57 protein-coding genes and 2 tRNA genes (2 of these 59 running past the window's edge) are annotated in these 55,641 nt (G+C 67.1%); 45 read left to right on the top strand and 14 right to left on the bottom strand.

All coding sequences use genetic code 11. The features are described 5' to 3' along the window. Positions 1 to 597 carry the final stretch of a cytochrome c oxidase subunit I gene (gene ctaD, locus MRBLMI13_RS06380; RefSeq protein ID WP_042538403.1) on the top strand. The gene continues 1,137 nt to the left of window position 1, outside the view, so the window shows 597 of its 1,734 coding nt (coding positions 1,138-1,734); its start codon lies beyond the left edge, outside the window; it ends in the stop codon at positions 595 to 597. Positions 598 to 600: 3 nt separating this feature from the next. After that, a complete protein-coding gene (locus MRBLMI13_RS06375) occupies positions 601 to 1,035 on the top strand; it encodes a cytochrome c oxidase subunit 4 (protein WP_042538402.1) in 435 nt (144 codons plus the stop codon). A gap of 55 nt (positions 1,036 to 1,090) precedes the next feature. Here MRBLMI13_RS06375 and MRBLMI13_RS06370 read toward each other — a convergent pair whose 3' ends face one another. The 7 genes from MRBLMI13_RS06370 to MRBLMI13_RS06340 form a co-directional block, all read right to left on the bottom strand. After that, entirely contained in the window at positions 1,091 to 1,510 is a 420-nt protein-coding gene (locus MRBLMI13_RS06370) for a rhodanese-like domain-containing protein (protein ID WP_042538401.1), read from the bottom strand. A gap of 86 nt (positions 1,511 to 1,596) precedes the next feature. Further along, the gene (locus MRBLMI13_RS06365; RefSeq protein ID WP_367819672.1) at positions 1,597 to 2,097 is read right to left on the bottom strand and encodes a GNAT family N-acetyltransferase; all 501 of its coding nucleotides are present in this window, start codon (positions 2,095 to 2,097) and stop codon (positions 1,597 to 1,599) included. Continuing rightward, positions 2,094 to 2,507, bottom strand: a complete 414-nt coding sequence (locus tag MRBLMI13_RS06360) for a RidA family protein (protein ID WP_367819674.1) — start codon at positions 2,505 to 2,507, stop codon at positions 2,094 to 2,096. Before MRBLMI13_RS06360 ends, MRBLMI13_RS06365 begins: the two co-directional genes overlap by 4 nt. Before the next feature lie 95 nt (positions 2,508 to 2,602). Then, positions 2,603 to 4,417, bottom strand: a complete 1,815-nt coding sequence (locus MRBLMI13_RS06355; RefSeq protein WP_056377203.1) for a cytochrome b — start codon at positions 4,415 to 4,417, stop codon at positions 2,603 to 2,605. Next, complete coding sequence (locus tag MRBLMI13_RS06350) at positions 4,414 to 5,490, bottom strand: ubiquinol-cytochrome c reductase iron-sulfur subunit (RefSeq protein WP_042538395.1); 1,077 nt, start codon at positions 5,488 to 5,490, stop codon at positions 4,414 to 4,416. Before MRBLMI13_RS06350 ends, MRBLMI13_RS06355 begins: the two co-directional genes overlap by 4 nt. Before the next feature lie 36 nt (positions 5,491 to 5,526). Then, positions 5,527 to 6,330 carry a c-type cytochrome gene (locus MRBLMI13_RS06345; RefSeq protein ID WP_079113075.1) on the bottom strand — a complete coding sequence of 268 codons (804 nt, stop codon included), beginning with the start codon at positions 6,328 to 6,330 and terminating at the stop codon, positions 5,527 to 5,529. 20 nt (positions 6,331 to 6,350) lie between these two features. After that, entirely contained in the window at positions 6,351 to 7,004 is a 654-nt protein-coding gene (locus MRBLMI13_RS06340) for a cytochrome c oxidase subunit 3 (protein ID WP_153302215.1), read from the bottom strand. A 192-nt stretch (positions 7,005 to 7,196) separates the two neighbouring features. On the opposite strand from MRBLMI13_RS06340, the gene trpD reads away from it, so the two are divergent. Both trpD and MRBLMI13_RS06330 read left to right on the top strand, forming a co-directional pair. Further along, positions 7,197 to 8,261 carry an anthranilate phosphoribosyltransferase gene (gene trpD / locus MRBLMI13_RS06335; protein WP_042538391.1) on the top strand — a complete coding sequence of 355 codons (1,065 nt, stop codon included), beginning with the start codon at positions 7,197 to 7,199 and terminating at the stop codon, positions 8,259 to 8,261. 8 nt (positions 8,262 to 8,269) lie between these two features. Beyond that, positions 8,270 to 9,256 carry a PHP domain-containing protein gene (locus MRBLMI13_RS06330; protein ID WP_367819678.1) on the top strand — a complete coding sequence of 329 codons (987 nt, stop codon included), beginning with the start codon at positions 8,270 to 8,272 and terminating at the stop codon, positions 9,254 to 9,256. 1 nt (position 9,257) lies between these two features. On the opposite strand, the gene MRBLMI13_RS06325 is transcribed toward MRBLMI13_RS06330, so the two are convergent. Next, on the bottom strand, positions 9,258 to 10,193 hold the full coding sequence (locus MRBLMI13_RS06325; protein ID WP_367819680.1) for a 5'-3' exonuclease: 936 nt from the start codon (positions 10,191 to 10,193) through the stop codon (positions 9,258 to 9,260). A gap of 204 nt (positions 10,194 to 10,397) precedes the next feature. On the opposite strand from MRBLMI13_RS06325, the gene rpsA reads away from it, so the two are divergent. From rpsA to MRBLMI13_RS06270, 11 genes are all read left to right on the top strand, one after another. Next, a complete protein-coding gene (rpsA, locus tag MRBLMI13_RS06320) occupies positions 10,398 to 11,852 on the top strand; it encodes a 30S ribosomal protein S1 (protein ID WP_056377208.1) in 1,455 nt (484 codons plus the stop codon). Between the two features lie 133 nt (positions 11,853 to 11,985). Then, entirely contained in the window at positions 11,986 to 12,837 is an 852-nt protein-coding gene (locus MRBLMI13_RS06315; protein ID WP_042541615.1) for an ABC transporter ATP-binding protein, read from the top strand. Continuing rightward, positions 12,834 to 13,880: an aliphatic sulfonate ABC transporter substrate-binding protein gene (locus MRBLMI13_RS06310; protein WP_309689488.1), complete on the top strand. Its 1,047-nt coding sequence runs from the start codon at positions 12,834 to 12,836 to the stop codon at positions 13,878 to 13,880. The genes MRBLMI13_RS06315 and MRBLMI13_RS06310 overlap by 4 nt, the downstream gene beginning before the upstream one ends. Then, a complete protein-coding gene (locus tag MRBLMI13_RS06305) occupies positions 13,877 to 14,731 on the top strand; it encodes an ABC transporter permease (RefSeq protein ID WP_052492997.1) in 855 nt (284 codons plus the stop codon). Before MRBLMI13_RS06310 ends, MRBLMI13_RS06305 begins: the two co-directional genes overlap by 4 nt. A 2-nt stretch (positions 14,732 to 14,733) precedes the next feature. After that, positions 14,734 to 16,731 carry an acetate--CoA ligase gene (gene acs / locus MRBLMI13_RS06300; protein WP_367819684.1) on the top strand — a complete coding sequence of 666 codons (1,998 nt, stop codon included), beginning with the start codon at positions 14,734 to 14,736 and terminating at the stop codon, positions 16,729 to 16,731. After that, positions 16,731 to 18,035, top strand: a complete 1,305-nt coding sequence (locus MRBLMI13_RS06295) for an O-acetylhomoserine aminocarboxypropyltransferase/cysteine synthase family protein (protein WP_309694319.1) — start codon at positions 16,731 to 16,733, stop codon at positions 18,033 to 18,035. Before acs ends, MRBLMI13_RS06295 begins: the two co-directional genes overlap by 1 nt. Beyond that, positions 18,032 to 18,616: a CoA-binding protein gene (locus MRBLMI13_RS06290; protein WP_367819686.1), complete on the top strand. Its 585-nt coding sequence runs from the start codon at positions 18,032 to 18,034 to the stop codon at positions 18,614 to 18,616. Before MRBLMI13_RS06295 ends, MRBLMI13_RS06290 begins: the two co-directional genes overlap by 4 nt. A 32-nt stretch (positions 18,617 to 18,648) precedes the next feature. Beyond that, positions 18,649 to 19,248, top strand: a complete 600-nt coding sequence (gene coaE, locus MRBLMI13_RS06285; protein ID WP_042541612.1) for a dephospho-CoA kinase — start codon at positions 18,649 to 18,651, stop codon at positions 19,246 to 19,248. After that, positions 19,245 to 19,454, top strand: coding sequence for a hypothetical protein (locus MRBLMI13_RS06280; RefSeq protein ID WP_367819688.1), 210 nt, complete (start codon positions 19,245 to 19,247; stop codon positions 19,452 to 19,454). Before coaE ends, MRBLMI13_RS06280 begins: the two co-directional genes overlap by 4 nt. Before the next feature lie 3 nt (positions 19,455 to 19,457). Beyond that, positions 19,458 to 20,456: an MFS transporter gene (locus tag MRBLMI13_RS06275; RefSeq protein ID WP_367819690.1), complete on the top strand. Its 999-nt coding sequence runs from the start codon at positions 19,458 to 19,460 to the stop codon at positions 20,454 to 20,456. A gap of 60 nt (positions 20,457 to 20,516) precedes the next feature. Then, complete coding sequence (locus MRBLMI13_RS06270) at positions 20,517 to 21,308, top strand: GNAT family N-acetyltransferase (RefSeq protein ID WP_367819692.1); 792 nt, start codon at positions 20,517 to 20,519, stop codon at positions 21,306 to 21,308. Here the strand turns inward: MRBLMI13_RS06270 and MRBLMI13_RS06265 are convergent. Continuing rightward, positions 21,281 to 21,901: a DUF4126 domain-containing protein gene (locus MRBLMI13_RS06265; protein WP_367819694.1), complete on the bottom strand. Its 621-nt coding sequence runs from the start codon at positions 21,899 to 21,901 to the stop codon at positions 21,281 to 21,283. The two genes, MRBLMI13_RS06270 and MRBLMI13_RS06265, sit on opposite strands and share 28 nt — an antisense overlap. Before the next feature lie 64 nt (positions 21,902 to 21,965). Between MRBLMI13_RS06265 and uvrB the strand changes: the two genes are divergently transcribed. After that, positions 21,966 to 24,038 (top strand): excinuclease ABC subunit UvrB, encoded by a 2,073-nt coding sequence (uvrB, locus tag MRBLMI13_RS06260; RefSeq protein ID WP_042541608.1) that lies wholly within the window; start codon positions 21,966 to 21,968, stop codon positions 24,036 to 24,038. Between the two features lie 19 nt (positions 24,039 to 24,057). Beyond that, positions 24,058 to 24,390, top strand: a complete 333-nt coding sequence (locus MRBLMI13_RS06255; protein ID WP_079113068.1) for a TfoX/Sxy family protein — start codon at positions 24,058 to 24,060, stop codon at positions 24,388 to 24,390. A 9-nt stretch (positions 24,391 to 24,399) separates the two neighbouring features. Here MRBLMI13_RS06255 and MRBLMI13_RS06250 read toward each other — a convergent pair whose 3' ends face one another. Next, positions 24,400 to 24,642 (bottom strand): hypothetical protein, encoded by a 243-nt coding sequence (locus tag MRBLMI13_RS06250; protein ID WP_042541606.1) that lies wholly within the window; start codon positions 24,640 to 24,642, stop codon positions 24,400 to 24,402. A gap of 45 nt (positions 24,643 to 24,687) precedes the next feature. Here MRBLMI13_RS06250 and MRBLMI13_RS06245 point away from each other — a divergent pair, with 45 nt between their 5' ends. From MRBLMI13_RS06245 to MRBLMI13_RS06170, 16 genes are all read left to right on the top strand, one after another. After that, entirely contained in the window at positions 24,688 to 25,131 is a 444-nt protein-coding gene (locus tag MRBLMI13_RS06245; RefSeq protein WP_042541605.1) for a MarR family winged helix-turn-helix transcriptional regulator, read from the top strand. Positions 25,132 to 25,151: 20 nt separating this feature from the next. Further along, positions 25,152 to 25,883, top strand: a complete 732-nt coding sequence (locus tag MRBLMI13_RS06240; protein ID WP_367819698.1) for a DUF4129 domain-containing protein — start codon at positions 25,152 to 25,154, stop codon at positions 25,881 to 25,883. Next, positions 25,880 to 26,416, top strand: coding sequence for a hypothetical protein (locus tag MRBLMI13_RS06235; RefSeq protein WP_367819700.1), 537 nt, complete (start codon positions 25,880 to 25,882; stop codon positions 26,414 to 26,416). Before MRBLMI13_RS06240 ends, MRBLMI13_RS06235 begins: the two co-directional genes overlap by 4 nt. Position 26,417: 1 nt before the next feature. Continuing rightward, a complete protein-coding gene (locus tag MRBLMI13_RS06230) occupies positions 26,418 to 27,383 on the top strand; it encodes an AAA family ATPase (protein WP_367819702.1) in 966 nt (321 codons plus the stop codon). Then, positions 27,380 to 28,639 carry a DUF58 domain-containing protein gene (locus MRBLMI13_RS06225; protein WP_367819704.1) on the top strand — a complete coding sequence of 420 codons (1,260 nt, stop codon included), beginning with the start codon at positions 27,380 to 27,382 and terminating at the stop codon, positions 28,637 to 28,639. The genes MRBLMI13_RS06230 and MRBLMI13_RS06225 overlap by 4 nt, the downstream gene beginning before the upstream one ends. Then, positions 28,636 to 29,160: a hypothetical protein gene (locus MRBLMI13_RS06220; protein ID WP_367819706.1), complete on the top strand. Its 525-nt coding sequence runs from the start codon at positions 28,636 to 28,638 to the stop codon at positions 29,158 to 29,160. Before MRBLMI13_RS06225 ends, MRBLMI13_RS06220 begins: the two co-directional genes overlap by 4 nt. Positions 29,161 to 29,223: 63 nt before the next feature. Then, positions 29,224 to 32,112: an excinuclease ABC subunit UvrA gene (gene uvrA / locus MRBLMI13_RS06215; RefSeq protein ID WP_056377241.1), complete on the top strand. Its 2,889-nt coding sequence runs from the start codon at positions 29,224 to 29,226 to the stop codon at positions 32,110 to 32,112. Further along, on the top strand, positions 32,112 to 34,028 hold the full coding sequence (gene uvrC / locus MRBLMI13_RS06210) for an excinuclease ABC subunit UvrC (protein WP_367819708.1): 1,917 nt from the start codon (positions 32,112 to 32,114) through the stop codon (positions 34,026 to 34,028). The genes uvrA and uvrC overlap by 1 nt, the downstream gene beginning before the upstream one ends. A gap of 29 nt (positions 34,029 to 34,057) precedes the next feature. After that, positions 34,058 to 34,930: an RNase adapter RapZ gene (gene rapZ / locus MRBLMI13_RS06205; RefSeq protein ID WP_056377245.1), complete on the top strand. Its 873-nt coding sequence runs from the start codon at positions 34,058 to 34,060 to the stop codon at positions 34,928 to 34,930. A gap of 68 nt (positions 34,931 to 34,998) precedes the next feature. Next, positions 34,999 to 35,976: a DNA-binding protein WhiA gene (gene whiA, locus MRBLMI13_RS06200; RefSeq protein WP_042540784.1), complete on the top strand. Its 978-nt coding sequence runs from the start codon at positions 34,999 to 35,001 to the stop codon at positions 35,974 to 35,976. A gap of 187 nt (positions 35,977 to 36,163) precedes the next feature. Next, a complete protein-coding gene (locus MRBLMI13_RS06195; protein WP_367819711.1) occupies positions 36,164 to 36,790 on the top strand; it encodes a superoxide dismutase in 627 nt (208 codons plus the stop codon). Between the two features lie 115 nt (positions 36,791 to 36,905). After that, positions 36,906 to 37,916 carry a type I glyceraldehyde-3-phosphate dehydrogenase gene (gap, locus tag MRBLMI13_RS06190; RefSeq protein ID WP_042540782.1) on the top strand — a complete coding sequence of 337 codons (1,011 nt, stop codon included), beginning with the start codon at positions 36,906 to 36,908 and terminating at the stop codon, positions 37,914 to 37,916. A gap of 10 nt (positions 37,917 to 37,926) precedes the next feature. Then, complete coding sequence (locus MRBLMI13_RS06185; RefSeq protein WP_042540781.1) at positions 37,927 to 39,141, top strand: phosphoglycerate kinase; 1,215 nt, start codon at positions 37,927 to 37,929, stop codon at positions 39,139 to 39,141. Then, positions 39,132 to 39,923, top strand: coding sequence for a triose-phosphate isomerase (gene tpiA / locus MRBLMI13_RS06180; RefSeq protein ID WP_309689425.1), 792 nt, complete (start codon positions 39,132 to 39,134; stop codon positions 39,921 to 39,923). Before MRBLMI13_RS06185 ends, tpiA begins: the two co-directional genes overlap by 10 nt. 81 nt (positions 39,924 to 40,004) lie before the next feature. Beyond that, a complete protein-coding gene (secG, locus tag MRBLMI13_RS06175; RefSeq protein WP_042540779.1) occupies positions 40,005 to 40,253 on the top strand; it encodes a preprotein translocase subunit SecG in 249 nt (82 codons plus the stop codon). Further along, a complete protein-coding gene (locus MRBLMI13_RS06170) occupies positions 40,253 to 40,606 on the top strand; it encodes an RNA polymerase-binding protein RbpA (RefSeq protein WP_042540778.1) in 354 nt (117 codons plus the stop codon). The genes secG and MRBLMI13_RS06170 overlap by 1 nt, the downstream gene beginning before the upstream one ends. A gap of 73 nt (positions 40,607 to 40,679) precedes the next feature. On the opposite strand, the gene MRBLMI13_RS06165 is transcribed toward MRBLMI13_RS06170, so the two are convergent. After that, positions 40,680 to 41,885 (bottom strand): hypothetical protein, encoded by a 1,206-nt coding sequence (locus MRBLMI13_RS06165; RefSeq protein WP_367819716.1) that lies wholly within the window; start codon positions 41,883 to 41,885, stop codon positions 40,680 to 40,682. 119 nt (positions 41,886 to 42,004) lie between these two features. Beyond that, positions 42,005 to 42,075: transfer RNA gene (locus MRBLMI13_RS06160), tRNA-Gly, on the bottom strand. A 109-nt stretch (positions 42,076 to 42,184) separates the two neighbouring features. Here MRBLMI13_RS06160 and MRBLMI13_RS06155 point away from each other — a divergent pair. The 11 genes from MRBLMI13_RS06155 (at position 42,185) to MRBLMI13_RS06105 (ending at position 52,127) form a co-directional block, all read left to right on the top strand. Beyond that, positions 42,185 to 42,258: transfer RNA gene (locus MRBLMI13_RS06155), tRNA-Pro, on the top strand. A gap of 62 nt (positions 42,259 to 42,320) precedes the next feature. After that, on the top strand, positions 42,321 to 43,847 hold the full coding sequence (gene tig, locus MRBLMI13_RS06150; RefSeq protein WP_367819718.1) for a trigger factor: 1,527 nt from the start codon (positions 42,321 to 42,323) through the stop codon (positions 43,845 to 43,847). 82 nt (positions 43,848 to 43,929) lie between these two features. After that, positions 43,930 to 44,427, top strand: coding sequence for a tetratricopeptide repeat protein (locus tag MRBLMI13_RS06145; protein ID WP_335645037.1), 498 nt, complete (start codon positions 43,930 to 43,932; stop codon positions 44,425 to 44,427). Positions 44,428 to 44,508: 81 nt separating this feature from the next. Beyond that, positions 44,509 to 45,105: an ATP-dependent Clp protease proteolytic subunit gene (locus tag MRBLMI13_RS06140; RefSeq protein WP_042540775.1), complete on the top strand. Its 597-nt coding sequence runs from the start codon at positions 44,509 to 44,511 to the stop codon at positions 45,103 to 45,105. A gap of 20 nt (positions 45,106 to 45,125) precedes the next feature. Beyond that, positions 45,126 to 45,767: an ATP-dependent Clp protease proteolytic subunit gene (locus MRBLMI13_RS06135; RefSeq protein ID WP_042540774.1), complete on the top strand. Its 642-nt coding sequence runs from the start codon at positions 45,126 to 45,128 to the stop codon at positions 45,765 to 45,767. Between the two features lie 154 nt (positions 45,768 to 45,921). Next, positions 45,922 to 46,857, top strand: a complete 936-nt coding sequence (locus MRBLMI13_RS06130) for a sugar-binding transcriptional regulator (protein ID WP_056377254.1) — start codon at positions 45,922 to 45,924, stop codon at positions 46,855 to 46,857. Then, the gene (gene deoC / locus MRBLMI13_RS06125) at positions 46,854 to 47,855 is read left to right on the top strand and encodes a deoxyribose-phosphate aldolase (protein ID WP_367819721.1); all 1,002 of its coding nucleotides are present in this window, start codon (positions 46,854 to 46,856) and stop codon (positions 47,853 to 47,855) included. Before MRBLMI13_RS06130 ends, deoC begins: the two co-directional genes overlap by 4 nt. Before the next feature lie 11 nt (positions 47,856 to 47,866). Then, a complete protein-coding gene (locus MRBLMI13_RS06120) occupies positions 47,867 to 49,309 on the top strand; it encodes an aldehyde dehydrogenase family protein (RefSeq protein WP_367819723.1) in 1,443 nt (480 codons plus the stop codon). Next, entirely contained in the window at positions 49,306 to 50,157 is an 852-nt protein-coding gene (locus MRBLMI13_RS06115; RefSeq protein ID WP_042540771.1) for an aldehyde dehydrogenase family protein, read from the top strand. Before MRBLMI13_RS06120 ends, MRBLMI13_RS06115 begins: the two co-directional genes overlap by 4 nt. A 168-nt stretch (positions 50,158 to 50,325) precedes the next feature. Continuing rightward, a complete protein-coding gene (clpX, locus tag MRBLMI13_RS06110; protein WP_042540765.1) occupies positions 50,326 to 51,594 on the top strand; it encodes an ATP-dependent Clp protease ATP-binding subunit ClpX in 1,269 nt (422 codons plus the stop codon). After that, positions 51,591 to 52,127 carry an NUDIX hydrolase gene (locus tag MRBLMI13_RS06105; RefSeq protein WP_367819726.1) on the top strand — a complete coding sequence of 179 codons (537 nt, stop codon included), beginning with the start codon at positions 51,591 to 51,593 and terminating at the stop codon, positions 52,125 to 52,127. Before clpX ends, MRBLMI13_RS06105 begins: the two co-directional genes overlap by 4 nt. Positions 52,128 to 52,152: 25 nt before the next feature. On the opposite strand, the gene MRBLMI13_RS06100 is transcribed toward MRBLMI13_RS06105, so the two are convergent. Beyond that, the gene (locus MRBLMI13_RS06100) at positions 52,153 to 54,204 is read right to left on the bottom strand and encodes a M3 family metallopeptidase (RefSeq protein WP_367819728.1); all 2,052 of its coding nucleotides are present in this window, start codon (positions 54,202 to 54,204) and stop codon (positions 52,153 to 52,155) included. After that, positions 54,201 to 55,109 (bottom strand): LysR family transcriptional regulator, encoded by a 909-nt coding sequence (locus MRBLMI13_RS06095; RefSeq protein ID WP_042540763.1) that lies wholly within the window; start codon positions 55,107 to 55,109, stop codon positions 54,201 to 54,203. Before MRBLMI13_RS06095 ends, MRBLMI13_RS06100 begins: the two co-directional genes overlap by 4 nt. Positions 55,110 to 55,190: 81 nt before the next feature. Between MRBLMI13_RS06095 and tdh the strand changes: the two genes are divergently transcribed. After that, positions 55,191 to 55,641: the beginning of an L-threonine 3-dehydrogenase gene (tdh, locus tag MRBLMI13_RS06090; RefSeq protein WP_367819730.1), read on the top strand. It continues 593 nt past the right edge of the window; 451 of the gene's 1,044 nt are visible here — the first part of the coding sequence; the start codon lies at positions 55,191 to 55,193; the stop codon falls past the right edge of the window.

The following is a 55,641-nucleotide window of genomic DNA, read 5'->3' as shown; positions in this document are numbered from 1 at the left end:
GTGTCGTTCGTCTTCGGTGGTCTGACCGGCGTGATCCTCGCGGCTCCGCCCCTCGACTTCGCACTGTCCGACTCCTACTTCGTCGTCGCGCACTTCCACTACGTCGTCTTCGGCACCGTGGTGTTCGCGATGTTCGCCGGCTTCTACTTCTGGTGGCCGAAGTGGACAGGACGCATGCTCAACGAGCGTCTCGGCTACGTGCACTTCTGGATGCTGTTCATCGGCTTCCACATGACGTTCCTCATCCAGCACTGGCTGGGTGTCGACGGCATGGTGCGTCGCTACGCCGACTACTCGGCGGCTGACGGCTGGACCTGGCAGAACCAGGTCTCGACGATCGGTGCGATCATCCTCGGCGCGTCCATGCTGCCGTTCTTCCTGAACGTCTGGATCACGGCTCGCAAGGCGCCCAAGGTCACGGTCAACGACCCGTGGGGCTATGGAGCTTCGCTCGAGTGGGCGACCTCCTGCCCGCCGCCGCGCCACAACTTCACGTCGATCCCGCGCATCCGCAGCGAGCGTCCTGCATTCGACCTGAACCACCCGGAGGCGGCGGAGTTCACACCGGCCGCACCCGGCGAGCGAGAGGGCCACTGAGCCATGCGCGACAACGTCATCCTCTGGTGGGTCCTGACCGCCTTCTTCGCACTGGTCGGAGTCGTCTACACCGGCTGGCACATCCTTGCCACGCCGTCGGACAACTTCGCCGAGCGCATCGAGTGGGTCGGCACCGTGGCACTGTTCTTCGCCGCGTTCATGGGCGCGATGATCGCCTTCTACCTCGACCGCACGCACAAGGCTCAGAACGGCGAGCTGCCTGAGGACATCCTCACGAGCGACATCGACGACGGCGACCCCGAACTGGGCGAGTTCAGCCCCTGGTCCTGGTGGCCGATCGTGCTCGCCGGATCCGCCGGAGTCTTCGTGGTGGGTCTCGCCGTCGGGCACTTCCTGCTCCCGATCGGCCTGGCGATCTTCGTGGTCGCGATCGTCGGCTGGGTCTACGAGTACTACCGCGGGAACTTCGCCCGCTGACATACAGCGAGAAGGCCCCTGGGATTCCCTCCCGGGGGCCTTCTGCATGTCGGGGCTATGCTCGCGAGCGGATCCGGGCGATGCCGGTCAGGGGGTCGACAGGGCGGCGGTGAACGCCGTCGGCATCCTCCACGGGATAGCCTTCCCTGACCCAGTACTCGAACCCGCCGATCATCTCCCGAACGGCATATCCGAGCTTCGCGAACTCGAGAGCGCCCTTCGCACCCGCGTTGCACCCCGGACTCCAGCAGTAGACCACGACGGCGGAGCCGGCCGGTATCTCAGCCGGCGCGCGATCCGCGATCTCGCTGTAGTGCATATGCGTGGCCCCTGCGACGCGTCCCTGAGCCCAGGCCTCGTCGGAACGGACATCGATGATGACGATGCCGTCCTCGGCCCGGAGAGCGGCGTACACGTCACTCGCGTCGGTCTCGTAGGCGAGTTTGGCGGCGTAATACTCAGTGCGATCGATCATCTCCCCAGCCTAGGAAGACGCGCGGGCACCTGCCGTCGTCTTCCCGACGACGACAGACCGGATTCCGCCAATGTCGACGTGGCGTCTCAGAGCTCGACCGTCATCTGCACCCGGCGTCCGTATCGATCTAGACCGAGAGAGGTCTCGGTGTCCACGAGGCCGCGCTGGAACGGAGTCTCGGGGATGCTCTCGAGAAACCCGCACGACGAGTAGAACGGAGCGTTCCAGGGGATCTCCGCGTACGTCCGCAGAGTCATGCGGGTATAGCCATGCTCGCGTGCAGCCTCCAGAGCGGCGCTGACGAGTCGGCGCCCGAACCCCTGGCGTCCGGAGGTCGGAAGCACGGAGAGCTGCTCGAGGTGCGCGTGGCCGTCGGCATCGAGGACGTGCACGAAGCCGACGGGGGAGCCGCTCGAGTCTTCCAACACGAGGACGAACCCCGGAGCTGCGAGTCGTTCAGCGCCATCGCCTGCGGGCGGCCACTCCGGCGCCCCCAGGCGGTCGATCAGGAGCGCGTCGGCCTGCATCTCGATGGCGTGCAGGATCTCCGCGTCCTCAACGACGGCCGACCGGATGACATCGCTCACCGTGCATCCTCCGCGACTGCCGCGATCGCTTCGATCTCCACCAGCTGGTGGTCGTACCCGAGCACGGTGACGCCCAGAAGTGTGCTCGGTGTGTCATGGTCGCCGAAGGCCTCGTGGATGACATCCCAGGCAGTGACCAGATCAGCCTGGGACGACGATGCGACGAGTACGCGCGTGCTGATGATGTCCGAAAGCGTGGCGCCGCTGGCACGCAGGGCGATGTCGAGGGTCTCTACGCAGCGCGCAGCCTGTGCGGCATAGTCGCCGGGGGCGGTCGTCGAGCCGTCGTCTTCGAGAGGGCATGCACCTGCGAGGAAGATGAGCCGGGAGCCGGCTGGGGCGGTCGCCGCATATGCATAGGGTGCTGCGGCGAGGTCGGCGGAACGGATGAGTTGGACTGCTGAGCTCATGTCACGATCCTGCCATGTGCACATGAACGGCGACCGGATGCGAAAAGGCCCTGTCCGAGATCGAACAGGGCCTCTTCGGGCGAGAACCGGCGGTCTTACTCGCTGTCCTCGGACTTCTTCTTGCGCGGCTTCTTCACCGGCTCGGTCGAGATGACCGTGCTGGGGGTGTTCGCCGTCTCGTCGACGTGGGTCTCGCTGACGGTGATCGGGGCATCCGGGACGCCTGCGCGCTCGTGAGCGCCCTGGATCTCGGCCGCTTCGGTCTCGTCGTTCTGGGCGGTCACGTGATGCTGGTGCGCATCTGCAGCCTCGATCTCGGCCTGCGTCAGCGGAGCGAGACGATCTTCGAAGAACCAACGCGAGATGGAGGAGCGCAGGTTCTCAGTCCACGAGATGCGTCCCTTCGCATTCGGACGCACGACCAGCGGCTCGTAGCCGTCGACATCGATGAGCTTCCAGCGGTCGTACTTGTCGACGGGCTGGTGGACCTCGATGAACTCGCCGCCCGGAAGGCGGACGATGCGGCCGGACTCGAAGCCGTGCAGGACGATCTCGCGGTCCTTCTTCTGCAGAGCGATCGCGATGCGCTTGGCGATGAAGTAGCCGAGAACCGGTCCGACGAACAGCAGCGCCTGAAGTGCGTGGATCACGCCCTCCATCGTGAGCATGAAGTGCGTCGCGATGAGGTCGGACGATGCTGCAGCCCACAGGACGGCGTAGAAGACGACTCCGGCCACGCCGATGGCGGTGCGGGTCGCCGCGTTGCGCGGGCGCTGAGCGATGTGGTGCTCGCGCTTGTCGCCCGTGACCCAGGCCTCGATGAACGGGTAGATCGCGACGAGCACGATGAACAGACCGAGGACGACCAGCGGCAGCAGGATGCCGAACGACCAGGTGTGGTCGAGGAAGACCACATCGAGGTTCGACGGAGCGAGTCGCAGAGCGCCGTCGGCGAATCCGATGTACCAGTCAGGCTGCGTGCCGGCCGAGACGGGGGAGGGGTCGTACGGGCCGTAGTTCCAGATCGGGTTGATCTGGAAGAACGTCGCGATCAGCACGATCGTGCCGAAGACGATGAACAGGTAGCCGCCCATCTTCGACATGTACACGGGCATCATCGGGTAGCCGACGACGTTGTCGTTCGTGCGGCCGGGGCCGGCGAACTGCGTGTGCTTGTTGACGATCATCAGCATCAGGTGCACGGCGATGAGGCCGATCACCAGCAGCGGAAGCAGCAGGATGTGCAGCGTGTACAGGCGTCCGACGATGTCGGTGCCGGGGAACTCGCCGCCGAAGAGGAGGAACGAGGTCCAGGTGCCGATCAGCGGGATGCCCTTGATCATTCCGTCGATGATGCGCAGACCGTTGCCCGAGAGCAGGTCGTCGGGAAGGGAGTATCCCGTGAAGCCCTCGGCCATGGCGAGGACGAACAGCACGAAGCCGATCACCCAGTTGAGCTCACGGGGCTTGCGGAACGCACCGGTGAAGAAGACGCGCAGCATGTGCACGCCGATGCCGGCCACGAAGACGAGTGCGGCCCAGTGGTGGATCTGGCGCACCAGAAGGCCACCACGGAGGTCGAACGAGATGTGCAGCGACGACTCGAGCGCCGCCGACATCTCGATTCCGCGCATCGGGGCGTAGGCGCCCGTGTAGTGCGTCTCGACCATGGAGGCCTGGAAGAAGAAGGTCAGGAAGGTTCCGGAGAGGAACACGACGACGAAGCTCCACAGCGCGATCTCACCCAGCATGAACGACCAGTGGTCGGGGAAGATCTTGCGGCCGAGCTCCTTGACGAAGCCGGAGATGCTGGTGCGCTCATCGATGTAGTTCGACGCGGCGCCGACGAATCGACCGCCGAGAGGCGCCTTGTTGTCCTTGTCCTCTTTGGACAGCGTTGCGGTGCTCAATGGCGCTCCCAGAAGCTCGGGCCGACGGGCTCGGTGAAGTCACTGCGTGCGACGAGGTAGCCCTCGTCGTCGACGGTGATGGGCAGCTGCGGCAGCGGACGTGCGGCCGGTCCGAAGATGACCTTGGCGTGATCCGTGACGTCGAACTGCGACTGGTGACAGGGGCAGAGGAGGTGGTGGGTCTGCTGCTCGTACAGTGCCACGGGGCATCCGACGTGCGTGCAGACCTTCGAGTACGCGACGATGCCGTCGTACGACCAGTCCTTGCGGTCCTCGGCCTCGATGAGCTGCTCGGGGCGCAGGCGCATCATCAGCACGATGGCCTTCGCCTTCTCCTCGAGGTAGCCGTCGTGGTGGCTGAGCTCGGCGAGGTCCTCCGGGATCACGTGGAACGCGGATCCGAGGGTGACATCGGCCGCGCGGATCGGCGTGCCGTCGGGGTCGCGGACGAGGCGCTGACCCTTCTCCCACATGGTGTGCTTCAGCAGCGTCACCGGGTCGCCCGCGGTGGGGTCGTCCGGCGTGCTGTGCGGAGCGAGACCGCGGAAGAGCGTGACTCCGGGGATGATCGAGGCCACGATCGCCGCGAACAGCGAGTTGCGGATCATCGTGCGTCGTCCGAATCCGGACTCCTCGTTCGCCGTGGCGAAGGCCTCGACGACCGCCTCTCGCGTCGAGTCCTTGCCCCGGGTGGGGTGGCGGTGCTCGATGTGCTCCTTGTCGCTCATCAGCGCCTTGGACCAGTGGATCGCGCCGATGCCGATCGAGAGCAGCGCCAGTGCGATGCCCAGACCGATGAAGAGATTGTTCTGACGGATGTCGATGAGCGCGCCGCTCTCGATGGGGAAGAGCATGTAGGCGGCGACCGCCCAGATGCTTCCTGCCAGCGAGAGATAGAACAGCGTGTAGACCGTGCGCTCTGCAGCCTTCTCAGCGCGCGGGTCCTTGTCGGTCATCCGCGCGCGGTGCGGCGGCAGCCCCGGGTTCTGCACGGGATCGCTGACTGCGACACCCAGCCCTGGAGAGGGCTGGTAGGCCCTGTCAAGAGCCTGCGAGTCGTCGTCGTGTGCCATGGTGCTCCTCGTACGTTCCTCTTCGATGAATAAGCGTCAGTTGGACTTCGCCGTGATCCACACGGTGATGGCGACGAGCGCGCCGATTCCGAAGATCCAGACGAACAGGCCCTCGGAGACGGGACCGAGCGAACCGAGCGAGAAACCGCCGATCTGCACGGACTGCTGCTGGTAGAGCAGAGCCGAGATGATGTCGCGCTTGTCTTCGTCCGACAGGTTCATGTCGCCGAAGACGGGCATGTTCTGGGGGCCCGTGACCATGGCGGCGTACATGTGCAGCGCGCTGGTCTCGGTCAGTGCCGGGGCGTACTTGCCCTCGGTGAGTGCTCCACCGGCTGCCGCCACGTTGTGGCACATCGCGCAGTTCACGCGGAACAGCTCTGCGCCGTTGGCGACATCTCCGCCGCCGTCGAGGATGTGGTCCTCGGGGAAGGTCGGACCAGGAGCAGATGCCTGCACGAAGGAGGAGATCGCGAGGATCTGCTCCTCGGTGAACTGCGGCTCCTTCTGGGGTGCCTGCGGTCCCTGCATCTGCAGGGGCATGCGACCCGTCGACATCTGGAACTCGACTGCGAGCTCGCCGACGCCGTAGAGGCTCGGTCCGTTCGCCGTGCCCTGCATGTCGAGACCGTGGCAGGTGGCGCAGTTCGCCGTGAACAGCTTCTCGCCGTCCTCGACCGTGAGCGTGGTCGCAGCAGTGGTCTGGGTGTCGGTCGCAGCGAAGGCTGCGGATGTGCCGGCGTATACCGCGCCGGTGATCATGAGGCCTGCTCCGATGAGGGCTGCCGCAGCCAGTGGGCTGCGACGGCCATTCGAACGGCGCTTCTTCTCTCGTGCCATCTCGGGGATCAGCTCCGCTCTTATTTCAGGAAGTAGATAACGACGAACAGCACGATCCAGACGACGTCGACGAAGTGCCAGTAGTAGGACACCACGATCGAGGACGTCGCCTCTTTGTGCCGGAAATTCTTGACGGCGTATGCACGCCCGATGACGAGGAGGAACGCGATCAGACCGCCGGTGACGTGCAGGGCGTGGAAGCCGGTGGTGATGTAGAACGCGGACGCGTACGAGTCGGCGCTGATCGGCAGGCCCTCTGCGACGAGCTGTGCGTACTCCCACACCTGCCCGGAGACGAAGATCGCGCCGAGTGCGAAGGTGAGGAAGAACCACTCGACCATGCCCCACCCGAACAGGCGGCGACGGCCTGCGCCGTTCTTCTGCCCCTTGGCGATGCGGTACGGCTGCAGGTCCTCCGCCGCGAACACGCCCATCTGGCAGGTGAACGAGGAGAGCACGAGGATCGCCGTGTTCACGAACGCGAACGGCACGTTCAGCAGTTCGGTGCGGTCGGCCCAGAGCTCGGGGGAGGTGCTGCGGAGCGTGAAGTAGATCGCGAAGAGTCCCGCGAAGAACATCACCTCACTGCCGAGCCACACAATGGTGCCGACAGCTACCGGGTTGGGGCGCTTGATCGTTCTTGCCGCCGGGGCATACGTCGCTGAGGTCGTCACCCTTCCATTATGGCCGATCCGCGGGGATGATTCTCGCACCGGAGGCCCCGGTTTCACCCTCAGGCGACTTAGGCAACCCTAAGAAAACGCTGCGAATCCTCGGTGAATACGCGGGAAACGAGGGATGGTCGAACTTCGAGTCGTGGTTCGGAAGAGTCTGCACGTTTTCCCGGCGCCGATAGGATCGCACACATGGCTGATTCCCTGACCTGGTCCGACGTGCTCACCACTCTTCTGGAGCGTCGTGATCTCAGCGTCTGGGAGTCCACCTGGGCCATGCGCCAGATCATGCGCGGCGACGTCACTCAGGCTCAGCTCGCCGGCTTCCTCGTCGCTCTCCGGGCCAAGGGGGAGACGATCGACGAGATCGTCGGCTTCCGCGACGCCATCCTCGAGGCGGCGGTCCCGCTGCCCGTGTCGCCCGACGTCCTCGACATCGTCGGCACCGGCGGCGACCGTGTCGGCACGGTCAACGTCTCGACGACCGCCGCGGTCATCATCGGCGCCACCGGCATCCCGGTCGTCAAGCACGGGAACCGTGCTGCCAGCTCGGCCTCGGGGTCGTCCGACGTGCTGAGCGCACTCGGGCTGGAACTCACCCTCGATCCCGCAGCCGTCTCGTCGATCCTCGACCGCACAGGCATCACGTTCGCGTGGGCCGGTGCCTTCCACCCGGGGTTCAAGCACGCAGGGGCTGTCCGGGCCGAACTCGGCGTCCCCACGGTCTTCAACATGCTCGGCCCGCTGTGCAACCCGGCTCGCGCGGAGGCGAACGCCGTCGGCGTGGCTCAGCTCGAGCGTGTCCCCCTCATCACGGGTGTGTTCCGCACGCGAGGCGCGACGGCGCTGGTGTTCCGCGGAGACGACGGGCTCGACGAGTTGACCACCACGGGGCACAGTCGCATCTGGGAGGTCACGCGCGGTGACATCCACGAGCACGACCTCGACCCGCGCGACCTCGGCATCCCGATCGCGGACCTCGCGGATCTGATCGGCGGAACCCCCGATCACAACGCCGCCGTGCTGCGCAGGACGCTCGACGGCGAGACGGGAGCCGTGCGAGACATCGTCCTGCTCAACGCCGCTGCGGGGATCGTCGCGTTCGAGCTCTCGCAGGATGCGACGCAGGTGCAGCGCCCTATCCTCGAGCGTCTGCGCGAGGGATACGAGCGAGCGGCTGCCGCGGTCGACGACGGCCGCGCGATCGCCAAGCTCGATGAGTGGATCGGCGTGAGCCGCGAGCTCGCGTCGGCGTAGACACCACGATGGATCCCGTCGCCGCTCTGCTCGAGATCGCCTCGCTGCTCGAGCGCGAACGGGCATCTCGATATCGGGCGAAGGCGTTCCGCCAGGCCGCGGCGACCTTGCAGCAGCTGCCGGAGGACGTGCGCGCAGATCCTACGAGGCTGCGCGCGGCGAAGGGGATCGGCGAGTCGACGTTCGCGGTCATCCGGCAGGCACAGAGCGGAGAAGTGCCCGGCTATCTCGTCGAGCTGCGCGGCGATGTCGAGCCGGAGCGGGTCTCGGAGCTGAGAGCGAAGCTGCGGGGCGATCTGCACGCGCATACGGATTGGTCGGACGGGACGACGCCCATCCCCGTCATGGCGGCGGCTGCGCGAGCGCTCGGACACGAGTACCAGGCGATCACCGACCACTCACCGCGCCTCAGGGTCGCCCGAGGGCTCTCACCCGAACGGCTGCGCGAGCAGATCCCGCTGGTGCGTGCCGAGACGGGGGACGGATTCACGCTCCTCGCCGGCATCGAGGTCGACATCCTCGAAGACGGCGCCCTCGACCAGGACGACGCGCTGCTGGGCGAGCTCGACATCGTCGTCGCGTCCGTGCATTCCAAACTGCGCATGCACGCGAGGCCGATGACGGCTCGCATGATCGCGGCTGTCTCGCACCCGCGGGTCAACGTCCTCGGCCATTGCACGGGCCGCCTCGTGCAGGGCGAACGCGGCACTCGCCCTGAATCGCAGTTCGATGCAGCAGCGGTCTTCGCGGCGTGCGCGGAGAACGGAGTGGCTGTCGAGATCAACTCCCGGCCCGAACGTCAGGATCCGCCCGACGAGCTGATCGCGATCGCGTTGCAGGCGGGCTGCCTGTTCTCGATCGATTCGGACGCGCACGCACCGGGTCAGCTCTCGCTGCTCGATCACGGTGCGGAACGGGCGGAGCGAGCCGGCGTCCCCGCATCGAGGATCGTCACCACCTGGGGACTCGACCGGCTGCTCGCCTGGGCGAGCTGAGTCAGCCCTCGATCGTCGCGATCGCGGCCACGGCGCGGGTCATCGAGCCTCCGAGGTTCCACTTCTCCGCGAGCGCGGTCGCAGCATCGACCTCGGACGGGTCGAGCGGACGGAGTGCGTCGCTCGGCACCGCGATGTCGAGGTCGGGCGCCACGGCTACCACGGTCGGGGCGACATCGAGGTAGTCCGCCGCGGCGAGGATCTTCGCGCGGACGCCGGCGCTCATGCCCTCGCCGGCTGCGGCCGCCTCTCGGATGCCCACCAGATCGCCATGGGCCTGGAGGAGAGTGGCTGCGGTCTTCTCTCCGACGCCTGCGACGCCGGGCAGTCCGTCGGAGGCGTCGCCGCGCATCGTCGCGAAGTCGGCGTACTGGCTGGGCAGCACGCCGTACTTCGCCACCACGACGGCATCCGTGACGATCTCGAGGTTGCTCATGCCCCGAGCCGTGTAGATGACGCGGATGTTCCTCGAGTCGTCGACGAGCTGGAACAGATCCCGATCGCCTGTGACGATGTCGACAGGCATGGTCGCGTGCGTCGCGAGGGTGCCGATGACGTCATCGGCCTCGTGCTCGGCGACACCGATGATCGGGATGCCGAGCGCTCCGAGCGTCTGACGGATCAGAGGGATCTGCGCCTCGAGGGGATCCGGGACCTCTTCGACGTCGGGACCGGCGGTGACGACCTCGACGACTCGATGCTCCTTGTAGCTGGGGATCAGGTCGACGCGCCACTGGGGCCGCCAGTCGTCGTCCCAGCATGCGACCACGTGGGTCGGCTCGTACAGGGTGACCAGCTTCGCGATGATGTCGAGCAGCCCTCGCGCGGCGTTGATGGGAGACCCGTCGGGGGCCGTGACCTTGTCGGGCACTCCGTAGAAGGCGCGGAAGTAGAGGCTTGCGGTGTCGAGCAGAAGAAGCTTGTCGGCGCGGGGCATGGAGACAGTCTGTCAGCGCGCCGAGCGAGGATGCCATCGAGTCCGTCATATCGCCCCGTGATCTGATAGCCTTGATTGTCACTCGTGGCATGTCTATGCATGCCCTGGTGTCGAAAACCAAATCAATCGCTGCAGAGCTCATCATCGGCCGTGCGCGGCCGGAGCGCTCAGCCCGAGTCTCCATTCACAAGGACAACCCACTACATGACTACCGCAACGACCGCCCCGGCCACCAAGCAGGTCGCGATCAATGACATCGGATCTGCTGAAGACTTCCTGGCCGCGGTCGAGAAGACCCTGAAGTTCTTCAACGACGGCGACATCATCGAGGGAACGATCGTCAAGATCGACCGCGATGAGGTCCTCCTCGACGTCGGATACAAGACCGAGGGTGTCATCCCCTCGCGCGAGCTCTCGATCAAGCACGACGTCGACCCCAACGAGGTCGTCAAGGTCGGCGACGAGGTCGAGGCCCTGGTTCTCCAGAAGGAGGACAAGGAAGGCCGTCTGATCCTCTCCAAGAAGCGTGCGCAGTACGAGCGCGCCTGGGGAGACGTCGAGAAGATCAAGGAGAACGACGGCGTCGTCACCGGAACGGTCATCGAGGTCGTCAAGGGTGGACTCATCGTCGACATCGGTCTCCGTGGCTTCCTGCCGGCCTCGCTCATCGAGCTGCGCCGCGTCCGCGACCTCACGCCGTACCTCGGCCAGGAGATCGAGGCCAAGATCCTCGAGCTCGACAAGAACCGCAACAACGTCGTGCTCAGCCGCCGTGCGCTGCTCGAGCAGACGCAGTCGGAGTCGCGCACCACGTTCCTGAACAACCTCCACAAGGGTCAGGTCCGCAAGGGTGTCGTGTCGTCGATCGTCAACTTCGGTGCGTTCGTCGACCTGGGCGGCGTGGACGGCCTCGTGCACGTCTCCGAGCTGTCCTGGAAGCACATCGAGCACGCCTCCGAGGTCGTCGAGGTCGGCCAGGAGGTCACCGTCGAGATCCTCGAGGTCGACCTCGACCGCGAGCGCGTCTCCCTGTCGCTGAAGGCGACGCAGGAGGACCCGTGGCAGGTCTTCGCCCGCACCCACGCGATCGGTCAGGTCACGCCGGGTAAGGTCACCAAGCTCGTTCCGTTCGGTGCGTTCGTTCGCGTCGCAGACGGCATCGAGGGCCTCGTCCACATCTCCGAGCTCTCCAGCAAGCACGTCGAGCTGGCCGAGCAGGTCGTGTCGGTCGGCGAAGAGGTCTTCGTCAAGGTCATCGACATCGACCTCGAGCGTCGCCGCATCTCGCTCTCGCTGAAGCAGGCGAACGAGGCCGTCGACGTCAACGGCACCGAGTTCGACCCGGCGCTCTACGGCATGCTCGCCGAGTACGACGAGGCCGGCGAGTACAAGTACCCGGAGGGCTTCGACCCCGAGACCGGTGCGTGGAAGGAAGGCTTCGACACCCAGCGCGAGGCATGGGAGCAGGAGTACGCTGCAGCCCAGGCTCGCTGGGAGGCCCACAAGGCTCAGGTTGCCAAGGCAGCCGAGGCCGAGGCGGCCGCTGGCGACGACTTCGGTGGCCAGGTCTTCTCGAGCGAGGTCGCAGGCGCGGGCACGCTCGCGGACGACGAGGCTCTCGCCGCTCTGCGCGAGAAGCTCTCGGGCGGCAACGCTTAAGCATCACGCTCTGAACGGGCCGTCATCCTTCGGGATGGCGGCCCGTTCTGCGTCGTCGTCGCCTGTGGCGGCTACGTGACCGAACATTACGGCGGCATTCGTAACATTGCGCGGGCCCCGCCAGCATGGGGATATGACATCCCTGCTCGCACACCCGCGCGTCGACGCGTCGGTCGACGACCGCACGGCGCAGCCCGTGCGGTTGCGAGAGGTCGGGCGGAGCTTTCCGCTCGGGCGAGGACGCCGCGATGTTCTCCGCGGAGTGGACATCGAGGTGGCGGCCGGCGAGATCATCGCCGTCGTCGGACCCTCGGGATGCGGCAAATCGACTCTCCTGCGCCTCATCGGCGGACTGGACGCGCCCTCCAGCGGCAGCATCCTGCTCGATGACTCGGGTGTCGCGGACGTCGATGAGCGCACCGCTGTCGCTTTCCAGGAGCCACGGCTTCTGCCCTGGAGGACGATCTCGCAGAACGTCGAGCTCGGCCTTCCGCGGGGCACAGCACGCCGAGACGGCCGCGAACGCGTGCGCGAGCTGCTCGAACTGGTCGGCCTCGAACAGGCAGCTGATCAGCGCCCGCGCGAAGTGTCAGGCGGTATGGCGCAGCGTGCCTCGCTCGCACGCGCCCTCGCTCGGAACCCCGGAGTGCTGCTGCTGGATGAGCCGTTCGGCGCGCTCGACGCCCTCACCCGCCTGCGGATGCACGATCTGCTGCTGAAGATCCACGCGGCAGAACCCACCACCGTCCTCCTCGTCACGCACGATGTCGAAGAGGCCCTCTACTTGGCTGACCGCGTGCTGCTGCTGCGCACACTCGACGCCGACGCCGGCACGGATGCGCGCTCGATCGTGCGCACGATCACCGTGCCGGGCATCCGCCCCCGCGACCGCGCCGATCGCGGTCTCGCGGACCTCCGCGCCGAGCTCCTCGAAGGACTCGGCGTCGACACCCACCACCGCACTGCCACCGAGGAGACCCGATGAGCACCATCACCCGCCGAATCATCCCTGCGATCGCTGTCGCCGGGACGATGATGCTCGTCGCCACCGGGTGCGTCGCCGGTGAGAACGCCACGGCCTCCGACGCGTCGAAGGATGACGCCGCCGCGGCCGGCGACTGGTCTTCCGACACCCTGTCGATCGACTTCGCCACCTACAACCCCCTGAGCCTCGTGATCCGCGACCAGGGCATCCTCGAGGAGATCCTGGGTGACGACGTCGACGTCGAGTGGGTGCAGTCCGCCGGCTCCAACAAGGCCAACGAGCTGCTGCGCTCCGGCTCGATCGATGTGGGATCGACCGCGGGTTCCGCCGCGCTCCTCGCCCGTGCGAACGGATCGCCCATTCAGGTCATCGACATCTTCTCGCAGCCGGAGTGGTCGGCGATCGTCGTCGGACCCGACAGCGACATCACCTCGGTCGAGGATCTCGCGGGCAAGTCGGTCGCTGCGACGAAGGGCACGGACCCCTACTTCTTCCTGCTGCAGTCGCTCGAGGAAGCAGGACTCTCGGTCGACGACGTCGAGGTGCAGAACCTCCAGCACGCCGACGGACGTGCAGCGCTCGACGGCGGTTCGGTCGATGCTTGGGCCGGACTCGACCCGATCATGGCCGCAGCCGAGGTGGAGTCGGGAGACCAGCTCATCTATCGCAACGTCGACTTCAACACCTACGGATTCCTGAACGCCACCGAGGACTTCATCGAGAACCACGCCGACCTCGCCCAGGCCGTCGTCGACGCGTACGAGCAGGCGCGCGAGTGGGCGCTCGAGAATCCCGACGAGACGGCCGCGCTGCTGGCCGAGGTCGCGGGCATCGACATCGAGGTCGCGAAGACCGTCATCACCGAGCGCTCGAACCTCGATGTGAGCGGCATCCCAGGAGACGACCAGGTCGCGGTGCTCGAGAAGATCGCTCCCGTGCTCGTCGACTCCGGTGATGTCCAGGGCGGCGAGGACTCGGTCGACAAGGCGCTGGACTCGATCGTGAACGCCACCTTCGCAGAGAAGGCGGTCGGAGGCGAGTGACCGACCAGACGGTGGTGGTCCCCGCCGACGCGCGTGAGGCGCTCGACGCCGCTCGAGGTGTCCGTCGGCGGCCCGAGGTGGGCGCGCGGCATGCGTGGGACCGTCCGGCGGTGCGGATCGCCGGCGGGTTCCTGCTGCCTGTCCTCATCCTCATCGCGTGGCAGGTCGTGACGACCACCGGAGTCGTCGCGCCCTACCTGCTGCCGTCTCCGGAATCCGTCTTCGCTGCCGGTGTCGAGCTGGCCGAGCGGGGGCTGCTGTGGACGCACATCGCGATCTCGGTGCAGCGCGTGCTGCTCGGCTTCGCGATCGGATCAGTGATCGGACTCGCGATCGCGGGGATCGTCGGGCTCTCGAGGATAGGCGACGTGCTGCTCAGCCCGACGCTCTCGGCAGTCCGTGCGGTCCCGTCCCTGGCCTGGGTGCCGCTGCTCATCCTCTGGATGCAGATCGGTGAGGAGTCGAAGGTGACGCTGATCGCGATCGGCGCCTTCTTCCCCGTCTACACCACGGTCGCGTCGGCGCTCCGCCATGTCGATCCACTCCTGGTCGAGGCCGGGCGCTCGTTCAGCCTCCGCGGATGGTCGCTGTTCCGCACCGTGCAGCTGCCCGCTGTCGTGCCGTCGGTCGTCGCAGGTCTCCGACTCGCTCTCGCGCAGGCCTGGCTGTTCCTCGTCGCCGCCGAGCTGATCGCCTCGTCGATGGGGCTCGGGTTCCTGCTCACGGACTCGCAGAACAGCGGACGCGTCGACAGGATCATCCTGTCGATCGTCCTGCTCGCGCTTCTCGGCACGATCACGAACGCTCTTCTCGTGCTGGTCGAGAAGTATCTGCTCAGACGGTGGGTGTGACCGTGACGGAAGCTCGTCTGCATGAGACCCGCACCTACTCGGCGCCTGCCGGGTTCGCTGCGACTGCGAACGTGACTGCTGAGGCGTACGCGCGGGCGGCGTCCGACCCGACACTGTTCTGGGAGCAGGCGGCCGAGCGGCTCGACTGGGCCGAGCCCTGGCACACGGCTCACGAATGGGATCCGCCCGTGGGGGATGCGGTTCCCGCCGCACGATGGTTCGTCGGCGGACAGCTCAACGTCGCGTACAACTGCGTCGACCGCCACGTCGAGGCCGGGCGCGGCGACAAGGTCGCGCTGCACTTCGAGGGCGAGCCGGGCGACCGCATCGCCGTGACGTACTCCGACCTCCAGGACAGGGTCTCGCGTGCGGCCAACGCGCTCATCGCACTCGGCATCCGACCGGGCGACCGCGTCGTCATCTACCTCCCGGTGCTGATCGAGACGGTCGTGATCACCCTCGCCTGCGCGCGCGTCGGAGCCGTGCACTCACTGGTGTTCGGCGGGTTCTCCGCCGAGGCGGTGCGGTTCCGGCTCGCGGACACCGGCGCAAAGCTGCTCGTGACGAGCGACGGCCAGTTCCGCCGGGGCACCGCCACCGAGGTCAAGTCGACGGCCGACACCGCTGCCGCGGATCTTCCCGATCTCGAGCACGTCCTCGTGCTCCGGCGTACCGGACAGGACGTCCCGTGGACGGAAGGGCGCGACGTGTGGTGGCACGACGTCGTCGACACCGCCTCCTCACGGCATGAGCCCGACGCATTCGATGCCGAGCATCCGCTCTTCATCATCTACACGTCAGGCACCACGGGGAAGCCGAAGGGGCTCGTCCACACCTCGGGCGGGTACCTCACGCACGCGAGTTGGGCGCACTGGGCGCACTTCGACGCGAAACCCGACGACGTGCACTGGTGCACGGCGGATCTCGCGTGGGTGACGGCCCACACATACGAGATCTACGCCCCGCTCTCGAACGGGCTGACGCAGGTCATCTACGAGGGGACGCCGGACGCGCCGAACCGCGAACGCCATCTCGAGATCATCGAGCGCTACGGCGTGACCGTCTACTACACCGCACCCACGCTCATCCGCACCTTCATGACGTGGTTCGGCGCAGAGCTGCCGCAGGGGCACGACCTCTCGACGCTGCGTCTGCTCGGAACGGTCGGGGAAGCGATCAACCCCGAAGCCTGGATCTGGTTCCGCCGCAACTTCGGGCGCGATGAGCTCCCGGTGGTCGACACCTGGTGGCAGTCCGAGACCGGAGCAGCGATGATCGCGCCTCTTCCGGGAGTGACGACGCTCAAGCCCGGCTCTGCATCCGTGCCGCTGCCCGGGATCGACGCGACCGTCGTCGACGCGAACGGCGATGAGGTCGCGCCCGGAAGATCCGGAACGCTCGTGGTGCGGCGCCCGTGGCCGGGAATGGCGCGGACCGTGTGGGGCGATCCGCAGCGCTACCGCGATGCGTACTGGTCGGCGTATGCCGGACACGGCGAGCACGGCGGATACTATGTCGCCGGTGACGGGGCGACGCGCGATGCCGACGGCTACATCTGGATCCTCGGCCGCCTCGACGACGTCGTGAACGTGTCCGGCCACAGGCTCTCGACGATCGAGATCGAATCCGCGCTCGTGGCCCACGACACGGTGGGGGAGGCCGGTACCGCAGGCGTCTCCGATCCCGTCACCGGGCAGGCCGTGGTCGCGTTCGTCACCGCATCAGGACGCGCGGAGGTCTCGACCTCGCAGCTGCGCGGCCAGGTCGCCACGGCGATCGGCCCCGTCGCCAAGCCGAAGCACATCGTCGTGGTCCCCGACCTCCCCAAGACACGCTCCGGCAAGATCATGCGACGGCTGCTCGCACAGCTGTGGGAAGCCGAGCAGGATCGCCGCGCCGGACGAGCACCCGCCCCGCTCGGGGACACGACATCTCTCCAGAACCCGTGGGCCGTCGACGACATCGCCGCCGTGCTCGAGACCGCTGAACTGAGGACATGATGACGGAAGAACACCGCTTCGGCTTTCGCACGAGGGCTCTCCACGCCGGCGGCACTCCCGATGCTGCGACGGGTGCCCGCGCCGTGCCGATCTACCAGACGACCTCCTTCGTCTTCGAGGATGCGACGGATGCCGGCAACCTCTTCGCGCTGCAGAAGTACGGCAACATCTACTCGCGCATCGGCAACCCCACCGTCGCTGCGCTCGAAGAACGGCTGGCATCGCTCGAGGGCGGGATCGGCGCGGTCGCGACGGCATCCGGCATGAGCGCGGAGTTCATCACGTTCGCCGCGCTCGTCGGAGCCGGTGACCACGTGGTGGCCTCCGCCCAGCTGTACGGAGGCACGGTGACGCAGCTCGACGTGACGCTGCGCCGGTTCGGCGTGCAGACGACCTTCGTCGCATCCACCGACCCCGCCGACTACGCCGCCGCGATCCGCCCCGAGACCAAGGTGGTCTACGTGGAGATGATCGGCAACCCGTCGGGTGAGATCGCCGACATCGAAGGCCTCGCGGAGGTCGCGCATGCCGCCGGTGTGCCGCTCGTCGTCGACGCGACCCTCGCCACTCCGTACCTCGCACGGCCGCTCGAGCACGGCGCCGACATCGTCATCCACTCGGTGACGAAGTTCCTCGGGGGCCACGGCACCACACTCGGCGGCGTCGTGATCGAGAAGGGCACCTTCGACTGGGGCAACGGACGGTTCCCGCAGATGACAGAGCCCGTCGAGTCCTACGGTGGCATCAAATGGTGGGACAACTTCGGCGAGTACGGGTTCCTCACCAAGCTCCGCACCGAGCAGCTTCGTGACATCGGTCCGGCACTCAGCCCGCAGTCGGCGTTCAACCTCCTGCAGGGAGTCGAGACGCTGCCGCAGCGCATCGACGCGCACCTCGCGAACGCGCGGGTCGTCGCCGAGTGGCTCGACTCGGACCCCCGGGTCGAGTACGTGACCTGGGCGGGCCTGGCTCATCACCCGCACCATGAGCGCGCTGCGAAGTACCTGCCGCTCGGCCCTGGGTCGGTGTTCGCCTTCGGAGTGAAGGCCGATGACGGCCGTGCCGCGGGGGAGACCCTCATCGAGAACCTCCAGCTCGCGTCCCATCTCGCGAACATCGGCGATGCGCGCACGCTCGTGATCCATCCGGCATCCACCACCCATCGTCAGCTCACGGAACAGCAGCTCGTCGCCGCGGGCGTGCGCCCTGACCTCATCCGCATCTCGGTGGGTCTCGAGGACGCCGAAGACATCATCTGGGATCTCGATCAGGCCCTCACGACAGCGACAGGAGCGACCCGATGAGCGGAATCGAGACCACGGGCGCCGAGGCCTGCGCGCTTCCGACTGCGCAGGACATCGTATCCTGCGCGCTCCCCGGGTCCTCGCCGGCGCAGCCCGACCGCACCTGGATCGGACCCGGCCAGCAGGAGCGCTTCAGCATCCTCCGGCGCGCGAGATCCGTCGCCATCGTCGGTGCATCGAACAACCCTGCGCGGGCGTCGTACTTCGTGGCGACCTATCTGCTCTCCAGCACCGCGTATGACGTGTACCTCGTCAACCCGCGGGAGGCGGAGATCCTCGGACAGCCGGTCTACGCCTCACTTGCAGACCTGCCTGTGGTGCCCGACATCGTCGACGTGTTCCGCCGGCACGACGACCTGCCGGGGGTGGCCCAGGAGGCGATCGAGGCCGGCGCGCACACGCTCTGGCTGCAGCTGGGTTCATGGAACGAGGATGCCGCAGCGATCGCCGAGGGGGCGGGGCTCTCGGTGGTGATGGATCGGTGCATCAAGATCGAGCATGCCCGGTTCCATGGAGGGCTCCACCTCGCCGGATTCGACACCGGGGTCATCAGCTCGCGTCGGCAGCTGCTGGCGCGATGACCCGAGCTCGCGGTCGAGCCTAGACTGGCGAGATGCCTCTCATCGCTCTCACCGGCGGCATCGCCTCGGGCAAGTCGACCATCGCGCGACGACTCGCAGAACTCGGAGCGGTCGTCGTCGACGCCGATCAGATCGTGCGCGACGTGCAGGCGCCAGGCTCTGCGGTGCTGGCACGGATCGAGGACGTCTTCGGCGCCGATGTCATCGACGCGGACGGCGCACTCGACCGGGCTGCCCTGGGCGCCAAGGTGTTCGGCGATCCTGAGCAGCTGGCGCGGCTGAACGCGATCGTCCACCCCGCGGTGCGTGCCGAGTCGCAGCGTCGATTCGAGGAGGCCGCCTCCGCCGGTCCCGAGACCGTCGTCGTGTACGACGTCCCGCTCCTGGTCGAGGCGCGGGTCGATGACCCGTGGGATCTGATCGTCGTGGCCCATGCGCCGGCGGACGAGCGCAGGCGGCGGCTCGTCGAGCTGCGCGGCATGGCGGAGCAGGCGGCCCAGGAACGGATCGACGCGCAGGTGTCCGACGAGCGTCGGCTCGCGATCGCCGACGAGGTCATCGAGACCTCAGGTTCACTGGAGGAGACGATCCGACAGACCGACGCCCTGTGGGAGCGGATCCGCTCGTCGTGACCTTCACCGGTCACACACCCGGGTCTCCCGCCTATCGGCGTCTCATCGTCGGGCTGTTCTTCGCCGGCATAGCGACGTTCGCGCAGCTGTACTCGCCGCAGGCCGTGCTTCCGCAACTCTCGTCGAACCTGGGGATCACGCCTGCCACCGCGGCGCTCGCGGTGTCGGCTGCGACGCTCGGTCTGGCGGCGGCCGTCGTTCCGTGATCGATGGTCGCAGACCGCATCGGGCGGGTTCCCGCCATGGGGATCGGCATCCTCACAGCGACGGCGCTGGGGTTTCTCGCGCCCTTCAGCACCGGCATGGAGATGCTGCTGGCACTGCGGCTGCTCGAGGGCGTGGCGCTGGGCGCCGTGCCCGCGGTGGCGCTCGCCTATCTCAGCGAGGAGGTGAGCGCACGCGATGCCGCGGCTGCAGCGGGGAGCTACATAGCCGGGACGACTGTGGGCGGCCTGCTCGGTCGTGTCCTGTCGGGATTGGCCGGCGAGCCATGGGGATGGCGCGCGGGCATCTGGACCGTCGCCGGTGTGTGCGCGGTGGCAGCGGTCCTGTTCCTCTGGCTCACTCCGAAGGCTCAGGGGTTCGTGCCCGGTCGATTTCGACACGACGCGTCGCCGCGGATGCTTGCGCGCCTGGCGATGCCGCTGCGCTCCGCGACGCAGCTCGCGCTCTACATGCAGGGCTTTCTTCTCATGGGCGCCTTCGTCGCGGTGTACAACTACCTCGGGTTCCACCTGATCGACGCGCCGTTCGCCCTTCCGGGGTGGGTGGTCACGCTGCTGTTCCTGGCCTATCTCGCAGGCACCGTCTCGTCGCCGACAGCAGGTGCGCTCGCATCCCGCTTCGGCCGGTATCCGGTGCTGCTCGCCTCGATCGCCGTGATGGCCGTCGGCGCCCTCGCCATGTTGAGCCAGGTGCTCTTCGCGGTGATCGTCGGGCTGCTGCTCTTCACCGCCGGCTTCTTCGGCGCGCAGGCCGTCGCCTCGGGGTGGGCTCCCGCCGCAGCCGCCTCCGACAGCAAGGCGCAGGCATCGTCGCTCTACTATTTCGGCTACTACGCGGGGTCGAGCCTCTTCGGCTGGGCGCTGGGGATCGTGTTCGGCAGGGCTGACTGGGCGTGGTTCGTGGCGGTGATCGTGGCGATGTGCGCGGTGTCCGCGGCGCTGGCGGCACGCGCCCTGCGGCAGGCGTCGACCGGCCGCGTATGATCACGAAGCGGCACCTCATCGCCGTCGCTCACTGCCACTGTCGACCGGGAGGATCGCCTCATGCGCCTGACCTATCTCGCCGCCTACGATCGTGAGCTGCGCACGGACGCCGAGGTGACGCACGCGCTCAGCGTGGCGATGCACGGACCGCTGCGACTCGCCGTCTTCCCCGGCGGGCGCGGGTTCGTGTCGTACTCGGACCTCGATGACCACGACTCCGGCGGAATCGAAGAGCTCATCGACGTCGCGCTCGCGCACTTCACGACCCTCAGCGGCATCGATTCGATCGAGTGGAAGACGCGAGGGCATGATCGTGCGCCTGGGCTCGGCCGGGCTCTGGAGAGCCGTGGGTTCGTGCCTGAGGACGAGGAGTCGGTGATGATCGGCGAGGCGGCGGCGCTCGCCCAGCCCGTCGACCTTCCCTCTGAGGTGGAGCTCCGGCGGGCGCGCACCGAGGCCGAGGTGTTCGCGATGGAGGAGATGCAGGGGAGGGTCTTCGGCGATCCGCAGTGGCGCGTGCGCGTCGAGACGACGCTGCAGCGCATCCGGGAAGATGACACCGTGGAGCTCTGGACGGCTGTGGCTGATGGAGCGGTGATCAGCGCTGGACGCCTGGAGCCCGTGGCCGGCACCCGCTTCGCCGGTCTGTGGGGCGGAGCGACGCTGCCCGAATGGCGGGGTCGAGGGATCTACAGAGCGCTGACGGCGGAGCGCGCGCGATCCGCCCTCGCGCTCGGCAAGCGGTACCTGCAGTCGGATTGCACCGAGTTCTCGCGGCCGATCCTCGAGCGCGCGGGACTCGTCAAGGTCTCGACCACCACGCCCTACGTGTGGACGCGGCCGGCTGACTGACCGGCACCGCCCTCTCGACGCCTGCGCGCCAGGCGGCGCGCGCCCACGACGACGACGATGACGAGGCCCACCAGCAGCAGGGCGGCCACGACGGGGATGACGATCGCCGTGATCGCGAGCATGAACGATGCCCCGTCCTCAGCCGTGCTCAGGACAGGAGCAGCAAGGCCGCCGGTCACGGTGTTGGCGGCGACACGCGCCGTGGCCTTCGCGATGTGCACGACCAGGGCGATCGCGATGCCGGAGACCACCGGCACCCAGGCGTTGTCGGTGAAGAACGCGGCAGGGTCGTCGACCGCGATCGTCTGAGCGCCCGAGCCGGCGCCGAAGGCGATGCCACCGGATGCCGGACGCAGAATGCTCTGGATCACGTCGTTCAGAGAGTCGAGCGCAGGGATCTTGTCGGCCACGACCTCCAACAGCAGCAGCCCGCCGAGGATCCAGAGCGCGAGATCGCTCGACAGCCACGACCACGAGGCCGGCAGCACCACGGAGGGAAGCAGCCGATCGGCGAGGCCCAGCAGGAACAGCGGCATCCAGGCATTGAGGCCCGCAGACGCGGCGAGACTGGTGCCGATGATGAACTCGATCACGCCCCCACTCTAGGCGGAGGCCGCTCGTGGCCCCGATGTCGGTGGCCCGGCATACGCTGGAGGTATGCAACCCACGCGCAGTGTTCGTCCCTTCGAGGTCATCAGCGAATATGCGCCTGCCGGCGACCAGCCGAAGGCGATCGCCGAACTCGCATCGCGTATCAACGCCGGCGAGACCGACATCGTGCTGCTCGGCGCCACCGGTACCGGAAAGTCGGCGACGACCGCCTGGCTGGTAGAGCAGGTGCAGCGTCCGACGCTCGTCCTCGCGCACAACAAGACGCTCGCCGCGCAGCTGGCCAACGAGTTCCGCGAGCTGATGCCGAACAACGCCGTCGAGTACTTCGTCTCCTACTACGACTACTACCAGCCAGAGGCGTACGTGCCTCAGACCGACACCTTCATCGAGAAGGACTCCTCGATCAACTCCGAGGTCGAGCGTCTGCGTCACTCGACCACGAACTCGCTGCTCAGCCGCCGCGACGTGATCGTCGTCTCCACCGTCTCCTGCATCTACGGCCTCGGTGCGCCAGAAGAGTACCTCCGCGCCATGGTCGCCCTCCAGGTGGGGGAGCGGTACGACCGCGACGCGCTGATCAGGCAGTTCATCTCGATGCAGTACAACCGCAACGACGTCGACTTCTCCCGGGGCAACTTCCGGGTGCGAGGCGACACCATCGAGATCATCCCGGTGTACGAGGAGCATGCGATCCGCATCGAGCTGTTCGGTGACGAGATCGAAGCACTTTATTCGTTGCATCCGCTCACCGGAGAGGTCATCGAGAAGCTCGATTCCGTGCCGATCTTCCCCGCCTCGCACTACGTGGCGGGAACCGACGTGATCCAGCGCTCGATCGGCACCATCGAGCACGAGCTCGAGGAGCGGCTCAAGGAGTTCGAGCGTCAGGGGAAGCTGCTCGAGGCCCAGCGGCTGCGGATGCGCACGACCTTCGACCTGGAGATGCTGCAGCAGCTCGGCTTCTGCTCGGGAATCGAGAACTATTCCCGGCACATGGACGGGCGTCAGCCCGGCGAGCCGCCGCACACGCTGCTCGACTTCTTCCCCGACGACTTCATGCTCGTGATCGACGAGTCGCACGTCACGGTGCCGCAGATCGGCGCGATGTACGAGGGAGACGCATCCCGCAAGCGCACGCTCGTCGACCATGGCTTCCGGCTCCCGAGCGCGATGGACAACAGGCCGCTGCGGTGGGACGAGTTCAAGAACAGGATCGGGCAGACCGTGTATCTGTCGGCCACTCCCGGCAAGTACGAGATGGGCATCGCCGACGGCGTGGTGGAGCAGATCATCCGCCCGACGGGTCTGGTGGACCCGCACATCATCGTGAAGCCGTCGAAGGGCCAGATCGACGACCTTCTCGAGGAGATCAGGCAGCGTGTCGGGCGTGACGAGCGTGTGCTCGTGACGACGCTCACCAAGAAGATGTCCGAAGAGCTGACGGACTTCCTCGGCGAGCACGGCGTGCGCGTGCGCTACCTCCACTCCGACGTCGACACGCTGCGACGGGTCGAGCTGCTCAGCGAGCTGCGGGCGGGCGTCTACGACGTCCTGGTGGGAATCAACCTGCTGCGTGAAGGACTCGATCTGCCCGAGGTGTCGCTGGTCGCGATCCTCGACGCCGACAAAGAGGGCTTCCTGCGATCGGGCACGTCGCTGATCCAGACGATCGGCCGCGCGGCGCGCAACGTCTCGGGCGAAGTGCACATGTACGCCGACAGGATCACCGACTCGATGGCCAAGGCGATCGAAGAGACGGATCGACGTCGCGAGAAGCAGGTCGCCTACAACCTGGAGCACGGGATCGACCCGCAGCCGCTGCGCAAGCGGATCGCCGACATCACCGAGGTGCTCGCCCGTGAAGGCGCCGACACCGCTGCGATGATGTCCGGCCGCGGTCGCGCGACCGGCAAGGGCAAGTCTCCGACGCCCAACCTCCGGCGCACCGGGATCGCCGCTGAAGGCGCTCAGCAGCTCGAAGCCGTGATCCAGGACCTCTCCGACCAGATGCTCGCGGCGGCCGCGGAGCTCAAGTTCGAGCTCGCCGGACGACTGCGTGACGAGGTGCAGGACATGAAGAAGGAGTTGCGTGCCATGGAGAAGGCCGGCCACGCCTGACGATACGGGAGCGACCAGGATGGACGCATCAGGAGAAGAGCTCGCCGATCGCGTGAGAGCGCTTCTCACCCTTGACGGGAACGTCGAGGAGAAGCGGATGTTCGGCACGCGCGCGTTCCTCCTCGACGGTCACATCCTCGTCGGTGCGCGCACCGGCGGGGTGCTGCTCGTGCGCGTCGACGAAGAGCACGGCGCGTCGCTGATCACCCGGCCAGGGGTCGCGTCCGCGGTCATGGGTCCGCGGACCATGGGCACCGGTTGGCTCGACGTATCGCCGAGCGCGCTCATCGACGACGACGACCTCGCGGCCTGGCTCGACATCGCGCGTGAAGACGCGAAGCGAGACGGCTGAGAGCGAGCCTCAGGGGCAGTGGACGAGCGTCTTGGGGCCCGACCGGTCGATCTCATGCTCGCTCATCGGGGAGCCGCACAGCGGACAGGCGCGTTCGGCACGTTCGGACGGGCTCGGCGGGGGCGTCTTCTCGTAGGGGCCGACCGAGGCCGGGCCGGCGAAGCGGATCAGATTCGAGTTGAACCAGGCATACAGGCCTCCGGCTTCGCGGATCCGAGTGCGGAGCGAAGGGCGATCATCAGAACTGGCCATGTTGCTTAGTGTACTAACTATTAGGGTCAATGTATATTCGAATCCGTGACCGCATCGGATGACCTGCTCAAGCTCGACAACCAGCTCTGCTTCGCTCTGGTGACCGCAGCACGCAACGTCGTGGCGATCTACAGGCCGATTCTGGAGCCCCTCGGGCTCACGCATCCGCAGTATCTTGTGATGCTGGCGCTCTGGGAACGTGCTCCGCGCCCACTGAACGATCTCGCGGCCGACCTCGCGCTCGAGCCTGCGACGGCGTCGCCGCTGGTGAAGCGGCTGGAGGCAGACGGTCTGGTGGCGAGGCAGCGCAGCGTCGAGGACGAGCGGCGTCTCGACATCACGCTCACGGACGCCGGTCGGGCTCTGCGTGGCCGAGCCCTCGATGTTCCGCGCCAGGTGATGACCGCTGTGGGAATGGACCTGCAGCAGATCGCGACACTGCGCGATGGTTTGTCGGCATTCGCGGGGCGCCGTTCAGCCCAGGAGTGACCGCGTCATAGGGTGTGGGCATGCCGATCGAACACCAGACGCGTCCTGCGCGCCGGAGTGTCGATCGGATGGTCCTTCCCGTCGTCGTCGTCGTTCTGTTCGGCGCGGCGATGATCGCGTCGGCGATCCAGGGTCAGCCGACGTTCCGCCCCACCGAGCCGATTCCCGAGGGGACGGCAGAGCCGCTGCCCACCGTGTCGCCGGGTGGAACCGGGCTCCCCGAGCCGGTGGAGGTCGAACCCACGAACGCCGCGCTCGCGCAGACTCTCACGGTGATCCTGATGGTCCTGGTCGCGGCCGGGATCGTCGCGCTCCTCGTGATCGCCGCCAGAGCCCTGCTTCGAGCATGGCGAGATCGCCCGCTCCGGCGTCGTGACGCAGCCGTCGTCGCATCCGAGGTCGATCAGCTCGCATCGACCCAGACAGCGGACGTCGCGGTCGGGGTGCTGCAACGCGGGATCGCCGGCGCACTGGCGACGATCGATGAGCGTGCCACGGCCTCGGATGCCATCGTCGCCGCGTGGATCGGTCTCGAAGAGAGCGCGGCGGACGCGGGGGTGAAGCGTGCGGCGAGCGAGACTCCGGGGGAGTTCGTGGTGCGGATCATCACTCTGCGGCCGGGCGCCGCCGACGACGCTGCGGCATTGCTGCGCCTCTATGAGAGCGTCCGCTTCGGCACGCGGGTGGCCGACGAACATGATCGGGCCTCGGCGCGACAGGCCCTGCGGCGCATCGAGGGGGTGTGGCGATGAGCGCGCGGAGAACACTTCTCGCGATCGGTGCGGCGGTCGTCGCTGCTCTCGCCCTCCTCGGCTTCGGCTTCACCTGGCCGTTCGTGATCGGCTGGAGTCTGCTGATCTGCGCGGTCGGTCTGCTCGGACAACTCGTGATGCCGCTCGAGCCCGGCTTCGACGCCCCGCGTATCGACACGGAACGCCATCGTCGGCCGACCGAGATCTCTCGGATGGCGTGGGCCCTGAACACTCACACCGGTATCGCCGGACAGCAGATCACCCGACGCGTCAGCGCGATCCTCCGTCATCGGCTGGTGCGCCAGGGAATCGACCCGGACAACCCGGAGGACAGGGCACGACTCACCGCGGTGATCGGACCCGGGCTCTGGGAACAGCTGACGGGTCCCGCCCCGACGATCGTCGACATCGAACGGGCCCTGGATGCCGTCGATCGACTGAACCCTTCCTCACCCGGCGAGCCGTCGCTCGCGTCGCACGCCCCGGCCACCGGCCAGGCGCGGCCCTCGCTGTTCCGTCGATCAAGGAGATGACATGACGAGCCCCGCAGAGATCGCCGACACCGGAGCCAGGATCCTCGCCGCGGTGAGGACGGTCGTGGTGGGCATGGACGACCCCGTCGAGATCGCGCTCGCGACGATTCTCGCGGGTGGTCACGTGCTGTTCGAGGACGTGCCAGGGCTGGGAAAGACCCTCGCCGCTCGCAGTCTCGCGTCGGCCCTGGGGCTGTCGTTCCGTCGGTTGCAGTGCACCCCCGACATGCTCCCGGGCGACGTGACCGGATCGTACGTGTACGCACCGGACTCGGGCGACTTCGTCTTCCGTCCCGGGCCGATCTTCACCGGTCTGCTGCTCGCCGACGAGGTCAACAGAACCACCCCGAAGACGCAGTCGGCGATGCTCGAGGCGATGGCGGAGCGACAGGTGACGGTCGAGGGCAACAGCTTCGCGCTGCCGGCGCCGTTCCATGTGATCGCGACGTCGAATCCGATCGAGTACGAGGGCACCTACGCGCTTCCCGAGGCGCAGCTCGACAGATTCATGGTGCGGCTGTCCGTGGGCTATCCGGACGCGGACAACGAGGCTCGGATCCTGGAGAACCGGGTGAGCCGGCGACAGGAGGCGACCCACGTCGCCCCGGTGATCGATGCCGACCAGCTCGTCGCCCTGCAGAACGCGGTCGAAGCCATCCACGTCGATCAGGACATCACCCGCTACTGCGTCGAGATCACCCGCGCCACGCGGAATGCGCCGAACGTCGAGGTCGGGGCCTCGCCGCGAGGTTCGCTCGGTCTGCTGCTGCTCGGACGAGCGCTGGCGGCGATGGACGGTCGCGACTACGTGCGCCCGGACGACATCAAGCGCATCGCCGTGCCTGTTCTGGCCCATCGACTCACCCTCACTCCGCAGGCATGGGCTCAGGGTGCGTCGGCGTCCGATGTGGTTCGATCGGTCGTCGGTCAGGTGGCGGTGCCGCCGACTGTCGGGGCGCTCGGATGACGGATGATCCCGACGCGGGGCGTCGTGGGCCGGTGCTGTCGGTGGCGATCGGCGGCGCGGTGATCCTCGCCGTCGTCGGCCTTCTGTCGTCCCGACCGGACGTCGCGGCCATGGGCCTGCCTCTGGCCCTCTGGAGCGGGTTCGCGATCGCACGAGGCACCGCCGGGGGCGAGGCGAAGGTCACGATCGATGCGCTGCCGGGACAGGATGGAGAACTGCTCACCGCGATCGCCGTCGAGAGCGACGCGGAAGCCGTCGAGATGGTGATCGTGCAGTCGGAGCGCCGCACCAGGCGAGTGATCGTGCCTGGGGGCGGATCATCCGTCACCGCCCGCAGCACCGTCCTGCATTCCGGGCCGGCGATTCCTGTGCAAGCCGCGGCGAGAGGGTTCTCTCTCGAGGGCGCGGCGCTCTCGAAGACAGCGGGGCGCGTCGCGGCCGGACGCCAGGTGGCACCGCCCCGCCGACCGATCGATGCGCTGCCGTTGCCGCGACGACTGATCGGGTCGCACGGTGCTCACGAGGGGCGCCGTCAGGGCCAGGGCGGTGACTTCAGGGACATCCACGCCTTCGCTCCGGGGGACGAGCTCCGCCGCGTGGACTGGCGGGCCACGGCGCGGATGGCACGCAGGCCGGGGGATCTGCTGGTTCGACGGACGAACACCCTGAGCGACTCCTCCGTCGTGATCGCGATGGACACGTCGGAAGACCTCGGAGAGGTCGTTTCGTCATGGGGGAGCGGCGATCTCGAACGCAGTGGCGTGACGTCGCTCGACCTCGCGCGGGAGGCCGCCCGCGCGATCGCCGACTCGGCCATCGGCGCGGGCGACCGCGTCGCTCTGCACGTGCTCGTGCACGGGGGCCGGTCGCTGCGCAGCGGCAGCGGATCGAGGCACCTCGCGCGCGTGGTGGCGGCCATCGCCGCGACAGGTCAGGCACGAGAGGATGCGTCCTTCCGCCGCACGCCTCCCGTGCCGCACGGCTCGGTCATCTTCGTGCTGTCGACGTTCTTCGAGGGCGCGGCGGCACAGACGGCGCTGATGTGGAGGGTGAGCGGTCATCGAGTCGTCGCCGTCGACGTGCTTCCGCCGCTCGATCGCACGCGTCTCACCCGGGCACAGCTCATCGGCCTTCGCACCGTGCTCGCCGAGCGGGAGAACGTGTTCGCCGATCTGCACGGCGCCGGAGTCGATGTGGTCACCTGGGCCGATGATCCGTCATCGGCGCTGCTCTCGATCGCGAGGGCGCGCCGATGAGGGGGAACGACTCGCTGCAGACCGGGCCGGCCGTCTCCTGGCTCGTCGTGCGGGGCGCGCTCGTCGCCGTCGTCGCCGCCGGGGCCGTCGCCCTGTGCCCGCTGATCGGGTGGCAGGTGGCCGCTGTCGTGCTGGCGATCGTCGCCGCCGCCCTCCCGCAGACGTTCGCGGCGTGGGGATCGGTCGGCTGCCTCGTGATCGGGATGCTGATCTCGGAGCCCGATCTCGGGCGCGCGATGATCGCGGTGCTCGTCGTGCAGCTCATCCACGTGCTGATGTCGCTCTCGCTCGTGATCCCCGCGGGTTCCCGAGTGGTGATCGCCGCGCTCCGGCCCAGCGCACTGCGGCTGCTCGTCGTCCAGGCGATCGCCCAGCCGGTGACCGTCGCGGTGATGGTCGTCGGCGGAGCCGCGGCGCAGGGATCGGCGCAGACGGTGCCGTGGGCCGCCATCGCGGGAGCCGGAGCCGTCGTGGCGCTCGCGGTGACCCTGGTCGTGAGGGCGAACCGCCGAGCACCGTGAGGCGATGCCTTCCCTGTGAGCCCTCACGGAGCCAATGTCTGTGGCCCCTCGTAGACTTGATCAGTGCCTATCGTCCCGGTTGCAACCCCAGGAAAACTCAGCGTTCGCGGTGCCCGCGTACACAATCTGAAGAACGTCGACATCGACATCCCACGCGACTCCCTCGTCGTGTTCACCGGCCTGTCCGGTTCGGGAAAGTCCAGTCTCGCGTTCGACACGATCTTCGCCGAAGGGCAGCGTCGCTACGTCGAGTCGCTGAGCGCGTACGCGCGCCAGTTCCTCGGCCAGGTCGACCGGCCAGACGTCGACTTCATCGAGGGGCTCAGCCCCGCGGTGTCGATCGATCAGAAGTCGACCAACCGCAACCCGCGGTCGACGGTCGGCACGATCACCGAGATCTACGACTACATGCGTCTGCTCTGGGCGCGCATCGGCATTCCGCACTGCCCCGAGTGCGGTGAGCGCATCCAGCGACAGACCGTGCAGCAGATCGCCGACCAGCTGATGGAGCTGCCCGAGCGGACGCGCTACCAGATCGTCGCGCCCATCGTCTCTCAGAAGAAGGGCGAGTTCGTCGATCTGTTCCGCGAGCTGGGCGCCAAGGGATACTCCCGCGCGATCGTCGACGGAGACCTGATCCAGCTCGCCGAGCCGCCCACGCTGAAGAAGAGCTACAAGCACGACATCGCCGTGGTCGTCGATCGTCTGGTCGCGGCCGACGACATCCTCGGTCGTGTCACCGACTCGGTCGAGACCGCACTCGGACTCGCCGGCGGCGTCGTGCAGGTGAACTTCGTCGACGAAGAGGGCGACGACGCCTGGCAGTCGTTCTCCGAGAAGCTCGCGTGCCCGAACGGGCACGCGCTGTCCCTCACCGAGATCGAGCCGCGCACCTTCTCCTTCAACGCGCCGTTCGGCGCATGCCCCGCCTGCTCGGGGCTCGGCACCCGCATGTCGGTGGACATCGACCTGATGCTCGGTGACGAGGAGCTCTCCATCCGCGAGGGCGCGATCGTCCCCTGGACCACCCAGGGCAAGGGCCTCTTCCAGTACTACGAGCGCCTGCTCGAGGGCCTGGCCGACGACCTCAACTTCTCGCTCGACACCCCGTGGCAGGACCTCAGGGTCGACGTGCAGGACGCGATCCTCCGCGGAGACAACTACAAGGTCACGGTCAAGTTCAAGAATCGGTACGGGCGCGAGATGCGTTACGCGTCCGGCTTCGAGGGTGTCGTCCCCTACATCGAGCGGCAGTACGCGCAGGCCGAGTCCGATACGCAGCGCTCTCGCTGGGGCGAGTACCTCCGCGAGGTGCCGTGCCCCGTGTGCGACGGCAACCGTCTCAAGCCCGAGGTGCTCGCGGTGCAGGTGCACGGTCACTCGATCGCCGAGGTGTCGCACCTGAGCCTCGCCGATGCGCGCTCGTTCATGGAGACCCTCACTCTCACCGACCGCGAGGCGAAGATCGCGGCGCAGGTGCTGCGTGAGATCCGCTTGCGACTCGACTTCCTGCTGCAGGTCGGGCTCTCGTATCTCAACCTCAGCCGCTCGGCCGGATCGCTCTCGGGCGGCGAAGCACAGCGCATCCGCCTCGCGACGCAGATCGGGTCGGGCCTCACCGGTGTGCTCTACGTGCTCGACGAGCCGTCGATCGGTCTGCACCAGCGCGACAACCGTCGACTGATCGACACCCTTCTGAAGCTCCGTGACCTCGGCAACACGCTCATCGTCGTCGAGCACGACGAAGAGACCATCGAGTCGGCTGACTGGGTCGTCGACATCGGTCCGGGCGCGGGAGTGAACGGCGGTGAGGTGGTGCATTCCGGTTCGTACGAGGCACTACTGAACGAGCCGGACTCGATGACGGGACAGTACCTCTCCGGTCGTCGCGAGATCCCGACCCCTGCGAAGCGCCGCAAGCTCGACAAGAAGCGGATGCTCAGCGTCGTCGGTGCCCGCGAGAACAACCTGAAGAACGTCAGCGTGAACTTCCCGCTGGGTGTTCTGACGGCGGTCACCGGAGTGTCGGGATCGGGCAAGTCGTCGCTCGTCAACGACATCCTCTACCAGGTGCTCGCCTCGCGGCTCAACGGCGCCCGCACGGTTCCCGGAAAGCACACCCGAGTCTCGGGACTCGACAACCTCGACAAGGTCGTGCACGTCGACCAGGCGCCGATCGGCCGCACGCCGCGCTCGAACCCGGCCACCTACACCGGCGTCTTCGATCGCATCCGCTCGCTCTTCAGCGAGACGCCGGAGGCGAAGGTCCGCGGCTACCAGCCGGGGCGCTTCAGCTTCAACGTCAAGGGCGGCCGCTGCGAGGCGTGCTCGGGCGACGGCACGATCAAGATCGAGATGAACTTCCTGCCAGACGTCTACGTCGACTGCGAGGTCTGCCACGGCAAGCGCTACAACCGCGACACGCTGTCGGTGCACTACAAGGGCAAGAACATCGCCGAGGTCCTCGAGATGCCGATCGCCGAGGCGGCGGAGTTCTTCGAGCCCATCCAGGCGATCCACCGTTACATGAAGACCCTCGTCGACGTGGGCCTCGGCTACGTGCGTCTCGGTCAGTCGGCGACGACACTGTCGGGCGGCGAGGCGCAGCGCGTCAAGCTCGCCACGGAGCTCCAGCGTCGCAGCAACGGCCGCAGCATCTATGTGCTCGACGAGCCGACCACGGGGTTGCACTTCGAAGACGTGCGCAAGCTCCTCGAGGTGCTGAACGGGCTCGTCGACAAGGGCAACACGGTGATCGTCATCGAGCACAACCTCGATGTGATCAAGTCCGCCGACTGGGTGATCGACCTCGGACCGGAGGGTGGTTCCGGTGGTGGTGAGATCCTGGCGACGGGCACCCCCGAGCAGATCGCGCGAGTCGAGGACAGTCACACGGGCCAGTTCCTCGCCGAGATCCTGGGTGAGGGGCGCTCTGCGCGGAAGGCCAGCTGATGGCCGACGTCCTGCCGTACAAGCCGCGGGCTGGTGAGATCCCCACCAACCCCGGCGTGTACCGATTCCGCGACGCCGATGGACGCGTGCTCTATGTCGGCAAGGCGAAGAACCTGCGTCAACGTCTGTCGAACTATTTCGCGCCGTTGCGCACGCTCCACGAGCGCACCAGACGGATGGTCACCACGGCGTCCTCCGTCGAATGGACGGTCGTCTCGACCGACGTGGACTCATTGCAGCTCGAGTACATGTGGATCAAGGAGTTCGATCCGCCCTTCAACGTGCGCTACAAGGACGACAAGTCCTACCCGTTCATGGCCGTGACGCTGGGCGATGAGGCGCCGCGAGTGATCGTCACCCGCAACCGCAAGATCCCCGGTGCGCGCTACTTCGGTCCCTATCCGAAGGTCTGGGCGGTTCACGAGACGATCGACCTGATGGTCAAGGCGTTCCCGATCCGCACCTGCAGCGACTCCAGCTACAAGCGCGCGATGCAGACGGGGCGTCCGTGCTTTCCGGGGCAGATCGGCAAGTGCGGCGGGCCGTGCTCGATGACGGTCACCATCGAGGAGCACCGTGCGATGGTCGACGACTTCGTCGCGTTCATGGCCGGAGGCGACGAGCGCTTCACCCGAGAGCTGACGAAGAGGATGCTGGCCGCCTCCGCTGCGATGGACTATGAGGCCGCCGCCAGATTCCGCGACAAGCTGACGGCGATCGAGGCGGTGCTGGGCAAGAGCGCGCTGGTGCTCGCGACCGACGAGGATGCCGACCTGTTCGGAATCGCGGAGGACGAGCTCGCCGCAGCGGTGCAGCACTTCGTGATCCGCGGCGGACGCGTCCGAGGCGTCCGCGCGATGACGATCGAGAAGGAGATCGACATCTCGACGGCCGACCTGGTCGACCAGGTGCTGCAGCGCGCGTACGGAGATGCCCAGGACGTGCCGCGGCGAATCATCGTGCCGACGCTGCCGGACGACGCGGCCGAGCTCGAGGTGTGGCTGCGCGAGCGGCGAGGCAAGAAGGTCGAGATCGCCGTCGCCCAGCGCGGTCAGCGCGCCGACCTCATGCGCACCGCGACACTCAACGCGCAGCAGGCGTTGATCCGCTACAAGACCCGTCGCACGAGCGACTACATCGCGCGCACGCAGGCTCTCACAGATCTCCAGGAGGCGCTGGGGATGTCGGAGGCGCCGTTGCGCATCGAGTGCTTCGACATCTCGCACCTCGGCGGCACGAACGTGGTGGCGTCGATGGTGGTCTTCGAAGACGGGCTGCCGCGAAAAGATCAGTATCGTTCGTTCAACATCGCCGAGACCACGGACGACACCGACTCGATGTACCAGGTGCTTCGACGTCGTCTCGCCTACCTCGATCGTCCCGAGGAGGCCGAAGAGCCCGCAGCAGCCGTGGGCGTCCCTGGAGAGTCGGAGGACGACCTCGACGAGGTCGTCGTCGAGGTCAAGCGCAAGCCCCGCTTCGCCTACCCGCCGCAGCTGCTGCTCGTCGACGGCGGGCAGCCCCAGGTCGAGGCGGCCGCGCGGGCACTCCGAGACGCCGGTCACACCGAGATCGCCGTGTGCGGCATCGCCAAGAGGCTCGAGGAGATCTGGCTCCCCGGGGATGACTTCCCGGTGATCCTGCCTCGGACCAGTGAGTCGCTCTACCTGCTCCAGCGACTGAGGGACGAAGCACACCGATTCGCGATCACGCACCAGCGCAAACGACGCAGGAACGACATCACGTCGATCCTCGCCGAGGTTCCCGGGCTCGGTGCGGCGCGGATAAAGGTCCTGCTCAAGCACTTCGGATCCGTCACCGCACTGCGGTCTGCGCCGCCCGAGGCGATTCAGGAGGTGCAGGGGATCGGGCCTGTGCTCGCCGAGAACATCCATACGCATCTCTCTTCTCGCTAGGCTGGGGGAGCGGGGGAGAAGGAGTAACCATGACTGACGGGGACAAAGGCGAGTTCCTCATCGTCACGGGCATGTCGGGCGCTGGACGCACGACGGTCGCGAACGCACTCGAGGACCTCGGCTGGTATGTCGTGGACAACCTGCCGCCGCAGATTCTCCGTCCATTGCTGGACCTCACCGACATGGGTGGCAACGCCTTGCCCAAGGTCGCCGCCGTGGTGGACGTCCGAGGACGCAACCTCTTCGACGATTTCCCCGGCGTGGCGCGGGCGTTGCGGTCGCGCGGTTCGGTGCGCGTGCTGTTCCTGGATGCGTCCGACGACGTCCTCGTGCGTCGATTCGAGGCCGTCCGCAGGCCGCATCCGCTCCAGGGCGACGGCACCCTGCTCGACGGCATTCGCATCGAGCGCCTCCGCCTCGCGCCGATCCGCGAGTCGGCCGACCTCGTGGTCGACACCTCAGCGCTCAACATCCATCAGCTCGCCACGCAGGTGTCCGACCTGTTCTCCGAAGAGGGTGCAGCGCGGCACCGTGTGACGCTCATGAGCTTCGGGTTCAAGTACGGTCTTCCGACCGATGTCGACATCGTCGCGGACATGCGCTTCCTGCCCAATCCCTTCTGGAACGAAGAGCTCCGCGGCCTGACGGGTCAAGACGAAGCGGTGAAGAACTACGTGCTCTCCCGTGAAGGCGCCGCAGAGTTCCTCGATTCCTACACGTCGGCGCTCACCCCGGTGCTCGAGGGGTATCAGCGCGAGAACAAGAGCCACTCGACGATCGCTATCGGCTGCACAGGCGGCAAGCACCGCTCGGTCGCCATGGTGGAGGAGCTTGCTCGTCGGCTCGCGTCCGTGCCCGGAGTGGCCGTCAACGTGCGTCATCGGGACCTCGGCAGGGAATAGCAGGAGCCTCCGTCAGAGTAGGCTGGAGGTTTGCGCCGCGATCCGGCGCGTGAGCGTAGAGGAGTGTCGTGGCACTAACCACCGACGTCAAGGCTGAGCTTGTCAGCATCCGTAATGCACCCCCGACGGTGCGTGTCGCGGAGGTCACCTCTATCCTCCGGTTCGCCGGCGGACTGCACTCCATCGCCGGGCGGGTCGCCGTCGAGGCGGAGGTGGATGCCGAGATCCTCGCGCAGCGTGTCGCGCGCGACCTCGCGGAGATCTACGGTGTTCGGCCAGAGATCGCTCAGGTGCAGTCGAGCACGGCGAACGACGGAGCGCGGTGGGCTGTCAGGGTGATCGCGTCGGGGGAGACCCTCGCACGCCAGACCGGTCTGCTCGACCAGCGCCGTCGCCCGGTCCGCGGACTTCCCAACCGTCTCACCACGGGATCCCGCGCAGAGGTCGCCGGGCTGTGGCGTGGAGCGTTCCTCGCCGCGGGAACCCTGAGTGAACCGGGCCGCTCTGCCATGCTCGAGGTCGCCTGCCCGTCGTCTGAGGCAGCCATGGCGCTCGTCGGCGCCGCGCACCGCCTCGGAGTGGCTGCGAAGGCACGCGAGGTGCGCGGCATGCCCCGCGTCGTCGTCCGCGAGGGCGAGGCCATCCGCACGATCCTCAGCGAGATGGGTGCACAGAAGACCGCTGTCGCCTGGGAGGAGATGCGCCAGCGCCGCGAGGTGCGAGCGGGTGTGAACCGTCTCGTGAACTTCGATGACGCCAACCTGCGTCGTTCCGCGCAGGCCGCTGTCGCCGCCTGCGCCCGTGTGGAGCGCGCTCTCGAGATCCTCGCCGACGAGGTGCCCGACCATCTCAAGGTCGCCGGTGAGCTGCGCCTCGCGCACCGAGACGCGAGCCTCGACGAGCTGGGCCACCACGCCGACCCGCCGATGACGAAGGATGCCGTCGCCGGCCGCATCCGCCGTCTTCTGGCCATGGCCGACAAGCGTGCGCAGCAGGAGGGCATCCCGGGTACCGAGGCCGCCGTGCCCGCCGGACTCGACGTCTGAGCCCGTCCATCGACATCAGCGAGGCGATCCCTGTCAAGGGGTCGCCTCGCTTCGTCATATGGGGGAAGGATCAGGGTCGGCGACACGTTGTCGTCACTAGGATGAGTTAAGTCCGCTCTACGCCGCACCTCGGCGGCGCAGAGGATCGGCAAGCGCCGCGGCGCGGCGCGGATTGGATGAAAGCGACATGGCGATTTACACGCTCCCCGACCTTCCCTACGACTTCGCAGCCCTCGAGCCGCACATCAGCGGCAAGATCATGGAGCTGCACCATGACAAGCACCACGCGACCTACGTCGCCGGCGCGAACACCGCCCTCGAGCAGCTCGCCGAGGCCCGCGACAGCGGCAACCTCGCCAACGTCAACAAGCTCGAGAAGGACCTCGCGTTCAACCTCGGCGGTCACGTCAACCACTCGATCTTCTGGACCAACCTGTCGCCGACCGGCGGCGGACAGCCCGAGGGCGAGCTCAAGGCAGCCATCGACGAGTTCTTCGGCTCGTTCGAGAAGTTCCAGGCGCACTTCACCGCGAACGCCCTCGGAATCCAGGGCTCCGGCTGGTCGGTGCTCAGCTGGGACTCGATCGGCCAGCGTCTGATCATCCAGCAGCTGTTCGACCAGCAGTCGAACACGGCGCAGGGCACCGTGCCGCTGTTCCAGCTCGACATGTGGGAGCACGCCTTCTACCTCGACTACCTCAACGTCAAGGCCGACTACGTCAAGGCCGCGTGGAACATCGCCAACTGGGAGAACGTCGCTCAGCGCTTCGAGGTCGCCCGCGAGAAGACGAACGGCCTGCTGGTACTGTCGTAATCGGGTCGCGTCCCGACGGGCCCAGTCTCGTCGGGACGCCATCTCAGCCAAAAACCCCCGCGCATCGCGTAAGCACTTTTGCTGCGCACAGCGCACGAGAAACAGGGAGACCTGAGTGTCTGTCAAGATCGGTATCAACGGCTTCGGCCGCATCGGACGCAACTACTTCCGCGCGGCTCTCGCGCAGGGAGCGGACATCGAGATCGTCGCGGTCAACGACCTCACCGACAACAAGACCCTTGCCCACCTTCTGAAGTACGACTCTGTGGGCGGCGTCCTCGACGCTGACATCAGCTTCGACGACGAGAGCATCACGGTCAACGGCAAGGCGATCAAGGCGTTCGCAGAGCGCGATCCCGCCAACCTTCCGTGGGGTGAGCTGGGCGTCGACATCGTCATCGAGTCGACCGGCTTCTTCACCAAGGCCGAGGCTGCCAAGAAGCACATCGATGCGGGCGCCAAGAAGGTGCTCATCTCAGCTCCCGGCACCGGTGTCGACGGCACCTTCGTCATGGGCGTGAACGAGGACACGTACAACCCGGAGACCGATCACATCATCTCCAACGCCTCCTGCACGACCAACTGCCTCGCGCCGCTGGCCCAGGTCTTCAACGACGCGTTCGGCATCGACCGCGGCTTCATGATGACCGCTCACGCCTACACCGCAGATCAGAACCTGCAGGACGGCCCGCACAGCGACCTGCGTCGTGCACGCGCCGCTGCGATCAACATCACCCCGGCCTCCACCGGTGCAGCCAAGGCGATCGGCGAGGTTCTGCCCGAGCTCCAGGGCAAGCTGAGCGGCTCGTCGTACCGCGTTCCGGTTCCCACCGGCTCGATCGTCGACCTGACGCTGATCACCGACCGCGAGAACCTCACGGTCGAAGAGGTCAACGAGGCCTACAAGAAGGCTGCTGCCGATGGTCGCCTCGCCGGCTTCCTGCAGTACAACGAAGACCAGATCGTCTCGAGCGACATCGTGCACAACCCGCACTCGTCGATCTTCGACGCGACCCTGACCAACGTCAGCGGCAACCTGGTCAAGGTCTCCAGCTGGTACGACAACGAGTGGGGCTACTCCAACCGTCTCGTCGACCTGACCGAGTACGTGGCCGAGCGTCTCTGAGACACCTCCCATGACTCTGCGCACCCTGGATTCACTGGGTTCGCTCGAGGGCAAGCGCGTCATCGTCCGTTGTGATCTCAACGTCCCCCTCCGGGACGGGATCATCACGGACGATGGCCGTGTCCGCGCCTCGTTGCCTACCCTCAACGCACTGATCAACGCGGGCGCCCGCGTCATCGTGTGCTCGCACCTCGGACGCCCCGACGGTGCGCCCGACCCGCAGTACAGCCTCGCGCCGGTCGCCCAGCGACTGTCCGAGCTGCTCGGCAAGCCGGTCGCGTTCGCACGCGACACCGTCGGCGAGTCGGCCCAGGAGGCCGTGGCCTCGCTCGAGGACGGCGACATCGTCGTCATCGAGAACCTGCGGTTCAACCCGGGGGAGACCTCGAAGGACGATGCCGAGCGCGGCGCCTTCGCGGCTCAGCTCGCAGAGCTCGGTGACGTGCTCGTCTCCGATGGTTTCGGTGTCGTGCATCGCAAGCAGGCGAGCGTCTACGACCTCGCCGAGCTGCTGCCCTCCGCTGCCGGTCTGCTGATCGCGACAGAGCTCGACGTGCTCGACCGTCTCACCGAGAACCCCGAGCGCCCGTACGCGGTCGTGCTCGGCGGGTCGAAGGTGAGCGACAAGCTCGGCGTCATCTCGCACCTGCTGCCTCGCGTGGATCGCATCCTCGTCGGCGGCGGCATGCTGTTCACCTTCCTGAAGGCGCAGGGCCACGCCGTGGCCTCCAGCCTCCTCGAAGAGGATCAGCTCGAGACGGTGCGCGGCTACATCGCCGAGGCCGAGAAGCGCGGCGTGGAGCTCGTGCTCCCGACCGACGTGGTCGTCGCCTCCTCGTTCTCGGCGGATGCCGACCACGAGGTGACGGCTGCGGACGCGATCGAGGACACGGCGTTCGGCGCTGCCGGAATCGGCCTGGACATCGGTCCCGAGACTGCGGCGCGATTCGCGGAGGTCATCCGCGAATCGAAGACGGTGTTCTGGAACGGTCCGATGGGCGTGTTCGAGTTCCCGGCGTTCGCCGGCGGCACCAAGACCGTCGCGCAGGCGCTCACCGAGGTAGACGGCCTCAGCGTCGTCGGCGGCGGTGACTCGGCCGCGGCCGTGCGTCAGCTCGGCTTCGCCGACGACCAGTTCGGTCACATCTCGACCGGCGGCGGCGCCAGCCTCGAGTTCCTCGAGGGCAAGAAACTACCCGGCCTGGAGGTGCTCGGATGGGCCTGAACGCCCGTACCCCGCTGATCGCGGGAAACTGGAAGATGAACCTCGACCACCTGCAGGCGGTCGCGTTCGTGCAGAAGCTGCACTGGACTCTCAAGGATGCCAAGCACGAGGACGGATCGGTCGAGGTCGCGGTCTTCCCGCCCTTCACCGACATCCGCAGCGTGCAGACGCTGATCGACGCAGACAAGATCCCGTTCGCGCTGGGTGCGCAGGACCTCTCGGCACACGACTCCGGTGCGTACACCGGTGAGGTGTCGGGAGCGTTCCTGGCGAAGCTCGACGCGAAGTACGTCATCATCGGTCACTCCGAGCGCCGCGAATACCACGCGGAGTCGGACGACGTCGTGGCGGCCAAGACGAAGGCAGCGCTCAAGCACGGCCTCTCGCCGGTCATCTGCGTCGGCGAGACGGCCGAAGACCTGGAGAAGTTCGGCGCGAGCGCGGTTCCGGCCGGTCAGCTCGAGGTCGCTCTTCAGGGGCTCTCGAAGGATGCCGACATCGTTGTGGCGTACGAGCCCGTCTGGGCCATCGGCTCCGGACAGGCGGCCACGCCGCAGCAGGCACAGGATGTCTGTGCCGCGCTGCGCGCGGTGATCGCCAAGGTCCTCGGTGACGACGCTGCCGCGCGCACCCGGATCCTGTACGGCGGATCGGTCAAGGCGGCCAACATCGCCAGCTTCATGCGTGAGCCCGATGTCGACGGCGCACTGGTCGGAGGCGCGAGCCTCGTGGTCGACGAGTTCGCTGCGATCATCCGCTTCGAGAAGCACGTAGGCGTGTGAGTGTGGCGGGGCTCCGGCCCCGCCGCACCGTATACTTGACCGTTACCGGGGCAATCCTGCCCCAGCGAAAGGCTCTTCCTCGTGGAAATTCTCGAGTTCGTCCTGCAGGTGGTGCTGGGCATAACCAGCGTCCTGCTGACTCTCCTCATCCTCCTCCACAAGGGTCGCGGTGGCGGCCTCTCCGACATGTTCGGTGGCGGAATGACGTCGGCTGTCGGCTCGTCGGGTCTCGCTGAGCGCAATCTCAACCGCTTCACCGTGGTCCTCGCCCTGGCGTGGTTCGTGGCGATCGTGGCGCTCGGTCTCATCACGAAGTTCGAGGTGATCTGATGGCTACCGGCGGCAATGCGATCCGAGGAACCCGTGTCGGTTCCGGCCCCATGGGCGAGCAGGACCACGGCTACCACGCCGACCGCATCGCGGTCTCGTACTGGGACGGCCTCGGCAACGAGACGGTCCGCTACTTCGCCGCGGGACTCCCGGAAGAGGAGATCCCCGAGACGATCGACCACCCCCAGTCAGGTCTGCCGGCCGGACGAGACAAGGCGAACCCGCCCGCACTCGCGAAGCCGGAGCCGTACAAGACCCACCTCGCGTATGTGAAGGAGCGTCGCACCGACGCAGAAGCCGTCCAGCTTCTCGAAGACGCGCTCACCCAGCTCCGTGAGCGTCGAGGTCAGTGACCTCGATCTGAACTCATGACAGAAGCCGCCGCGATCCGATCGCGGCGGCTTCTCTCGTATCGAGCGGGCGTGCTCACCGGCATCCATACGCGGCGTCGATGTAGGGCTGGGGCGGGTACCCGTAGGCCCAGACGCCGTTGGCGTCGTCGGTGAAGCCCATGCTGATCGCCCAGGCGGTGGCCCACTTCTCGATGCTGTCCTGGGTCGACGAGTCGTACATGTCCTCGCACTTCACGCTGATCGCGTGACCGACCTCGTGGGCGACGAGCGCTTTGCTGCGGTCGGCAGGCCACTGCTCCGCGACCGAGTTCGACAGTTCGATGGCCGCGCGATCGGGGTCGTCCCACCACCAGGTGGTGAGGCCTCCCATGCTGCCGTTGTAGCCGGCGTTGTTGACGATCTGATTCCAGTCGAACTCGAGCAGCACGCCGGGCGCGAGTGAGCGAGCGAAAGCCTCGATCTCCGTCCGTGCGGTCTGCAGGGGCCCGGCCTTCTCGGCGAGCTCGGCCTGTTCGGTCGCAACGACCTGCGCCGCTGCATCCTGCAGTGACACGAGTGTCTCGACGGCTGACGCGTCGAGGCGTTCTGTGCCGGATGCTCGCGATGCCGCGTCGCGCAGTGCGATCACTGCATCGTTCTTCGCCGAGAGATGCGCGGACTCGAATGCCGGTGCGGAATCGGCCGCAGAATGGAGGACGGCCGCGCCGGCGTCGGTCACGGACGTGTCGGCGGTGGTCAGCGGGGGCATCATGCTGTCGAGGTCGGCTGCCAGATCGTCGAGATCGCGTGTCTGCGCGGCCAGTTCGCCGGACGCTGCGAAGAGCTGCCAGAAGATGCCGGGTTTCTCATCTGCGGTCGGCAGGTCGTGGTCGAGAAGATCCTCCGCGGGAGTCACGACCTCGCGGGCATCGGTCGCGGCGGTCGACAGTGTTTCGCGGGCCGCTGGAGCGACGAGCACGCCGGAGTCGGTCTGCACGAGCAGGTCGGCGACGCCGAGGGTCGACGCGAGCGCGTCGAGCTCCTGCTGAAGTGCCTCTCCGGTGCTCGCGGTCGTGGCCAGGCTGGCGTCGAACTCGGTGCGAGCCTCGTCATAGCCGAGGCTGGCGGTGATCTGGAGAAGCCCCACCGTCACTGCGGCGACCGTCGCCGCGACCGCGCCCAGGATCAGCGTGGGGCGTCGCCTCCGCCTTCTCGGTGCCGCTTCCGGCACGCTGGCGAAGCGCGCAGGGAGCGCGTGGCCTCCGATCGCGGAGGAGGCCACATCGACGGGAGCAGGCATTCTGTGGAGACCTCCGTGGGGAACCGGCGTACCACGACTCTAATGAGTGCGCCGCCTGAGAGGAGAAATCCCGGGGAAGAACGAAGGCCCCCTCTGATCGCGGGGGCCTTCGTGGAATGAGGGGCTGACGAGAATCGAACTCGCATCATCTGTTTGGAAGACAGAGGCTTTACCACTAAGCTACAGCCCCGATGTCGGCGAGGTCCGGGAGGACTGTGCCGACTCATCGATCATAGCGGACTCATGTGGGTGCTCGTGTCCGTTAGACTCGGTGGGGCTGAATCTGCAAGCGGATTCCCCGGGGCGTAGCTCAGTTTGGTAGAGCGCCCGCTTTGGGAGCGGGAGGTCGCAGGTTCAACTCCTGTCGCCCCGACATGGCTTCAACGGCCTGACAGCCGCGATTCAGCGCGGAAATCACAAGGAGAGCACACCAGAATGGCGAACAGCACCGTCGAGAAGCTGACCCCGACCCGGGTCAAGCTCAGCATCACGGTCACCCCCGACGACCTCAAGCCCAGCATCGCGCACGCCTATGAGCACATCGCTCAGGACGTGCAGATCCCCGGCTTCCGCAAGGGCAAGGTCCCCGCTCCGATCATCGATCAGCGCATCGGGCGCGGTGCGGTCATCGAGCACGCGGTCAACGAGGGCCTCGACAAGTTCTTCCGCGACGCGACCGTCGAGCACAAGCTCCGCGTCGTCGGGCGTCCGGCCGCCGACATCACGCAGTGGCCGAACGAGAAGGACTTCTCGGGCGACCTGCTCGTCGACATCGAGGTGGACGTCCGTCCCGAGATCGAGCTTCCGTCGTACGACGGCATCACTGTCACCGTCGACGCCGTCGAGGCTGACGACGCGGCGCTCGACGCCGAGCTCGAGAACCTGCGCGCCCGTTTCGGCACGCTCGTTCCCGTCGACCGCCCGGCAGCGAAGGGTGACTTCGTCGAGCTGGACCTCGTCGCGACGATCGACGGCGCCGAGATCGACCGCGCAGAGGGCGTGTCGTACGAGGTCGGCTCGGGCGAGCTGCTCGAGGGCATCGACGACGCGATCGAGTCGCTCACCGCGGGTGAGGACACCACGTTCCGCTCCGCGCTCGTCGGCGGCGACCACGCCGGCTCCGAGGCCGAGGTCGCCGTGACCGTGAAGGCTGTCAAGGAGCGCGAGCTTCCCGAGGCCGACGACGACTTCGCGCAGATCGCCAGCGAGTTCGACACGATCGCCGAGCTCCGTGCGAGCCTCGCCGAGCGGGTCTCGCAGCAGGGCGTGTTCGCGCAGGGCTCCGCAGCGCGCGACAAGCTCGTCGAGACGCTCCTCGAGCAGATCGACATCCCGGTGCCGCCGAAGCTCATCGAGGACGAGGTGCACAACCACCTCGAGGGCGAGAACCGCCTCGAAGACGACGTGCACCGCGCCGAGGTGACCGAGGCCAGCGAGAAGCAGTTCCGCACGCAGGTGCTGCTCGACACGATCGCCGAGCAGGCCGACGTGCAGGTCTCGCAGGAGGAGCTCTCGCAGTACCTCATCCAGTCCGCATCGCAGTACGGCATGGCTCCGCAGGAGTTCGTCGAGGCTCTGCAGTCGTCCAACCAGCTTCCCGCGCTCGTCGGTGAGGTCGCCCGCAACAAGGCCCTCGCCATCGCGCTCGGCAAGGTCAAGGTCGTCGACACCAACGGCAAGCCTGTCGACCTTTCCGACTTCGTCGTGACCGACGACGAGGCCGAGGCTGAGGCCGACGCCACTGCTGACGAGAAGCCGGCCAAGAAGGCTCCTGCGAAGAAGGCCGCTGCGAAGAAGGCAGACGACGCCGACGCCGCTGAGAAGCCTGCTGCGAAGAAGCCCGCTGCGAAGAAGGCTCCCGCGAAGAAGGCCGACGACGCAGAGGCCGCTGAGAAGCCGGCTGCGAAGAAGCCCGCCGCCAAGAAGGCTCCGGCCAAGAAGGCGGCCGACAAGGCTGAGTGATCGAACACGATCTCGATGAAAGGGGCGGATGCTGCGGCATCCGCCCCTTTCTCGTGGAAGACGACACCCCGAGAGCGAGGACATGATGAAGACCTGGGACGAACGCATCGATGAGGTGTGGGACGACGCATCGGGTGAAGAAGTCGGCGAGGAGACGATCGCGCGGATCGACGCGCTGGCCGCCGAACGCGGGCTCGATGACGCGCGAGCGCAGTTCGAACGTGCGGGCGCGAGGGACTCCGCTGGGCGTCCCGCCGAGGCCGTGGAGCTCTACAGGCATGCTCTCGCTCTCGGACTCGACGACGAGCATCGCCCGCAGTGCGTCATCCAGCTCGCGAGCTCGCTGCGCAACCTCGGCGCCTACGACGACGCTCTCGCCGTGATCCTCGCGGAGCAGGAGCGGTCTGCCGACGGGCCCTACCGGGATGCCGTGGCGACAGTGCATGCGCTGATCCTGGCGAGTTCGGGAAAGCCGGCGCAGGGACTTTCGGTGGCGCTGCTGGCACTCGTGCCGCACCTCCCGCGCTACCACCGCTCGATGACCGCGTACGCACACGAGATCGCGGAACTCGACGCCTGATATGCCGACGGCGAACACGGCCTGAGCGCTGCGTTGTCGCCGGTAGATTCGAATCACTGAAACACGGAATCAGGAGCTGACATGGCTGCAGAACCCCTCCTCGCTACGAGCGTCTTCGACCGACTGTTGAAGGACCGCATCATCTGGCTGGGATCGGAGGTGCGCGACGACAATGCGAACGAGATCTGCGCGAAGATCCTCCTTCTCGCCGCAGAGGACTCCGAGAAGGACATCTACCTCTACATCAACTCGCCCGGCGGATCGATCACCGCGGGCATGGCGATCTACGACACGATGCAGTTCGTTCCGAACGACATCGTCACCGTCGGAATCGGCATGGCCGCATCGATGGGTCAGCTGCTGCTGACGGCAGGAACGAAGGGCAAGCGGTACATCACGCCCAATGCCCGCGTGCTGCTGCACCAGCCGCACGGTGGCTTCGGCGGCACGTCGAGCGACATCCAGACGCAGGCGCAGCTCATCACCTCGATGAAGAACCGCCTCGCCGAGATCACGGCGGCACAGACCGGCAAGTCGGTCGAGCAGATCAACGAAGACGGTGACCGCGACCGCTGGTTCACCGCCGATGAGGCGCTCGAATACGGATTCGTCGACCACATCCGCGACTCGGCCACCGACGTCGTCGGTGGCGGCGGAACCGACCAGGACATCAAGTAACGGAAAGCGAAAGGACTCCCATGTACGCACCCACCTTCCGCTCTGCCGGCGACCTGCCCTCCAGCCGCTACGTGCTCCCTCAGTTCGAGGAGCGCACGGCTTACGGCTTCAAGCGCCAGGATCCCTACAACAAGCTGTTCGAAGATCGCGTGATCTTCCTCGGCGTGCAGGTCGACGACGCGTCGGCCGACGACGTGATGGCCCAGCTTCTCGTTCTCGAGAGCCAGGACTCCGAGCGTGACATCACGATGTACATCAACTCGCCCGGTGGTTCCTTCACCGCGATGACGGCCATCTACGACACGATGCAGTACGTCGCGCCGCAGATCCAGACAGTGGTGCTCGGTCAGGCCGCTTCGGCCGCCTCGGTTCTGCTCGCAGGCGGGCACCCGGGCAAGCGTCTCGCCCTGCCCAACGCCCGCGTGCTCATGCACCAGCCGGCGATGGGCGAGGCCGGACACGGCCAGGCATCCGACATCGAGATCCAGGCGGCGGAGATCCTCCGCATGCGTACCTGGCTCGAAGAGACGATGGCTCGCCACACCGGCAAGTCCGTCGAGCAGGTCAACCGCGACATCGATCGCGACAAGATCCTGTCCGCCGCCGAGGCGCTGGACTACGGCATCGTCGACCAGGTGCTCACTTCGCGCAAGCGCATGTAGGCATCCGGCATGGAGAAGGACGTCGACCCCTCGGGGTCGGCGTCCTTTCGTCGTCTCCGGCGAAAGTGCGACGATCGCGTCGAAACTGCTCATATGAGCAGATGGGTGCGCGAACGGTGATGCCGTCGTAAGCTGGGGGAGGAAGGAGGATGCCATGGAAGAGGAACTGATCATGGTCCGCGTCGCCGAGCTGTACTACGACGAGGACAAGACACAGGACGAGATCGGCGCCCTCCTCAAGCTCTCCCGCTGGAAGGTGGGACGGCTTCTCACGCAGGCTCGGGAGCGTGGCATCGTCCGGATCGAGATCGTGCACCCGCGTGCGCGCCGGCTCGGACTCGAACGCCAGCTCGTCGAACGTCACGGGCTCACCGCCGCGGTGGTCGTTCCCTCTCCGGACGGCGATGACGGAACACTCGAGCGCGTCGCTCAGGCCGCAGCCGACTACCTCACCGCGATGCGGCCGGTGCCGCGCACTCTCGGCGTCAGCTGGGGGCGCACTCTGCGTGCCGTGGCCGAATCGCTGCCGGACGGCTGGGCGACAGGCGTGACGGTCGTGCAGCTCAACGGGGGAGTGAGCCTCAACCGGCGCTCCGGCGGAGCCGCGGGCCTCGCCGTCACGATCGCCCAGCGGGCATCCGGACACGTGTCCCTCCTGCCGAGCCCGGCGATCCTCGAGCGCGTCGAGACCAAGCAGGCGATCGAAGCCGACCGCACCGTCGCGGCCGTTCTCGTCGAGGCAGCCGAAGCGCAGGCGTTCCTGTTCACCGCGGGCCCGTGCGATGCGTCTTCCGCGCACGTCGAGAACGGCTACCTGTCGGCATCCGATGTCGAGGAGCTCGCACGTCGAGGTGCCGTGGGCGATGTCCTGGGGCGCTACATCGACGCCGACGGCAACATCGTCGACCCGCAGCTCGACGCCCGCACGGTCGGAGTCGACCTCGGGCGCCTGCGCGCAGCGAAGCGCTCGATCTTCGTCACCGCCGGTGACGCGAAACATGACATCGCGCGCACAGTCGTCACCAGCGGCCTGTGCAGCGTTCTGGTGACAGATGAGACCACAGCACGAGCATTGTTGGAGGAACGATGACGACCCAAGAACTCAGCCGCAGGACGGCGGTGGACGTTCTCGGCGGTGAGCCGGATGACGCCACGCTCCGCCGGTTCCTGCACGGACTGCCCGGTGTCGACGCCGTCGGCCTGGAGCAGCGCGCTGCCGGGCTCGGCACGCGGTCGATCAAGACCACCTCGAAGGCCTGGGCTCTCGACACGATCATCAAGCTGATCGACCTCACGACCCTCGAAGGCTCGGACACCCCGGGCAAGGTGCGGTCCCTCGTGGCCAAGGCCAAGAACCCGGATGCCGCAGATCCATCGACTCCGAAGGTCGCCGCCGTGTGCGTGTACGGCGACATGGTGGGCGACGCGGTCGAAGCGCTCGGTGCGCTGCACGGTGACCCCGATGACGGACTGATCTCGGTCGCAGCCGTCGCCACAGCCTTCCCGAGCGGTCGTTCGTCGCTCGCGATCAAGCTCGCCGACACCGCAGAGGCAGTCGCGGCAGGCGCGGACGAGATCGACATGGTGATCGACCGAGGCGCTTTCCTCTCGGGCCGATACGGGCTCGTCTACGACCAGATCGCCCACGTGAAGGAAGCCTGCCGTCGCGCGGACGGCTCGTATGCCTCGCTCAAGGTGATCCTCGAGACCGGCGAGCTCAACACCTACGACAACATCAAGCGCGCCTCGTGGCTCGGCATCCTCGCGGGTGGCGACTTCATCAAGACGTCCACAGGCAAGGTGCAGCCGGCGGCGACGCTTCCGACCACGCTGCTCATGCTCGAGACGGTGCGCGACTGGCACCGCGGCACGGGCGAGCGCATCGGCGTGAAGCCCGCGGGCGGCATCCGCGCGTCCAAGGACGCGGTGAAGTATCTCGTCACGGTCGCCGAGACCGTGGGCGAGGAGTGGCTCCAGCCACACCTCTTCCGCTTCGGCGCCTCGAGCCTTCTGAACGACGTGCTTCTGCAGCGTCAGAAGCTCACCACCGGCCACTACTCCGGCCCCGACTACGTCACGATCGACTAGGAGCCCCACATATGTCATTCCTGGAATACGCTCCGGCCCCGGAGTCGAAGGCGGTCCTGAACCTCAAGGACAGCTACGGCCTGTTCATCGATGGCGAGTTCGTCGACGGATCAGGAGCGAGCTTCACGACCATCTCTCCCGCCGATGAGAGCCGCATCGCCGAGATCGCCACGGCGAACGATGCGGACATCGACCGTGCGGTCGCCGCCGCGCGTCGTGCCTACGACAAGACCTGGTCGAAGATGAGCGGTCGCGATCGGGGCAAGTACCTGTTCCGCATCGCACGCCTCGTGCAGGAGCGCGCCCGCGAGCTCGCCGTCGCCGAGAGCCTCGACAACGGCAAGCCGATCAAGGAGAGTCGCGACGTCGACGTTCCCCTGGTCGCATCCTGGTTCTTCTACTACGCGGGCTGGGCCGACAAGCTCGACCACGCGGGCCTCGGCGCGAACCCCCGTGCGCTCGGCGTCGCGGGGCAGATCATCCCCTGGAACTTCCCGCTGCTGATGCTCGCGTGGAAGCTCGCTCCCGCTCTGGCAGCCGGCAACACCATCGTGCTCAAGCCCGCCGAGACCACGCCGCTGACGGCGCTGATCTTCGCGGAGATCCTCCAGCAGGCCGACCTTCCAGCCGGCGTCGTCAACATCGTGACGGGCGCAGGTGCGACCGGTGCGACTCTCGTGCGCCACCCCGATGTCGACAAGGTCGCGTTCACCGGTTCGACCGGAGTCGGACGCGACATCGCCCGAGCGGTCGCAGGAACCGACAAGAGGGTCACGCTCGAGCTGGGCGGCAAGGCGGCGAACATCGTGTTCGACGACGCGCCGATCGATCAGGCCATCGAGGGCATCGTCAACGGCATCTTCTTCAACCAGGGCCACGTCTGCTGTGCCGGAAGCCGCCTGCTCGTGCAGGAGTCGATCCACGACGAGGTCATCGACCGACTGAAGAACCGTCTGTCGACGCTGCGGCTCGGCGACCCTCTCGACAAGAACACCGACATCGGCGCGATCAACTCGGCGGCGCAGCTCGCGCGCATCCGTGAGCTCAGCGACATCGGCGAGGCCGAGGGAGCGAAGCGCTGGACCGCTGATTGCGCGATCCCCGACAAGGGGTTCTGGTTCGCCCCGACGATCTTCACCGGCGTCGAGGCGTCGCACCGGATCGCCCGTGACGAGGTGTTCGGACCCGTTCTCTCGGTGCTCACGTTCCGCACTCCGGCGGAGGCGATCGCGAAGGCGAACAACACCCCATACGGCCTGTCCGCGGGCATCTGGTCGGACAAGGGATCCCGCATCCTGGCCGTGGCCGACCGCCTTCGGGCGGGCGTCATCTGGGCGAACACCTTCAACCGATTCGACCCGTCGAGCCCGTTCGGCGGATACAAGGAGTCCGGATACGGCCGCGAAGGCGGACGCCAGGGTCTCACCGCATACCTGAAGGGGGCATCCGCATGAGCAAGCGATTGACCGTTCCGAAGACCTACAAGCTCGCCATCGGCGGGGCTTTCCCCCGCAGCGAGTCCGGCCGCACCTACGAGGTGCTCTCCGCCAAGGGCGCGTTCCTCGCGAACGCGGCGAAGGGCTCTCGCAAGGATGCGCGGGATGCCGTCGTCGCGGCGCGGGCCGCGGTCAAGGGCTGGTCGGGTGCGACCGCGTACAACCGCGGTCAGGTGCTCTACCGGGTCGCCGAGGTGCTGGAAGGGCGCCGAGCGCAGTTCATCGACGAGATCGCCGCGCAGGAGGGCGTCTCGTCATCCGCTGCCGCTGCGCAGGTCGACGAGGCGATCGACCTCTGGGTCTGGTACGCCGGCTGGTGCGACAAGTACTCGCAGGTCGCGGGCAACGCCAACCCCGTGTCAGGGCCGTACTTCAACATCTCGGTGCCGGAGCCGACCGGTGTGGTCGCGATCGTCGCGCCTCAGGACTCCGCACTCCTCGGTCTCGTGTCGGTCGTCGCACCCGCACTGGTGGCGGGCAACGCGGTCGTCGTGATCGCGAGCGAGCGGTTCCCGCTCTCTGCCATCAGCCTCGCCGAGGTGCTCGCCACGAGCGATGTGCCCGGAGGGGTCGTCAACGTGCTCACCGGGTCTCCGGCAGAGATGGCGCCGTGGCTCGCCTCGCATCAGGACGTCAACGCGCTCGATCTGGCAGGCGCTGGAGACCTCGAGTGGATCGACATGCAGATCGCCGCGGCCGAGACGCTCAAGCGAGTGCTGGCACCTGGCGCGGTCATCGCATCGCCCGAGCGCATCGGAGCCTTCACCGAGATCAAGACGGTCTGGCACACCAAGAGCATGGTCTGACTCGCTTCCGCACAACGAGGCCCGTCATCTGCGAGAGCAGGCGGCGGGCTTCGGTGCATTCAGGGCGATGCGGACTCGTGATGCGCGACCCCGCGCCAATGCGTCCCGGTGTCGGATGCAGCGGTTAGGCTCAGTAGACGATCTCAGGATCCCCCTAGGAGGACGCGCATGGCCCGTATCGGCGAAAGCGCTGACCTGTTCAAGTGCTCATTCTGCGGAAAGAGTCAGAAGCAGGTGCAGCAGCTCATCGCAGGACCCGGTGTGTACATCTGCGACGAGTGCGTCGAGCTGTGCAACGAGATCATCGAGGAGCGGATGGCGGAGTCCTCCGCCGACGGCACGGCGGACTTCGAACTGCCCAAGCCGCGTGAGATCTTCTCCTTCCTCGAGGAGTACGTCGTCGGGCAGGAGCCCGCGAAGAAGGCTCTGGCCGTCGCGGTGTACAACCACTACAAGCGAATCCGTGCGCACGGGACCCTTCAGACGGCCGAGCAGAAGGCCGAGAGCGTCGAGATCGCGAAGAGCAACATCCTGCTCATCGGCCCGACGGGCTGCGGCAAGACCTACCTGGCGCAGACGCTCGCGAAGCGACTGAACGTGCCCTTCGCCGTCGCAGACGCCACAGCGCTCACCGAAGCCGGCTACGTCGGTGAAGACGTCGAGAACATCCTCCTCAAGCTCATCCAGGCCGCCGACTACGACGTCAAGCGCGCGGAGCAGGGAATCATCTACATCGACGAGGTCGACAAGATCGCCCGCAAGGCCGAGAACCCGTCGATCACCCGCGACGTCTCTGGCGAGGGCGTGCAACAGGCTCTTCTGAAGATCATCGAGGGCACTGTGGCATCGGTGCCTCCTCAGGGCGGGCGTAAGCACCCCCACCAGGAGTTCCTCCAGATCGACACGTCGAACGTGCTGTTCATCGTCGCGGGCGCGTTCGCCGGCCTCGAGGACATCGTGTCGGCACGCGTCGGCAAGCACGGCATCGGCTTCGGCGCCCCGCTGCACGACAAGGGCAAGGATCTCGATCTCTTCAGCGAGGTACTGCCGGAGGACCTGCACAAGTTCGGTCTGATCCCCGAGTTCATCGGTCGTCTTCCCGTCGTGACCTCGGTCTCGCCGCTCGACCAGAGTGCGCTCATCGACATTCTCACGGGACCTCGCAACGCACTCGTCAAGCAGTACCAGCGCATGTTCGAGCTCGACGGCGTTCAGCTCGAGTTCGAAACAGAGGCGCTGCGCTCGATCGCCGACCTCGCCGTCGAACGCAAGACCGGCGCTCGCGGACTCCGTGCGATCCTCGAAGATGTGCTCGGGCCGATCATGTTCGAGATCCCCTCGGCCGAAGACGTGGCGAAGGTCATCGTCACCCAGGCGGCCGTCGACGAAGGCGCTGCGCCGACGATCGTGATGGAGCGCAAGCGCAAGAGCGCGTGAGTTCGGTTCCCTCGCCCTGGCGAGTGGTCGGCAGCGAGCTGGTGCATGCCGATCGCTGGATCCGCGTGCGCGCGGACGACTGCGTCGATGAGCGTCAGCGGACCATCGCGCCGTATTACGTGCTCGAGTACGGGGACTGGATCTCGGTGCTGGCCCTCGACCGAGAGGGCCACGCGATCGTCGTCGAAGAGTACCGACACGGAGCCGGGATCGTCGCGGTCGGCACGATCGGCGGCGGCGTGGAGGCTGGCGAATCGCCGGACGCAGCCGCGGTCAGAGAGCTGCGCGAGGAGACCGGGTACGAGGCCGAGGAGATGATCGGTCTCGGAGCCACCTGGGCCAACTTCGGCAACCACACCAACCGGGTGCATCACTTCCTCGCCCGAGGCTGCGTGCGCGTCGCCGAGCAGTCGCTCGATGACAGCGAGGCGATCGCCGTGCACACAGTCCCTCTCGACACCCTCGGCGAGCTTCTCTCGCAGAGCTACCATCAGCTCACCTGGTACAAGGCGATGGAGCATCTCGACCGCTGACGTCAGGAGGCGGCGCGCGACTCTCTCATGCTTCGAGGCCGCGGCGCTTCAGCAGCGGCGCGATCTCGGCATCCCGGCCGCGGAACTCGCGGTATGCGTCGAGCGGATCCTTGGAGCCACCCACGCCGAGGAGACGGGCGCGGAACCGGTCGCCGTTCTCGCGCGTGAGTCCGCCGTTCTCGCGGAACCAGTCGACCGTGTCGGCGTCGAGCACCTCGCTCCAGATGTAGGAGTAGTAGCCGGCGCTGTATCCGCCCGAGAAGACATGCGCGAAGTAGGTCGACGAGTAGCGGGTCGGCACGACGGGATCGTCGAGTCCGATGTCGGCGAGCGCGGCCGCCTCGAACTCGGCCACGTCGTCGACGACGGCCTTCGTGTCCATGCGATGCCACGCCTGATCGAGCCACGCCGCCGCGAGGTACTCGCTCGTCGCGTGCCCCTGATCGAACGTCTCGGTGGCGCGGAGGCGTTCGACGATCGCAGGCTCGAGCGGTTCGCCGGTCTCGTAGTGACGCGCGTAGTTGTCGAGGACCTCGGGCCAGAGGATCCACATCTCATTGACCTGGCTCGGGAACTCGACGAAGTCGCGGAAGACGTTCGTGCCGGCGAAGTGCGGGTAGGTGACGACGGCGAACAGACCGTGCAGTGCGTGCCCGAACTCGTGGAACAGCGTCGTCACCTCGTCGAGAGTGAGCAGGGTCGGCTCGCCGTCACCGGGAAGCGGGACATTGAGGTTGTTGACGACGACGGGCAGCGTCCCTCGGAGGCGCGACTGGCTGACGATGGGGTTCATCCACGCGCCACCGCGCTTCGAGTCGCGCGTGTAGAGGTCGAGCACGTACAGGCCCACCGCGCTGCCGTCGGCATCGCTGACCTCGAACACGCGAGCACCCGGGTGGTAGGCCCGGAGGTCGTGCCGCTCTGCGAACGTCACCCCGTAGAGCTGTGTGGCCGCGAAGAACACCCCGTCCTGCAGCACCCGTTCGGCCTCGAACCACGGGCGCAGCGCGCTCGTGTCGATCGCATAGCGGGCAGTGCGCACCTTCTCGGTGTAGAACGCCCAGTCGTGCGCCTCGACCGTGAAGGATGCGGCCTCCGTCTCGTCGACGATCGACTGCAGGGTTTCGCGCTCTGCACGGGCGTTCCGCGCAGACGGCGCGGCGAGCTCGCGCAGCATCCGCTCTACAGCCGCAGGGCTGCCGGCCGTCTCGTCTGCGGTGACGTAGCCGGCATGCGAGTCGTAGCCCAGCAGCGCTGCGCGCTCGGCGCGCAGGCGGACGATCTCCGTGAGCACCGGCCGGTTGTCGTTCGCGTTGGGGCGGGTCGCCCGCGACCGTGAGGCCGCCATGATGCGGCGGCGGGACTCGCGGTCGCGGAGCTGAGCGAGATACGGATGCCCGGTGAACAACGGGAGAGTGATGACGAACCGTCCGTCGAGGCCTCGATCGCTCGCCGCACGAGCTGCGGCGGAGAGCTCCCCACTGCTGAGACCGTCGAGTTCGTCGGAGGAGTCGAACACCACGGCGAGATCGTTCGTGTCGTTGAGCAGGTTGCGCTCGAAGGTGTTGCTCAGCGTCGACAGCTGCTGATTCAGTGCGGTGAGCCGGCTCTTCGCGTCGTCGTCGAGGGCCGCACCTGCGTGGGTCATCTCGCGATGGTGCCGCTCGACGAGGTACCGCTGCTCATCGTCGAGCTCGAGGTCATCCAGGCGCGCATGCACCTGCTGGACGCGCCAGTACAGCGCCCCGTCGAGAGTGATGGCATCCTGATGCGCCGCCATGAGCGGAGCGAGCTGCTCGTCGATCTTCTGGATCTCGGGCGTCGCGTCGGCCGATGTGACGGTGTAGAAGGTGTGTGCGACGCGGTCGAGCAGTTCTCCGGAGCGCTCCAGCGCCTCGATCGTGTTCTCGAAGGTGGGCATCGATCGCACCATGGTGATCCGAGAGATCTCCTGGAGATGCTCGTCGAACGCCGCCTGGAACGCGGGCAGGTAGTGCTCGGGCGTGATCGCCGCGAAATCGGGGAGCCCGTAGGGGAGTGCAGACGGCTGAAGCAGAGGGTTCGAGGCGTCGGTCATCCTCTGAGCCTAGCCATCACCCGCTGCAGGGCGTCGACGACGACGCGCACGGATTGTCGTCTCAGGTTCTCCGGCCTGGCGAGCACGTCGATCATCCGGTGGGTGCTGACTCCCCGCAGCGGAAGCCGCACGATGTCACGGTCGTCGACGGTGCGGGACGTATAGCGCGGCAGCATCCCGAGGACCCCGCCCGCAGCGATGACCGCGGCGACCGCACCGTAGTCGTTGATCCGGTGGCGGATCTCGACGGGACGCCCGGCGACGGCTGAGACGGCGCGCAGCACATCGTCGGGCGAGTATCCGATGCGACTCGTGACCCAGGGGCTGTCGATGACGTCGAAGGACGTCACCTGTGCGCGGGTGGCGAGAGGGTGGGAAGACGAGACGGCGACGTCCAGCGGTTCTCGAACGAGCGCCAGGCTGCGCACCCCGTCTGTCGGCCACGGCGGCGAATGCTCCATGCGGTGCGCGAGCACGAGGTCGTACCGGGCTGCGAGAGCGGGGAACTCGCTCTGCGCCACATCCTCGTCGGTGAGCTGCACGGTCGGCGGCGCGGGGGAGTCGTCGAGTTCACGGATCAGCGACCCGAAGAGCGCCTGCCCGACGCTGTGGAATCCGCTGATCGTGACCACGCCGGTGCTGTCGTTCTCGAAGTCGTCCAGCGCGCTGCGCGCTGCGGCCATCGCGTCTATCGCCTCGGCGCCCGCTGCCGCAAGCGCCTGCCCGGCTGCGGTCAACGTGAGGCGACGGCCGTCTTTGCGCGTGAGCGGTGTGCGGAAGCTCCGTTGCAGGGCTGCCAGATGCTGTGACACGGCAGACGGGGTGACGTTGAGCGTCTCGGCGACGGCGGTGACGCTCCCCAGAGCGCCGAGCTCTCTCAGGATCTGCAGCTGATGGAGTTCCATCCCTTCAGATTAGTATTTGCTACAGGGTCTATGCAGAACTTGCCGATTGTTCTACATGGTCGAATGCGATCAGATCGACACATGAAGGCATTGTTCAAAGCCGAACGCGCCGCCGGACTCGAGCTCGTGGATCGTCCCGAGCCCACTGCGGCGCCCGACGAGGTCGTGATCCGCGTGCTGCGCACGGGGATCTGCGGCACCGACCTGCATATCCGTCGCTGGGACGACTGGGCTGCATCCGCCATCGATGCCCCACTCATCCCCGGTCACGAGTTCTACGGCGAGGTCGTCGAGGTCGGTCCGCTCGTCCACGACATCGCTGTGGGCGATCGAGTGTCGGGCGAGGGGCATATCGTGTGCGGCACGTGCCGCAATTGCCGCGCAGGACGCCGCCAGATGTGCATCCGCACGATCGGCCTCGGACTGCAACGCGACGGCGCCTTCGCCGAGTTCCTGGCGTTGCCCGCCGTGAACGTCTGGGTGCATCACGCCGACGTGGCGCCGGAGCTCGGCGCGATCTTCGATCCTCTCG

The sequence above is a fragment of the Microbacterium sp. LMI13-1-1.1 genome, from assembly GCF_040815625.1.
Lineage (GTDB): Bacteria > Actinomycetota > Actinomycetes > Actinomycetales > Microbacteriaceae > Microbacterium > Microbacterium forte.
This window is presented reverse-complemented; position numbering and strand designations above follow the sequence as displayed.

Bases quoted from the DNA above. Each gene is read 5' to 3' on its own strand.
- MRBLMI13_RS06230 (WP_367819702.1), top strand. From the start codon at position 26,418: ATGACGAGCCCCGCAGAGATCGCCGACACCGGAGCCAGGATCCTCGCC.
- MRBLMI13_RS06345 (WP_079113075.1), bottom strand. From the start codon at position 6,330: ATGGCACGAGAGAAGAAGCGCCGTTCGAATGGCCGTCGCAGCCCACTG.
- MRBLMI13_RS06170 (WP_042540778.1), top strand. From the start codon at position 40,253: ATGGCTACCGGCGGCAATGCGATCCGAGGAACCCGTGTCGGTTCCGGC.
- MRBLMI13_RS06360 (WP_367819674.1), bottom strand. From the start codon at position 2,507: ATGAGCTCAGCAGTCCAACTCATCCGTTCCGCCGACCTCGCCGCAGCA.
- clpX (WP_042540765.1), top strand. From the start codon at position 50,326: ATGGCCCGTATCGGCGAAAGCGCTGACCTGTTCAAGTGCTCATTCTGC.
- MRBLMI13_RS06290 (WP_367819686.1), top strand. From the start codon at position 18,032: ATGAGCGGAATCGAGACCACGGGCGCCGAGGCCTGCGCGCTTCCGACT.
- MRBLMI13_RS06195 (WP_367819711.1), top strand. From the start codon at position 36,164: ATGGCGATTTACACGCTCCCCGACCTTCCCTACGACTTCGCAGCCCTC.
- MRBLMI13_RS06130 (WP_056377254.1), top strand. From the start codon at position 45,922: ATGGAAGAGGAACTGATCATGGTCCGCGTCGCCGAGCTGTACTACGAC.
- MRBLMI13_RS06310 (WP_309689488.1), top strand. From the start codon at position 12,834: ATGAGCACCATCACCCGCCGAATCATCCCTGCGATCGCTGTCGCCGGG.
- uvrC (WP_367819708.1), top strand. From the start codon at position 32,112: ATGGCCGACGTCCTGCCGTACAAGCCGCGGGCTGGTGAGATCCCCACC.
- tig (WP_367819718.1), top strand. From the start codon at position 42,321: ATGGCGAACAGCACCGTCGAGAAGCTGACCCCGACCCGGGTCAAGCTC.
- MRBLMI13_RS06235 (WP_367819700.1), top strand. From the start codon at position 25,880: ATGAGCGCGCGGAGAACACTTCTCGCGATCGGTGCGGCGGTCGTCGCT.
- MRBLMI13_RS06240 (WP_367819698.1), top strand. From the start codon at position 25,152: ATGCCGATCGAACACCAGACGCGTCCTGCGCGCCGGAGTGTCGATCGG.
- MRBLMI13_RS06255 (WP_079113068.1), top strand. From the start codon at position 24,058: ATGGACGCATCAGGAGAAGAGCTCGCCGATCGCGTGAGAGCGCTTCTC.
- tpiA (WP_309689425.1), top strand. From the start codon at position 39,132: ATGGGCCTGAACGCCCGTACCCCGCTGATCGCGGGAAACTGGAAGATG.
- MRBLMI13_RS06120 (WP_367819723.1), top strand. From the start codon at position 47,867: ATGTCATTCCTGGAATACGCTCCGGCCCCGGAGTCGAAGGCGGTCCTG.
- MRBLMI13_RS06095 (WP_042540763.1), bottom strand. From the start codon at position 55,109: ATGGAACTCCATCAGCTGCAGATCCTGAGAGAGCTCGGCGCTCTGGGG.
- MRBLMI13_RS06295 (WP_309694319.1), top strand. From the start codon at position 16,731: ATGACGGAAGAACACCGCTTCGGCTTTCGCACGAGGGCTCTCCACGCC.
- trpD (WP_042538391.1), top strand. From the start codon at position 7,197: ATGGCTGATTCCCTGACCTGGTCCGACGTGCTCACCACTCTTCTGGAG.
- MRBLMI13_RS06330 (WP_367819678.1), top strand. From the start codon at position 8,270: ATGGATCCCGTCGCCGCTCTGCTCGAGATCGCCTCGCTGCTCGAGCGC.
- MRBLMI13_RS06270 (WP_367819692.1), top strand. From the start codon at position 20,517: ATGCGCCTGACCTATCTCGCCGCCTACGATCGTGAGCTGCGCACGGAC.
- MRBLMI13_RS06135 (WP_042540774.1), top strand. From the start codon at position 45,126: ATGTACGCACCCACCTTCCGCTCTGCCGGCGACCTGCCCTCCAGCCGC.
- MRBLMI13_RS06250 (WP_042541606.1), bottom strand. From the start codon at position 24,642: ATGGCCAGTTCTGATGATCGCCCTTCGCTCCGCACTCGGATCCGCGAA.
- MRBLMI13_RS06370 (WP_042538401.1), bottom strand. From the start codon at position 1,510: ATGATCGATCGCACTGAGTATTACGCCGCCAAACTCGCCTACGAGACC.
- MRBLMI13_RS06225 (WP_367819704.1), top strand. From the start codon at position 27,380: ATGACGGATGATCCCGACGCGGGGCGTCGTGGGCCGGTGCTGTCGGTG.
- MRBLMI13_RS06220 (WP_367819706.1), top strand. From the start codon at position 28,636: ATGAGGGGGAACGACTCGCTGCAGACCGGGCCGGCCGTCTCCTGGCTC.
- MRBLMI13_RS06315 (WP_042541615.1), top strand. From the start codon at position 11,986: ATGACATCCCTGCTCGCACACCCGCGCGTCGACGCGTCGGTCGACGAC.
- MRBLMI13_RS06145 (WP_335645037.1), top strand. From the start codon at position 43,930: ATGATGAAGACCTGGGACGAACGCATCGATGAGGTGTGGGACGACGCA.
- deoC (WP_367819721.1), top strand. From the start codon at position 46,854: ATGACGACCCAAGAACTCAGCCGCAGGACGGCGGTGGACGTTCTCGGC.
- MRBLMI13_RS06275 (WP_367819690.1), top strand. From the start codon at position 19,458: ATGGTCGCAGACCGCATCGGGCGGGTTCCCGCCATGGGGATCGGCATC.
- uvrB (WP_042541608.1), top strand. From the start codon at position 21,966: ATGCAACCCACGCGCAGTGTTCGTCCCTTCGAGGTCATCAGCGAATAT.
- MRBLMI13_RS06325 (WP_367819680.1), bottom strand. From the start codon at position 10,193: ATGCCCCGCGCCGACAAGCTTCTTCTGCTCGACACCGCAAGCCTCTAC.
- rapZ (WP_056377245.1), top strand. From the start codon at position 34,058: ATGACTGACGGGGACAAAGGCGAGTTCCTCATCGTCACGGGCATGTCG.
- rpsA (WP_056377208.1), top strand. From the start codon at position 10,398: ATGACTACCGCAACGACCGCCCCGGCCACCAAGCAGGTCGCGATCAAT.
- coaE (WP_042541612.1), top strand. From the start codon at position 18,649: ATGCCTCTCATCGCTCTCACCGGCGGCATCGCCTCGGGCAAGTCGACC.
- MRBLMI13_RS06375 (WP_042538402.1), top strand. From the start codon at position 601: ATGCGCGACAACGTCATCCTCTGGTGGGTCCTGACCGCCTTCTTCGCA.
- MRBLMI13_RS06100 (WP_367819728.1), bottom strand. From the start codon at position 54,204: ATGACCGACGCCTCGAACCCTCTGCTTCAGCCGTCTGCACTCCCCTAC.
- MRBLMI13_RS06165 (WP_367819716.1), bottom strand. From the start codon at position 41,885: ATGCCTGCTCCCGTCGATGTGGCCTCCTCCGCGATCGGAGGCCACGCG.
- MRBLMI13_RS06140 (WP_042540775.1), top strand. From the start codon at position 44,509: ATGGCTGCAGAACCCCTCCTCGCTACGAGCGTCTTCGACCGACTGTTG.
- MRBLMI13_RS06185 (WP_042540781.1), top strand. From the start codon at position 37,927: ATGACTCTGCGCACCCTGGATTCACTGGGTTCGCTCGAGGGCAAGCGC.
- MRBLMI13_RS06350 (WP_042538395.1), bottom strand. From the start codon at position 5,490: ATGGCACACGACGACGACTCGCAGGCTCTTGACAGGGCCTACCAGCCC.
- MRBLMI13_RS06115 (WP_042540771.1), top strand. From the start codon at position 49,306: ATGAGCAAGCGATTGACCGTTCCGAAGACCTACAAGCTCGCCATCGGC.